The 57,671-nt window shown below is 34.9% G+C and carries 49 protein-coding genes and 2 pseudogenes; 12 read left to right on the top strand and 39 right to left on the bottom strand.

Annotated elements, in window-relative coordinates; all coding sequences use genetic code 11:
* Positions 1-276 precede the first annotated feature (276 nt).
* The 6 genes from C6H17_RS03230 to C6H17_RS03205 all read right to left on the bottom strand — a co-directional run bounded on the left by C6H17_RS03230 (position 277) and on the right by C6H17_RS03205 (position 6,307).
* Positions 277-705, bottom strand: a complete 429-nt coding sequence (locus tag C6H17_RS03230; RefSeq protein WP_005217884.1) for a bactofilin family protein — start codon at positions 703-705, stop codon at positions 277-279.
* The gene (locus C6H17_RS03225; protein ID WP_005217887.1) at positions 636-1,580 is read right to left on the bottom strand and encodes a M23 family metallopeptidase; all 945 of its coding nucleotides are present in this window, start codon (positions 1,578-1,580) and stop codon (positions 636-638) included. The genes C6H17_RS03230 and C6H17_RS03225 overlap by 70 nt, the downstream gene beginning before the upstream one ends.
* Positions 1,580-2,692, bottom strand: coding sequence for a M23 family metallopeptidase (locus tag C6H17_RS03220; protein ID WP_005217889.1), 1,113 nt, complete (start codon positions 2,690-2,692; stop codon positions 1,580-1,582). Before C6H17_RS03220 ends, C6H17_RS03225 begins: the two co-directional genes overlap by 1 nt.
* A gap of 8 nt (positions 2,693-2,700) precedes the next feature.
* Positions 2,701-3,966, bottom strand: a complete 1,266-nt coding sequence (locus tag C6H17_RS03215; protein WP_020995951.1) for a Mur ligase family protein — start codon at positions 3,964-3,966, stop codon at positions 2,701-2,703.
* A 143-nt stretch (positions 3,967-4,109) separates the two neighbouring features.
* Positions 4,110-5,573 (bottom strand): hypothetical protein, encoded by a 1,464-nt coding sequence (locus C6H17_RS03210; protein WP_020995950.1) that lies wholly within the window; start codon positions 5,571-5,573, stop codon positions 4,110-4,112.
* 92 nt (positions 5,574-5,665) lie between these two features.
* Positions 5,666-6,307, bottom strand: a complete 642-nt coding sequence (locus tag C6H17_RS03205) for a hypothetical protein (protein ID WP_005217905.1) — start codon at positions 6,305-6,307, stop codon at positions 5,666-5,668.
* A 384-nt stretch (positions 6,308-6,691) separates the two neighbouring features.
* Here C6H17_RS03205 and C6H17_RS03200 point away from each other — a divergent pair, with 384 nt between their 5' ends.
* Both C6H17_RS03200 and C6H17_RS03195 read left to right on the top strand, forming a co-directional pair.
* Entirely contained in the window at positions 6,692-6,931 is a 240-nt protein-coding gene (locus tag C6H17_RS03200; protein ID WP_005217906.1) for a DUF2443 family protein, read from the top strand.
* 54 nt (positions 6,932-6,985) lie between these two features.
* Positions 6,986-7,654, top strand: a complete 669-nt coding sequence (locus C6H17_RS03195) for a hypothetical protein (protein ID WP_005217907.1) — start codon at positions 6,986-6,988, stop codon at positions 7,652-7,654.
* A gap of 310 nt (positions 7,655-7,964) precedes the next feature.
* Here C6H17_RS03195 and C6H17_RS03190 read toward each other — a convergent pair whose 3' ends face one another.
* The 4 genes from C6H17_RS03190 to fliP form a co-directional block, all read right to left on the bottom strand.
* Complete coding sequence (locus tag C6H17_RS03190) at positions 7,965-8,237, bottom strand: hypothetical protein (RefSeq protein ID WP_004086770.1); 273 nt, start codon at positions 8,235-8,237, stop codon at positions 7,965-7,967.
* Between the two features lie 108 nt (positions 8,238-8,345).
* Positions 8,346-9,224, bottom strand: coding sequence for a hypothetical protein (locus tag C6H17_RS03185; RefSeq protein ID WP_005217908.1), 879 nt, complete (start codon positions 9,222-9,224; stop codon positions 8,346-8,348).
* Positions 9,225-9,230: 6 nt separating this feature from the next.
* On the bottom strand, positions 9,231-9,917 hold the full coding sequence (locus C6H17_RS03180; RefSeq protein WP_004086765.1) for a hypothetical protein: 687 nt from the start codon (positions 9,915-9,917) through the stop codon (positions 9,231-9,233).
* Positions 9,918-10,019: 102 nt separating this feature from the next.
* A complete protein-coding gene (fliP, locus tag C6H17_RS03175; protein ID WP_005217910.1) occupies positions 10,020-10,847 on the bottom strand; it encodes a flagellar type III secretion system pore protein FliP in 828 nt (275 codons plus the stop codon).
* A gap of 283 nt (positions 10,848-11,130) precedes the next feature.
* On the opposite strand from fliP, the gene hsrA reads away from it, so the two are divergent.
* Positions 11,131-11,796 (top strand): homeostatic response regulator transcription factor HsrA, encoded by a 666-nt coding sequence (hsrA, locus tag C6H17_RS03170; RefSeq protein ID WP_005217914.1) that lies wholly within the window; start codon positions 11,131-11,133, stop codon positions 11,794-11,796.
* A 359-nt stretch (positions 11,797-12,155) separates the two neighbouring features.
* Here the strand turns inward: hsrA and C6H17_RS03165 are convergent, their stop codons facing one another.
* The 8 genes and pseudogenes from C6H17_RS03165 to prfA all read right to left on the bottom strand — a co-directional run bounded on the left by C6H17_RS03165 (position 12,156) and on the right by prfA (position 20,844).
* The gene (locus C6H17_RS03165; protein ID WP_005217916.1) at positions 12,156-12,653 is read right to left on the bottom strand and encodes an adenylyl-sulfate kinase; all 498 of its coding nucleotides are present in this window, start codon (positions 12,651-12,653) and stop codon (positions 12,156-12,158) included.
* A 1-nt stretch (position 12,654) separates the two neighbouring features.
* On the bottom strand, positions 12,655-13,425 hold the full coding sequence (locus C6H17_RS03160; protein WP_005217917.1) for a sugar phosphate nucleotidyltransferase: 771 nt from the start codon (positions 13,423-13,425) through the stop codon (positions 12,655-12,657).
* Entirely contained in the window at positions 13,422-14,243 is an 822-nt protein-coding gene (locus tag C6H17_RS03155; protein ID WP_005217918.1) for a gamma-glutamyl-gamma-aminobutyrate hydrolase family protein, read from the bottom strand. The genes C6H17_RS03160 and C6H17_RS03155 overlap by 4 nt, the downstream gene beginning before the upstream one ends.
* A gap of 26 nt (positions 14,244-14,269) precedes the next feature.
* Positions 14,270-17,293, bottom strand: coding sequence for a PEP-utilizing enzyme (locus tag C6H17_RS03150; RefSeq protein WP_005217919.1), 3,024 nt, complete (start codon positions 17,291-17,293; stop codon positions 14,270-14,272).
* 27 nt (positions 17,294-17,320) lie between these two features.
* Positions 17,321-18,088 (bottom strand): class I SAM-dependent methyltransferase, encoded by a 768-nt coding sequence (locus C6H17_RS03145; protein ID WP_005217920.1) that lies wholly within the window; start codon positions 18,086-18,088, stop codon positions 17,321-17,323.
* Positions 18,089-18,145: 57 nt separating this feature from the next.
* Positions 18,146-18,995, bottom strand: a pseudogene (locus C6H17_RS03140) (class I SAM-dependent methyltransferase).
* A gap of 278 nt (positions 18,996-19,273) precedes the next feature.
* The gene (locus C6H17_RS03135; protein WP_104731334.1) at positions 19,274-19,642 is read right to left on the bottom strand and encodes a hypothetical protein; all 369 of its coding nucleotides are present in this window, start codon (positions 19,640-19,642) and stop codon (positions 19,274-19,276) included.
* A 131-nt stretch (positions 19,643-19,773) separates the two neighbouring features.
* Positions 19,774-20,844: a peptide chain release factor 1 gene (gene prfA / locus C6H17_RS03130; protein ID WP_005217923.1), complete on the bottom strand. Its 1,071-nt coding sequence runs from the start codon at positions 20,842-20,844 to the stop codon at positions 19,774-19,776.
* A gap of 380 nt (positions 20,845-21,224) precedes the next feature.
* Between prfA and C6H17_RS03125 the strand changes: the two genes are divergently transcribed.
* Genes C6H17_RS03125 through C6H17_RS03115 form a run of 3 tightly spaced genes read left to right on the top strand, consistent with a single transcriptional unit; the run spans position 21,225 to position 23,243 of the window.
* A complete protein-coding gene (locus tag C6H17_RS03125; RefSeq protein ID WP_004086741.1) occupies positions 21,225-21,878 on the top strand; it encodes a MotA/TolQ/ExbB proton channel family protein in 654 nt (217 codons plus the stop codon).
* Complete coding sequence (locus C6H17_RS03120) at positions 21,871-22,263, top strand: biopolymer transporter ExbD (RefSeq protein WP_005217925.1); 393 nt, start codon at positions 21,871-21,873, stop codon at positions 22,261-22,263. Before C6H17_RS03125 ends, C6H17_RS03120 begins: the two co-directional genes overlap by 8 nt.
* On the top strand, positions 22,260-23,243 hold the full coding sequence (locus C6H17_RS03115) for a TonB C-terminal domain-containing protein (protein WP_020995947.1): 984 nt from the start codon (positions 22,260-22,262) through the stop codon (positions 23,241-23,243). The genes C6H17_RS03120 and C6H17_RS03115 overlap by 4 nt, the downstream gene beginning before the upstream one ends.
* 434 nt (positions 23,244-23,677) lie before the next feature.
* Here the strand turns inward: C6H17_RS03115 and C6H17_RS03110 are convergent, their stop codons facing one another.
* The gene (locus C6H17_RS03110; protein ID WP_005217929.1) at positions 23,678-24,118 is read right to left on the bottom strand and encodes a GatB/YqeY domain-containing protein; all 441 of its coding nucleotides are present in this window, start codon (positions 24,116-24,118) and stop codon (positions 23,678-23,680) included.
* 62 nt (positions 24,119-24,180) lie between these two features.
* Between C6H17_RS03110 and flgH the strand changes: the two genes are divergently transcribed.
* Entirely contained in the window at positions 24,181-24,894 is a 714-nt protein-coding gene (gene flgH, locus C6H17_RS03105; RefSeq protein WP_005217931.1) for a flagellar basal body L-ring protein FlgH, read from the top strand.
* Between the two features lie 80 nt (positions 24,895-24,974).
* On the opposite strand, the gene C6H17_RS03100 is transcribed toward flgH, so the two are convergent.
* From C6H17_RS03100 to tpx, 5 genes and pseudogenes are all read right to left on the bottom strand, one after another.
* A complete protein-coding gene (locus C6H17_RS03100) occupies positions 24,975-25,571 on the bottom strand; it encodes a hypothetical protein (protein ID WP_005217933.1) in 597 nt (198 codons plus the stop codon).
* 91 nt (positions 25,572-25,662) lie between these two features.
* Positions 25,663-26,055, bottom strand: a pseudogene (locus C6H17_RS13515) (methyl-accepting chemotaxis protein); the annotation flags it as partial.
* 2,007 nt (positions 26,056-28,062) lie between these two features.
* Positions 28,063-29,508 carry an exodeoxyribonuclease VII large subunit gene (gene xseA / locus C6H17_RS03090; RefSeq protein ID WP_005217939.1) on the bottom strand — a complete coding sequence of 482 codons (1,446 nt, stop codon included), beginning with the start codon at positions 29,506-29,508 and terminating at the stop codon, positions 28,063-28,065.
* A gap of 18 nt (positions 29,509-29,526) precedes the next feature.
* A complete protein-coding gene (locus C6H17_RS03085) occupies positions 29,527-30,684 on the bottom strand; it encodes an FtsW/RodA/SpoVE family cell cycle protein (protein ID WP_020995946.1) in 1,158 nt (385 codons plus the stop codon).
* A 315-nt stretch (positions 30,685-30,999) separates the two neighbouring features.
* On the bottom strand, positions 31,000-31,500 hold the full coding sequence (tpx, locus tag C6H17_RS03080) for a thiol peroxidase (protein WP_005217943.1): 501 nt from the start codon (positions 31,498-31,500) through the stop codon (positions 31,000-31,002).
* A 372-nt stretch (positions 31,501-31,872) separates the two neighbouring features.
* On the opposite strand from tpx, the gene C6H17_RS03075 reads away from it, so the two are divergent.
* The gene (locus C6H17_RS03075) at positions 31,873-32,646 is read left to right on the top strand and encodes a thiazole synthase (protein ID WP_005217946.1); all 774 of its coding nucleotides are present in this window, start codon (positions 31,873-31,875) and stop codon (positions 32,644-32,646) included.
* Between the two features lie 48 nt (positions 32,647-32,694).
* Positions 32,695-33,816 carry a tyrosine-type recombinase/integrase gene (locus C6H17_RS03070; RefSeq protein ID WP_104731333.1) on the top strand — a complete coding sequence of 374 codons (1,122 nt, stop codon included), beginning with the start codon at positions 32,695-32,697 and terminating at the stop codon, positions 33,814-33,816.
* 500 nt (positions 33,817-34,316) lie between these two features.
* Here the strand turns inward: C6H17_RS03070 and C6H17_RS03065 are convergent, their stop codons facing one another.
* Positions 34,317-35,825, bottom strand: a complete 1,509-nt coding sequence (locus C6H17_RS03065; RefSeq protein ID WP_020995945.1) for an outer membrane family protein — start codon at positions 35,823-35,825, stop codon at positions 34,317-34,319.
* A 265-nt stretch (positions 35,826-36,090) separates the two neighbouring features.
* Between C6H17_RS03065 and C6H17_RS03060 the strand changes: the two genes are divergently transcribed.
* Together C6H17_RS03060 and C6H17_RS03055 are read left to right on the top strand one after the other, a co-directional pair.
* Complete coding sequence (locus tag C6H17_RS03060; RefSeq protein WP_104731332.1) at positions 36,091-36,387, top strand: hypothetical protein; 297 nt, start codon at positions 36,091-36,093, stop codon at positions 36,385-36,387.
* Between the two features lie 95 nt (positions 36,388-36,482).
* Positions 36,483-37,658 carry a DUF2972 domain-containing protein gene (locus tag C6H17_RS03055; RefSeq protein WP_104731331.1) on the top strand — a complete coding sequence of 392 codons (1,176 nt, stop codon included), beginning with the start codon at positions 36,483-36,485 and terminating at the stop codon, positions 37,656-37,658.
* A gap of 250 nt (positions 37,659-37,908) precedes the next feature.
* Here the strand turns inward: C6H17_RS03055 and C6H17_RS03050 are convergent, their stop codons facing one another.
* The 6 genes from C6H17_RS03050 to C6H17_RS03025 form a co-directional block, all read right to left on the bottom strand.
* Positions 37,909-39,579: a hypothetical protein gene (locus C6H17_RS03050; protein ID WP_005217952.1), complete on the bottom strand. Its 1,671-nt coding sequence runs from the start codon at positions 39,577-39,579 to the stop codon at positions 37,909-37,911.
* Positions 39,580-39,787: 208 nt separating this feature from the next.
* Positions 39,788-40,510 carry a carbonic anhydrase gene (locus C6H17_RS03045; RefSeq protein ID WP_005217953.1) on the bottom strand — a complete coding sequence of 241 codons (723 nt, stop codon included), beginning with the start codon at positions 40,508-40,510 and terminating at the stop codon, positions 39,788-39,790.
* A gap of 87 nt (positions 40,511-40,597) precedes the next feature.
* Complete coding sequence (locus tag C6H17_RS03040) at positions 40,598-41,179, bottom strand: 4Fe-4S single cluster domain-containing protein (protein WP_005217955.1); 582 nt, start codon at positions 41,177-41,179, stop codon at positions 40,598-40,600.
* Between the two features lie 11 nt (positions 41,180-41,190).
* Positions 41,191-42,087 carry a hypothetical protein gene (locus tag C6H17_RS03035; RefSeq protein WP_005217958.1) on the bottom strand — a complete coding sequence of 299 codons (897 nt, stop codon included), beginning with the start codon at positions 42,085-42,087 and terminating at the stop codon, positions 41,191-41,193.
* A gap of 329 nt (positions 42,088-42,416) precedes the next feature.
* The gene (locus C6H17_RS03030) at positions 42,417-44,708 is read right to left on the bottom strand and encodes an AAA family ATPase (protein ID WP_005217964.1); all 2,292 of its coding nucleotides are present in this window, start codon (positions 44,706-44,708) and stop codon (positions 42,417-42,419) included.
* 8 nt (positions 44,709-44,716) lie between these two features.
* Positions 44,717-45,040, bottom strand: coding sequence for an ATP-dependent Clp protease adaptor ClpS (locus C6H17_RS03025; protein ID WP_005217967.1), 324 nt, complete (start codon positions 45,038-45,040; stop codon positions 44,717-44,719).
* 231 nt (positions 45,041-45,271) lie between these two features.
* Here C6H17_RS03025 and leuD point away from each other — a divergent pair, with 231 nt between their 5' ends.
* Complete coding sequence (gene leuD, locus C6H17_RS03020) at positions 45,272-45,763, top strand: 3-isopropylmalate dehydratase small subunit (RefSeq protein ID WP_005217970.1); 492 nt, start codon at positions 45,272-45,274, stop codon at positions 45,761-45,763.
* A 236-nt stretch (positions 45,764-45,999) separates the two neighbouring features.
* Here the strand turns inward: leuD and C6H17_RS03015 are convergent, their stop codons facing one another.
* The 8 genes from C6H17_RS03015 to C6H17_RS02980 are packed head-to-tail and all read right to left on the bottom strand — an operon-like array spanning position 46,000 to position 57,602.
* A complete protein-coding gene (locus tag C6H17_RS03015; RefSeq protein ID WP_005217972.1) occupies positions 46,000-47,469 on the bottom strand; it encodes a hypothetical protein in 1,470 nt (489 codons plus the stop codon).
* A gap of 10 nt (positions 47,470-47,479) precedes the next feature.
* On the bottom strand, positions 47,480-47,902 hold the full coding sequence (locus C6H17_RS03010; protein ID WP_005217974.1) for a hypothetical protein: 423 nt from the start codon (positions 47,900-47,902) through the stop codon (positions 47,480-47,482).
* Positions 47,899-48,102: a DUF2997 domain-containing protein gene (locus tag C6H17_RS03005; protein ID WP_005217976.1), complete on the bottom strand. Its 204-nt coding sequence runs from the start codon at positions 48,100-48,102 to the stop codon at positions 47,899-47,901. Before C6H17_RS03005 ends, C6H17_RS03010 begins: the two co-directional genes overlap by 4 nt.
* An 11-nt stretch (positions 48,103-48,113) precedes the next feature.
* Positions 48,114-48,809, bottom strand: a complete 696-nt coding sequence (locus C6H17_RS03000) for a hypothetical protein (RefSeq protein ID WP_005217978.1) — start codon at positions 48,807-48,809, stop codon at positions 48,114-48,116.
* A 2-nt stretch (positions 48,810-48,811) separates the two neighbouring features.
* Positions 48,812-50,797 (bottom strand): hypothetical protein, encoded by a 1,986-nt coding sequence (locus C6H17_RS02995; RefSeq protein WP_005217980.1) that lies wholly within the window; start codon positions 50,795-50,797, stop codon positions 48,812-48,814.
* On the bottom strand, positions 50,794-52,368 hold the full coding sequence (locus C6H17_RS02990; protein WP_005217982.1) for a hypothetical protein: 1,575 nt from the start codon (positions 52,366-52,368) through the stop codon (positions 50,794-50,796). Before C6H17_RS02990 ends, C6H17_RS02995 begins: the two co-directional genes overlap by 4 nt.
* Positions 52,365-56,012 (bottom strand): AAA domain-containing protein, encoded by a 3,648-nt coding sequence (locus C6H17_RS02985; protein ID WP_020995944.1) that lies wholly within the window; start codon positions 56,010-56,012, stop codon positions 52,365-52,367. Before C6H17_RS02985 ends, C6H17_RS02990 begins: the two co-directional genes overlap by 4 nt.
* Before the next feature lie 24 nt (positions 56,013-56,036).
* Positions 56,037-57,602, bottom strand: a complete 1,566-nt coding sequence (locus C6H17_RS02980) for an AAA family ATPase (protein ID WP_005217998.1) — start codon at positions 57,600-57,602, stop codon at positions 56,037-56,039.
* Positions 57,603-57,671 lie beyond the last annotated feature (69 nt).

Below are 57,671 nucleotides of genomic sequence, written 5' to 3'. Positions count from 1 at the left end.
AATAAGGATATGAAATCTAAATTTGTATAGAGTAGTATAGGATAAAAGGTTGTTGCCGTAATAGGCATATCCATAAACGACAAGTGTTATAACAACTGGGGCTTTATATATTGCATATAAAAACTATACAAGACTAATCTACCAATCTCATGCATGTGAAGCAGTAGATAAAAGATGTATAAATATATCAAACTGCAACCTATCTTGCAAGACATACTATGCCTAAATATCTAGATTCCAACACTAAGGCTCACTTGCAAACAAGCTGTGTATATATCACTTTTTTAGCTCAATGCTAGATTGTGGTTTTTGTGCATCACTTAATAGCTTTACATCTTTATTATTGTTGCTTTTAGATTGTCCAAGGAACATACCTTTCTTCTCAATCACAAGCTCATCTGATGTGATTGTGCCCTCCAATCTGCCATTTGCTAGAATCTCAATCGCCTTTGCCTCGACATTGCCTGTAATCTTGCCACTAACAATAACTTTTTGCGCGAAAACATCGCCTATAATAATTCCAGTTTTACCCACCATGACGGTATTTTTAGAGTGGATAACGCCCTCAAACTCTCCATCTGTGTGGAAATGGCAATCTGTGTGTATCTCGCCTTTAAACTTCGTATTGACTGCAATTATTGTTGCAGCGCCTCCTGTTGTTTCCTTCCCATTAGATTGTTTATTATCTGAAGCAAAGAATGCCATGATATTCTCCTTTCTCTTTCAAAAATAAGGTCAAAATTTTGCATGTTCCAATGCACGAAATTCATAGGATCAATAGGTTGCCCTAAAAATCGTATTTCATAGTGCAAGTGGGGACCCGTACTAGCTCCTGAAGAGCCAGTAAGCGCCACCAGCTGCCCTTTTTTTACAAATTGCCCCCTTTGCACCTTAATATCATTTAAATGCGCATAATATGTTCTAAATCCAAATGAATGGGAAATCTTTACAAGTTTCCCATAACCACCATTTCCGCTACTACTCGCCCAATCTACAACGCCATCAGCAGTTGCATATACGGGGGTATTCATTGGAGCTACCATATCAGCCCCAGTATGTATATGATAAATGTGTAAAATAGGGTGATAACGCTTCCCATAAGGAGCAGACAAACGATAGTCGATATTAATGGGGCTGCCATTAGGGATAAATTTCATAATAAAAGTTTTTTGCAGCGCAGTAATTGAGGCTGTATCCATTCTATCTAATAGATTTAGGTCAGCATTATCTAATAAGGCTATTGTATCTGTTAGATTTTTATTCGTACCAACAACATTTTCTATATCTTCAAATCTATCGCCAACAAGGGCGATTTCCTCATCTTTTTCTTGCAATGCTTCATTTAGCTTCTCGTTGTGTTGTTGCATACTTGCAAATTCACTCATAAGATGAGTATGTCTTAATTGCATATTATGTATTTCTTTCCGTATCACAACAATACTGATATAGGCAAACAAGCCTAAAGTAAGTAAAAAGACGAATAAATACGCACCAACTTGGCGAAATATCATATCAACATTAATAAACTTCGATCCATTTAAATCTGTAATCATAATGACAAGACGCTTATTTGCATTCATCACATACCGCCTTGTTTTGCTTCTGCATATCGTTGTGATGTAATACTCTTTATAGAATCTTGCATATTGTTGGGATTGCGTGTAACTTTAGAATCTAATGATTCTTTTGTAATATTTAATCTTTCTTTTTGTTGCGAATTTCCTTCATCAAGGGCAAAATGAGAAGACATATCATTAAGCTTTGCAATATCGTTTAACGCCCACATAAGACTATGCATATCTATATTTGCATTTTTTTCAACATTAAAAATAGATTGAAAATTCTGCGTATCCCAATCAATAAAGGATAGTGTATCCAAACCTTGACTTAGGAATCTCACTTCATAATACAAGCTTGTATGATTTTTGCCCGGGCTTGAAGTGGTGTAACCTATAATATCACCCCTACTTACAAAATCGCCAACTTTTACCGCTATCCTATCAAGGTTTGTATAAGCACTACTAAAGCCTAACACATGCGAAAGTCTTACGATATTGCCATATCCATATCTTTGATTGCCATCGCGTGTAGATTCTACCAAGCCATCAGCTGTTGCATACACTGGCTCACTTTTGCTTGTATAATAGTCATATCCCGTATTGCCACCATGCGTTTGGATTGCTGCATATTGCATATCAATTAACCCATAATCCCTTGCATTTCTCTCTGTTTTATGCTTCATTTCAAACATAGTAAGTGGATTGCCATTTGGGATAATCTGCAAGATGGTTGCTTTTTGTGTGTCTGGAAGCGCTTGCAAGTCTATATGACTAATGTTAGCTTTATCGTTGTTAAAAGAGTTAAAATTTACCATTTTTTCTAAATCCGCAACCCTATCACGCATAGCTTGCAACTCTTCTGTTTTGCTTTGTATATCATCTTGTAAAAAAGCATTTTGCTGATACATGTCTTGGAATGCTTGATAAGATTCTTGCTTTGCAGTGTTAATATCATCAAGCTGTTCTATAAAAGAAGACATAGCAAAATAACCAAGCACAATCACTACGCACAATATAACGCCACCATACATGACGACTTTTTGCATAACCTTTGCCATTGTAAATTGCTTTGAACCATTTTCATCAACTATTGTAATGGTTAAAGTCTGCTTGATTTTTCCTGTATCTTCCATACTACCTACTACCCATCATAGCATTGCTTTCCATGCGTGTCATTAAACCACAGCAAAAACTGCTCCACAAGTGAAAAGCTTCCAAAAATTAAGTATTTGTTATCTTTGCGTAAAACTTTCTCTGATTCTATCAATTTTTTTGGCAATAAGTCAAGTTTAGTTTTATATGGGCAAAAAAAGCTATAAGGTATAGACATGGAATCTAAAATATTTTCCATTTCTTTAAAATCTATTATGCGCGGATTTTCTACCATAAAAATTATTATTTCAATAATATGTTCTTTAAAAATACTTAGAATTTCTCTAATCTCTTTGTCTTTATAGCTATTGTAAATAAGCACAAAGGGCATATTGTTAAAATATGATTTTGCGGCAGAAATAGCAGCATTTGCTGCCATAGTATTATGTCCTACATCAACGACAACATTTGGCAATATAGCATGGAATCTGCCGATAATGTCTAGCTTATTTTTCAGTAAGGGAATATTGAGTCTTCTTAGCACAAGAGAAGCTAGAGCTAGATTCTCTAGTAAAAAATATGGAATCTTATGTATATTATTATAAGTCTTTATCTCTTCTGTATGCAAATCCTCTTCACATAAATAAGTAATACTTTGTGGCAGGATACGCTTTAGCTCCGTATCATTGACATAAACACTGATATTTTTTATATTTTCTATGAGTTTTAACACCTTTTTTTCTTGAAAATGTGTAAAAATATCACCCTGTGCCGCACGAAGTTTTGTTAATGCGATAGATTCTAAGGTGTTACCTAGCATTTCTTTGTGATCAAGTCCTATGCGAGTAAAAATGCTTATATCATAGCGTAAAATAGAAGTGCTATCAAACTCACCGCCAACCCCGGCTTCCATCACAAGATAATCACAATCTTGCCCCAAAACAAGTGCTAAAAATGTAGCGTATTCAAAGTAACTAGCTTCTTGCATAAAAGAAAATTGCTGTAAAAAATTATGTGCGTCAAGTAATGCTTGAATGCTTACAATGCCATTATTTGCAATACCGCTATTTGTATAGAATCTCTCTCTAAAATCAAATACATGCGGTGATGTAAAATGCAAAACTTTATATCCAGATTCTATAATGCTTTGTGTGATAAATCTCCCTGTGCTACCTTTGCCATTTGTGCCAATAATATGGATATTATAGCTATTCAAACGCAAATGAGGCTGCAACAATAAAAATAGCTTTTTTGCTCTTTTGGGATCAAAGACCGCATATTCTTGTGCTTTGGAATCCATGTATTGATATATCATTTTAGCCCTTTTGTTGTGCTATTTTTGCCAAAAAGTGTATTTATTCTAGTATGTTTATGTAGGGATTGCCAAATAAGTATATAAGATTCCATTAATATCATATTAGAATCTATTTTTGCGATAAAGTTTATGATATTCACTCATTATACAAACACATCAACGACTTGTTCTTTATTTTCTTCTTCTGCAGTTTTGTTTGGTGCGGTATTGTCTTTTGTTTCTGTGTTAGCAACTTTTTCTTTTGCATCATTTGCTTTATTGTTTGTGGATTCTACAGAATCGCCCTTTTGTTCAGCATCTATTTTTGTGGAATCTTGCTTTACAGAATCTTGTGTTGCAATTTTGTTTTCATTACTACTAGTTTCCTTGTCGTCTGTATTATCAGCTTGAGTGTCAGTCTGTTTGTTTTGTGAATCTTGCTTAGTCTCATCTTTTGTGGGCGTCTCTTTTGTAGATTCTGTTGCAGCACTCGTTGTTTCTGTGCTATCTTGCTTATTTGTGCTGCTATCATCTACTTTTGCAACTACTTCTTCTTTAGAATCTTTTGTCTTAGAATCTTGTGTTGCTGTGCTTGCAACACTCCCTTCTTCTTTGACTTCATTACTCAAACTTTTTTCGCTAGATTCTTTAGAGATATTAGAATCTTCTTTTGTAGATTCTGTGCTGGTAGCATTCGTGCTATTATTAGGTTCTGTATTTTTAGATTTCGCAGTATCAGATTCTGTTGTATTAGAATCGGTGCTAGATTGAGTATCATCTAGCGTAGCGATTGTATCTTCTGTATTTTTAGCATTAGATTCTGTGCTATCTTGCGGTGTAAGGCTTTTTGTCTTATTTGAATCTTGTGTTAATGTCTCACTATCTTGGCTTGTATTTGCAGTATTTGGTGTTGCAGAATTTGCTGAAATGCTTGGTGTAGCCTGTTGTTGTGCTATTTCTGCTAATGCACTTGCTAAGCTTGGGGTTGCTTGGGCTGCTTTGAGTCCTGCATTTACCTCTTTTTGCTGCAAACGCACATTACGCAAATTTTCCATAGACAGCCATCTGCTTTTATTAATCTTATCAATTTTTTCTTGTAGCTTTTGGACATTTTCTTCTATCTGTCTGCTTAAACGATCGATATTATCAGAAAATATATTGATAGAGTGCTCATCTCGCAAATTCAACGCACTCATATCCTTTTTCCCTAAATCAAGGATAATCCCATCTTTTGCATAATCCATTGTAAAAACATTTTTATGATTCAGCGTTGCTTTACTTAAAATATCTTTAATTTGCTGTGTTGCCTCATAGCGTTGTTGCAACATTGTATCATCGACTGGCGCCCAAGCATCATTTTTCTCTGTTTTATAATTACTCTTTATATCTTTTGCAATGCTTTGCACATCGCTTAAGCTTTTTCTTGCAACCTGCAAGGCTTTCAGCGTGTTTAGCATGTCATTTACTTGTGTATCATACGCTGGATCATCTTCTGTGGCTACAATATCAGTGGTGGGAATCTCATCAATAATGCTAAAAGTCTTTTGTATATCTGCAAACTTTAAAGAATCGTTTGCTACTGGTATTTTTTGCAATATAATAGGCGCTCCATCTACATTGATAGCCATGAAAAACTCCATTTTTAAATTCTAAAGACTATCAAAGCAAAACTTATTCCTAAACTTTTAACACCTTGAATAAGCATACATCTTACTTTGCTCTAGTGTAGCGAGTTATGATATTGCGTTACATGAAAAGTTTCTGGTAGATACATCGCATCACTTATTTCATAAATAAGTTTATGAAAGGCATGCATAACATCTTGACTATACTGAAAAGTTTCTCCATTGATAATAATACTGCCGTTTTTATCATAGAAATCGCCTAACTCTATACTTGTAAGGATATTTTGGTCTCTCTCATCAAGCTTATAATAGATTACTATTTGCGGATATATGTAAGTCTGCCTTGTGCTAGGCATAAGGTGTATAGATTCTAAAGTGTGTAATGTAGGCGAATATTGATAGGGTTGAAGCACAAGATGTAATAAGCCGCTATCACCCCTGCGACATCCTTGCATTAAAGCCTCTTTTGTAGGATAAACATAATGGGTCGCATCAGCAATAGCACAAATTTCCATAATTACAGGCATGGTAGGCATAAGCACATTTTGCTCTGGTGTTTTTGTGGCATAATACTCCCAGCTTTCTGGCAAACCAGTTGTATGATTTTGCATTAAAGCTGGTGGCTCTTGTAAAACATGTGAATTTAGTGAAAAATCTGGTGCATAAGGTGTCCCCGCATAAAGCACACCACTCCATATCATAACACTTGCAATCATGCATTTCAAAATATTTTTCATGTTTGTTCCTTTCTATAAAGTAATGCCCTTAAAATCTAGTTTCCTAATGTATGTTGAGCATTAGGCAAAATATCTCTTTTATACTCTCAGCTAGAGATTTTCCTGCGTTTAATATACCAACCGCTAGATTCTATATAATCTCCAAAAAGCTTGACTTTAAACATAAGGCAGCATTTTTTAGAGAGACATTTTGCATTATGTTTAACACAATAGCAAACAGAGTTCATAATCGGCGATTATTGTAAAAATTGAATTTTACCATGTCCCTATCATACCGAATGGATAACACAATATTAATTATGATATATTTTCATAGTGCTTATATGCGATATTTATTTGACAAAAACTTGTTACAATAATGCAAAGTTTCTTAAAGGGGAAAATATGTTTGAACGCATTAATCAAATCATAAAAAACATTGAAAATATTCAAGATGAGATTACGATCGCATTAAATATGGCAAAGATTAGCCTTGAGGATTACATTATGATTAAACGCGGTAGTTTGGATATGCCAGAGCATTTAAATATGAGTTTGTTTGCAGCAGTTGATGAACAAGTTATGGCACTAAAAAAAGAAATTGATGTATTAAATAAATTGAAAAAAGAATGGTTCGTGTATTAATTATTGTATTTTTCTAAAGTTCTTAATTTCGAAATAATGGAATAGTGGATTATTATGAAGCTCATAGAGATTCTATATTCACTGCTTATTGTAAGCATACTTGCTTCAAGTGCTTGGTTTGCCTATTCTTTTTCTCTGCCAAATAATACAAGGGCAGCTCTCACTACGCTTTATGCGATAAAACATACAAGAATGTTATCTTTAATCGATCACTCAAAATTAGGCTACATAGGATTTGGCGATATTTATTCATTTGCTCGTGTAGATTCTAAACGATTGTTGCAAAATAATGCACCTTTTTATTGGCAGTTACAATTTCATACAAGTGGGATTTATACAAAAAATAGTCTGTCAATTTACAGGGATACGCCGCGTTTTGCAAATACGACTGACTTTGATAAGCGTCCCCTTGCAGGCGATATTGTCGCATTGCATATTGGCACGACACAATGTTTGAGCGGTTATAACAACACAAATATCACAGGATTTTGCAAGGATAATGCACTTTTTGATTTTAGACTACATGAAAGCACAAGATTGCAAACTTTAACACTGCAATCCCCCACTACTTGTCAAGAAAGAGATACTTTTCGCTTCTACTTTGATGATTTTAGCAAAGTATTATGCGGACAGAGACTACATACACCAAATAGCTTACAAAGAATTCTTGTGGGCAATATGATGATATTTATTGAGCCAAAAACTGGATATGCTTTTTTGTAGTTTAATGCACCAATATTATGTCTAGTAAAATCTGCAAGGCTATTATTGTCTGATGATAACTTTTATGTGATAGATTGCATAAGGTCTTATTGACATATTCACTGGTAAAATACAGAATTAGAATCTTTTTACATTGGCTAATCCTTATGTATGCATAATAATTAAGTATCCCTATCTTAATTTGCAAATATGAAGTATTTACGATTTATGCTCAAAAAACCTCTCAACCATCTCTTACCCCAATATTGAATTGTATTGACTATACTATGCATTTCGTCCATAAATATAGGATTAAGCAACATCATAGCAATCATTCACAAACTCTCTGCCACTCATATTGCCTTGTAGATTCATTATATACTTGTGCTTGATGGCATGAAGTTGTGCCTAAAGGTGGGAGTTGTGGAGATTCTAAAGGTTCTAGACTCGGTGGAGGGATAGGGCATACTCTGGGTGTGCATACAGGACGAACTTCATAGGCATTACTGCATATTGCTTCTACATTGCCATTTACACAAAGACAATCACATTTTGCATATAAGCAACTAAACACAAAGATACTGGATAATAATACTATTCTCATAAAAACCCCTTTAAAATATCGATCTATAATAAGTATCAGGTGCAACAAACTAAAAATCCCATTTTATAATATTTTTTATAATGTCGAACATATAAAATGTTAGTTTGCTTAGTTGGCATAGTCTAAAAGTTTTTCTATATCACTAAACGATAGATAACTAAGGCTTAGATTATATTGTCGCATAGCCTTAAAAAGATTGCGATTTGCTTCGTTTGCGTTATTGTCTATTGCGTTGATATAGGAAGTGGGTATAGATATGCCAAGATTTTTAGCATGGATAGTGTGGGCTTGTCTTGCATGAGAGAGTGGGAGAAAGCCACAATATATTTGTATTTTGTTTTGCGATGAAGCAAGGCTTAGATTATTTTTTGTGTATATTTGTATGAGATTCTTATAAAAAGAGTAAAAAGTTTTAAAATCTTTTGTTATCTGTGGCAAAAAATAGGGTGTGTTATTGTGTATTTGTGACTTATTTTCTCGTGTGTTTTGTGCATGATAAAAAGGTTGTGTAATGAAATTTTGCACACCATATTGAATCTTTTTGCATAATCCATGGCTATTACGCAATGATATCTTTGACTCTAAAGCACAATAAATTTGAAGTTGTCTTAAAAAAGTAGATTTTTTTTGCGTATCTTTTAGAATCTCGAGGGCATTATGGGTGGTGAGTGGATAAGATAGTGTTGTGTCGCCGCTAATAATTGCCGCATGAGATATATTAAGATATTCTAATGTTAAAAATGCACTTTGCAAGGATTCTGCGGTATGTAGGCTAGTCTTTATTGTTGGTATAAAATGGATACGCTTTAGCGTTTTAGTTTGTCTTACTAAATCCCGCAGTGTAGCAACAATGCTTAGAGAATCTGGATATGGCTTTGAAACTGGGTTTGATGGGATAAGAATATGTGTGATCGGCAAAGCATTGCATACTAAACACAAACGCTCTACATCTTGTGTGATATTTGTGGGTAGATATTCAAAAATCAAAATCTATTATTTTTGTCCAAAAGATGCAATGAGTGCTTCAATATCACTTTCACTCGCAACTTCATCATGGCTATCACCCGCAATATATGTAGCTGATGCCACGCGTTTAGAATCATCACCCCTACCTTCAAAGAGAGAATTCATATACTGGCTTAATGCACGCATTACATTGATAACACGCTCTATCTTTTGTCTATGAATATCTTGATACTGCATAATATCCATAGCTTGCATACATGCGTCATTACAATCCATAGCAGAATTTTTAATATTATCATTCACCTTTGCAATTTCTTTTGTTTGCTCCAGCGAAGCGCCAAATGCCTTAATTTTAGGGAAGCTTTCAACAAGTGTAACAAGCATTTCTTCTTGGGCTTTGAGATACTCTTTGATTTTTTTAGAATCTTTTTCGATTGAAGTAGCAAGCGATCCGATATTATCAATTTGATCGAAAACTTCTGTCATTTTCACTTCAGAGTCTCTAGTTACATCATCAAGCTGATGAACGACTTTGTGTTCCTCTGTTGGTGGTGGTGGTGGCCATTTCTTATCGGCTTCTGGCTTATATGAGTTTGGATCTACAAACTCGGCTTTAATTTCTTCTTTTGTATCTTCTGTCTGCACATCATCTAAGCCTTCACCCAAAGAATCTGCGTCTTGTGCCATAAGAGAATCTAACTCTTCTTGTGTCATCAAAGCTCCTAAGTAAATTTAATATAATCTCTGCAATTATAACATATTTTTTACAATATATTCTTAACATTCAAAATGATTTTAGCACACTTGCATGTATAATTAAGAATAATTAAAAGATCGAACGAGATTCCATATCAGCAAATTAAACCCATCAACAAGCACAAAAATGAGAATCTTAAATGGCAATGAAATCATGACAGGCGGCAACATCATCATACCCATAGCCATAAGCACCGAAGCAATAACCATATCAATAACTAAGAATGGTAAATACAATAAAAAGCCGATTTGAAAAGCAGTTTTTAGCTCACTAATCATAAATGATGGCAAGATAATACTAAGCGAAACCTTATCTATCAGGGCTTCAAATTGCTCTTTTGTCGTAATATTATCCATTTGTGGTGGCTCTTCATTGCGTATCTTATAAAATAATGCAATATCACTATGGCGAGTATTCATAAGCATAAATTTTTTGAATGGACGCATGGTCTCTTCAAAGGCTTCTTCATAGCCGATTTTTTCTTCCATATATGGCTTTATACCCACATTATAGGCGTCTTTTATTACAGGCTCCATAATAAAAAAAGTAAGAATCATAGCAAGGCTAACTAATACTTGCGTTGGCGGGGACTGCTGTGTGCCTAATGCAGTGCGTAAAAAGCCCAGCACGATTAAAATACGCGTAAAGCTCGTCATCATTAGCACAAGAGATGGGGCAAGTATTAAAAGGGTGAGTAATACAACAATATTTAGCGTGGTAACAAGCTGCGTTGGTGTGCTTGGTGGATTAATACTTAAATCAACTGAAGGTATAGGCACACCATTCAGCTTTAGCTGATTATCTGCTGGAGCGGCTAATGCGGTATCTATAAAGCCGATAAATATAAAAATAAAAAAGCAAGATTTTAATATCTTAGATACTTTCACGCCACCCTCGTAATGTTTTAGTTGTTTTGAGTTATCAGGTTAAAAAGCCAAATTGTAGCATAAAATCATGAAATTTACTCCATGCAGCTTGCATTCTATGGTTTGATAACCCTCTTTATTTTAATAGCCTTGCACGATAGATTCTTATAATCAAATCAATTTTATAAGTTAGCTTATAAAACTATTAAGAATTATTTAATTTATGCTTAATATTTTTATAAAAAAAGTTTAAGGTTAGATTAAATAATGCTATAATTACAAGACTTTTTGCTAGGAGACTTTTATGCGTATTTTAGTTGTATATAGTAAGAAAGATGTGTTAGATAGCATATCAAGGGAGTTGGGTAAGAAAAACTATCAAGTTGATTTGGCACAAAATGTGAAAGATGGGGAATATCACATTAGTGTGCGTAGTTATGATATTGTGCTTGGTGGGTGGCAGCTTTCAGATGGTGGGGCGCAAGACATTATATCTATTGTCAAGGGCAAATATCCAAAAGTTCCAGTCATTATACTTGGAGACAATGAGCCAAAGCACGAGGTCCAGTCTTTTAAATTTGGTGCCGATGATTATCTCTCATGTCCATTTGATAATGAAGTCTTATTAGCAAGGATTCAAGCCAGACTAAAACTTACAGATTCTAATCTTATAGAGATTGGGGATATAGTCATTATCCCAGATGAAGAAAGGATTACTTTTAAAGGTAAAGATATCGAAGTAAAAGGTAAGCCATTTGAAGTGCTTACGCATCTTGCACGACAAAGAGATCAAATCGTATCAAAAGATCAATTATTAAATGCGATTTGGGACGAGCCAGAGCTTGTAACGCCTAATGTTATTGAGGTAGCAATCAATCAAATACGACAAAGAATGGATAAGCCATTAAATATTAATACAATTGAGACGGTGAGAAGACGCGGTTATCGTTTTTGCTACCCGAAGAAATAAAATAATTGGCAATAATACAAAGTCGCAGAATGCCAAATTGCTAGATTTTGTGTCTATTTTGCTTGTCTTTCTCTGTGCTTTGTGTGAATTTTATAATCTCATTTCACTCGCTTATCTAGATGATTTTGGATTGCACCATTGTAAAACATTAAAAATCATTCATAACAAAGCTAAAGCTATGGCTTTCTAAGTCAAATATATCTCGCAGATATTTTTGTGTTTTTTGAGAATCTGGGCTTCTATATTCTATTTCATATACACATTACATCGGATTATCAAAGAGATCCATAACGAACTAATATATCGTATGCTCAATGTTTTTGATGTCATAGGGTTCTACATGAAAATACGCATTACACTCAAAACCCTTGTGTCTTTTCTATTATCTCATCTATTGCTTTTTTGCTATCAAAATCATCATAAAAGACTAAATCACTTTGTGTTGGGGCAACTAAGCCTTGCATAAACGCCATATTATCGACACCATCTTTATAATAGCCCTTACTATCTCTTAACCGCAAAATATCTACATTAACATTGAGATATACTTCAAGATAGTGAGTAAAATTCTCTCTATTAAACTTCCTTATAGATTCAAACATAGATATTGTAGCTAACACCACGATAAAGCCTTGTTCTACTAGCATTTTTGCTGTGCGGACATAATACATTGACATCTTTTCCCTGCCATCTTTACTATAATCTGTATTGCCTACACATTCACGCAAACTATCACCATCAAGAAAAATCGCCTTTGTATTATAAACTTCATTGATTTTTTGTATCAGTGCTTTTGCTAATGTGCTTTTCCCGCTGCCACTAAGTCCAGTAATAAATATTAGTCCGCTTTTTGTCATGCTAACCCCTTATAAAATCAATATCTAAATCGCTCTTAAAATCAATCTCACACCAATTCCCAAAAGTCTCTACCATATAAGCATTATGATAGGTGTCAATGAGTAGCTGCAAAAAGCTTGTCATATACATGTTGTTAAAATCTTTAGAATCATATTCTGCATTCCTATCAAGATTCTCATAACACTCTATAACTTTTGCTAGAAAGCTATGTGAGATTCTAAAAAGTCCAATGTATTGCCCTTGTATCTGGCTATAATCCTTTGGCTTTTTGCCTAATTCAATGATCTTTTCACCACAAAGCCTCAAAGTCTCTGCATCACTTAATGGATCTTCAAATCTCAAACTCCAAAGCTTACGCCATGCTTTATCTACAACGATACCTAAGTCATAATCACATATCATAAGCTTTTTTACAATATCGCTAAAATACACAATATCTGCGTAAGATACGAGTAAATCCTGCCTTTTCTCTACACATTCAAGTAAAAATTCCTTCGCACAAAAGAGCGTTGTAACCATATTTGTGTTTGCGTAGTTTTCATTTTTATAGAATCTTATATTTGTTAAACTTTTAGATTCTATATATTTTTGCAATACATCAAATTTATATCCACCAATAATGCAAACCTCTTCTATCCCCGCCTCAAACATTGCATTTAAAGCATAATCGATAATGCGTTTATCCTTGTAGCACACCATACATTTTGGCACATCTTGCGTAAGGGGCATTAGCCTTTGTCCAAATCCTGCTGCTAGAATGATTGCTTTCATTTTATATCCTTATTATTAGAGTTTGCATAAAGTGTATTTTTCCATTTTTGAAACACTTCGCTATTTTCCATACCCCTCTCTCTTTCTATGTGCCACATAATCCCAAAAATATTGTGAGATTTATGCTTAAAAGATTCAATGCTGTAATCTTTTGTATCACTGCTGATTGCTAAGGCTATAAGCCCATCGCCTAATTCTGTAATAGCATAATTATGAAATGAGTTTGTGATAAATCTTTGTGTAGTTTCTAGATTCTCTCTTAAATCTGGGTGGGCTGCGGGGTTTAGGGCGTAATTTACAAAATCTAGATTCTTTGTCTTGTTTTCTAAAACTTGCAACCCGCCTACTTTAATAGTAGATTCTAAATTCTCATTATCTTGCACCCCTACGCCCTGCACCCGCCCAAATGGTTGAGATTCTAAATTCTGTGTAACTTCATGCAACCCTACATGATTTTTACAAGGGGTAATCTGTGAGTTAAAATAATAAGCGATCATTTGTGCTCCACGACAGACCCCAAGCAAAGGGATAGAATCTTTTATGCATAAATCTATAAGATTTGTCTCAAAAATATCTCTTTCTTTATTCAAAGGCGTCTCATTACAAACGCTTAAATCATTCCCACCACTAAGTATAACCCCCGCAATATCAGGCAAATAAGGGGCAATATCTTGCTTATAACTTAAAGGCAACATAAGAAAATCATGCAATTGTATCGCAAAAAACTGCCCCCAATCTATTGCTAAAGATTCTCTTATTTCATTATATTCTTTCATGCTATAAAGTCGCTGTGAAATCGCTATATATCTTTTTTTCATGCTTTACCTTAATTTATGGCATGGATTTATAAACAAATAATCTGTTCGCTTTGACAATCAATCATTATCCTTTCAGCTTTGCAATACTTTTGATACTGCTCTTCGCCTACGCCAATAACTGCTGGCATGTTTTGCTCTGAAGCCCTTATTGCCATGTGAGAGTTTGCCCCACCATAGCAAGTGATAAATCCAGCAATATTTTTTGTAAAAAGATAGTCAAAGCCCGGATCTGCTGCATAAATCAAAACGATTTTACCCTCTAAGTTAGAATCTGTATGCAGGGCTTTTAGTGCGGTGATTGACTTTTGTGTGATAAAGTTTGGCATGACCTGTTGTGTCTGAAAGGCAAAAATTTGCTCTTTTGTAGTGATTAAAGGTGGCAATTTAATCGCTAGTGTAAGATTATATTCTTCCTTATGACGAGAGATAGAATCTAAAAGCTTTTGCTTTGGACTTTTTGAATACAGACTAGCATAAAGCGATAAAATATCATGTATATCAAGATGTGCCATATCCTCTTTTGAAATGCCATAATGCTCCCCTAATTCGCCGATTAAAACAAGTGTATAAGATAAAAGCTTGCTAAACTCAAACTTCGCATACTCCCTTCCCTCAATCGCAATTTTTAGAAAATGGAAAAATTCAGTAGAATCTATCTTTAAGCCATGCTCTTTTAAGATTCTATCTAGCTTTTCTAGTCTATCTGTGCTTAGAGAAAATGGTATGTGTTGTGCTATCTCATGCAATTTATCAAGGTTAAAATACCGCTCAAAATCCTCATCATAACGCGGACTTAAAATATCATAACTTCCTGCACGCAAATGTCCAAATTTCTCTAAAAATGCTGCTTTATTTTCTGCATTTAGTTTCATACTGCTTTCTGCTAGTTGCTTACTTATCGTATTTAGTGTATGTAAAAAGGCATTCTTTTCATCTTCGCTTAAAAAGCCAATGCTAACTAAAGAATTTAGCATCAAAACCGCTACAAAACCAGCCCTAGCAATACCTGCAAATGGCAGCGTCCCAAGCCTTTTGCATTCCTGCAAACTCCAATAGATTTTATCGATTAGGGAATAATCAGAGTTTTTAATCTTAGTAAAGGAATCTTGCAATTTTGCTACTTTTTCTAAATCTTTTGTGTAATAGCCATTTTTTGTGTTAATAATTTGATTTGTAAGCTCTAATAAAGCAAACTCTAGTCTTTTTATCTCATTGCTATTAAAGCCATGATTAAGAAGTGTTGTAAGGCTATTTGGCGTATTAAAATCATAACATGAAAAGACTATTTCAAACTCCACTTTATCGTGGAATTGTGGATTAGAATCTAGTCTTTGCAAGTAGTAATTGGCAAGTTTTGAAGCAATGCGTGAATCTAAATCTTTTGGTATAAATGAGTTAAAAGACGCCCTTACATCAATATAGGGGATACCCAAAAAAGAGTGCATAAGTGGGTGTGAATGCAAGGCTTTATAGCCATAATTATCTCTTTGATACGCCCAAATATTATCTGTTACAATCTCTTTATAAAGGCTAAGGGCTAATCGCTTAGGACGCAATCCAATGATTTCTGCTGGATTCCAATCAGGCATAACGCCAAAAATAGCCCTATCACCCAACACATTTGGTGTCTTTTTAAGGAAACTTGTAAGCCTTTTTTGAAGTCTTGTTAGGGCATCTTGTGGCAATGCGTTAAAGAGATTGATATTTGATTTTACTAAAGGTCGCACTTGCAAAAGATAGAGTGTTTCATTATCATTTAATTTATTTTTAGAATCTTTGGTGCATTCTTGCGTAGAATCTTTTTGTTTTATGCTGTCTTGCTTTAAATCAAGTCGATTAGAAGTCTCTTTTATATCTTGTGAAAAAGGCTTTGCAAAAGCAAACTCAATGTCAATGAAGTTATATTGCAAGAGAGATTCTAACTCTTGCATAAGAGAGATGATTTGCTTGAATCTTTTGTTGTTAGATTCTAGATTCTTGTTTGACTGCGTTGTCTCTTTGCCACTTTTGCAGGAGTTTGATATTGCAACTGCGTCATTATCGTCTAGATAACTCCTTGTTGCAATATCTACACAACCTGCAAAATTGCCTAAAGATACTTCCGCAGAACCACCTTTTGTGCATTTTGTAGAATCTAGATTCCGTAAAAATTCGCCCTTGTCTATACAATTTGAACGATTAGCTGAATCGGAGGGATAGTCATTATCGCTTAGATAACTCCCACCCTCTAATTCAGCCAAAGCCTCCAAAGCCATAGAGCAACTGCTAGAATTTGCGGTTTTGTTTATGTGCTCTGTTGGTGTAGATTCTATATTCCCAGCCGCTTGGGTGGGTGCAGGGTGCAAGGGTGCAAAATTTATAGAATCCAGATTCTTGTCATATTGAGTCTTTGAAAAAGGCGAAATATCCTTATTTGAATCTATTTTATCATTTAAGCTTTGATGAGATTTTATATTAGATGTTTCGCTGCACTCAACATGACAAGATTTAGATTCTAAACCCCAAGTATTTGTATCTAAAGACATGCCATCTTGGGTAAAATCGGGCATATCTCTATACTGAAAATAGCTTATTTTCTCCTTACTGCTTCCATCAGTAATGCTGCTGCTTGAACCACTACTATCGCATTCTATGCAATAATATGGACTAAAATTGTCTTTATCTACACTAAAGCCAACGCCACATAAACTAATGTGTTGTAAATATGGCTGGATTAGAATCTCATCGTTACTATTTGGCATAGAATCTGCTACTTTTTGTAATGCTTCAATAATAGCTTTCTTATCATGTGCCACAATATCTGCGATACTAAGGAATGCTCCAGCATTTGAAGTATGTTTAGAATCTTCGCTTAGTGAAGAACTGCGGATAATAAGTCTTTGTATGCCCTCACTCTTGCAAAAAGATTCTATCAGATTTAGGGCTTCTTCTAAATTCGTCTTTACTGCCTCTTTTGTGAGTATTAAAAGCGGTAAAATCTCTGCATTCTTTAGCCTGTTTTGTAGCATATAAAGATTCTTTGCCTTACTTTGAAACTCTAATTTTTGCATATTATTCCTTACATTAATTCTTTAAGCCTACACTTTTCTAGCACTCCAGCACCTTGTCGTATATTTTATGCTAAACTCACTTGGCAGGGCTTCACGCATGGCATTGCTGATATTCTCAAACAAAGCATTGCCCTCGCTTGTCTCTAAATCCCAATAAGGATTTTTCACACTTTTCCATGCGTTGATATAGTTATCTATGCTTTGATGAAAGTAGAAATCTTCCTCTAGATAGATAATATTGTCAAATAAATCTTTTCTAGATTCTATAATCTCTCTTTGGTCCTGCCGTCTCACACCTCTATCATAGTTTGGCACAAATTTCACAATCACGCTTTCTGCCTTCTCTTGTATAGGATCAGCCAAATCCCTATGATTCCACATACATGAAAAATAGCAATTTGGCTTTAAGAGTCTATGTGCTTCTTGCATGGCAAAGTTTCTATCCATCACATTAAAGCTACTCCCAAAGGTTACATAATCAAACTCGCCACTTTGTAAAGTAGAATCTATACCTGTTGCCCTAACCCAAGTGATATTTTTACCCTGCGTTCTCTCTATCCCAATCTCACGCATTGCATCATTTGGCTCAACCGCTACAACTTCTAAGCCTCTCTCTAAAAGCATAATACTCAAGTTACCACTACCCGCACCAATATCTGCTACTTTCGCCTTTGCCCTACCCTCTTTTGCTAAAGAAGTGAGCATATCAATGCTTTTTGGCGCATAATTTGGTCTATAACTATAAAATTTCGCATGTTTTGTGTAATCCCATACTTGTTCTACTATTTTTTCCATCGTTTTTATCCTTACCTATCTATGCACAAAGCAAGACAAATAAGGATAACAAACGACTTATGCCTTACGCACACTCCACGCACGAATCTTATAAGGTATTGCAATCTCATCTAGATTTGCAATCTTAGATTCAATCATGCTAAGAATTTGTTGCCATCTTTTTTGTCCTGCTTGTGCCTGAATATCATTTACAGAATGCCACGCACCCAAATACCTTTCTTTACTCATTACTTCTAGGTAGTCGCATTCCATAAAAAAGCAGTCCTTGAAATGCCCTGTTGAAACAAGGATTTCTTCCCATTTTTTCACATTTTGTGTCCCACTACTCACACGAGTAAGCTCTGGAACAATATTCTTAATTTCTGTTTCAATCTCATGGAATATCGAGCCTTCTGCTATATGACGCGGATTCCATATTGCTGTAAAATAGGCCGCCTTGTTTTGTGTAGAGGAATTTTGATAAGGTTTGCCTCTCCCCCCCCCCCCCATTGTTAGCTGTATTATGATAATAATTATCATCTAAAATTCTAGCAAACTCCGGCAAAGACTTTTTAGGATCAGTCCAGTGAAATGAACTTGCCATAATCACCCAATCAGCACTATTAGATTCTATACCAGTGTCTTCACCACTACCCTTATACCATGAAATATTAGAATCTTTTGTATAGCTCTTCCCTTCTTCTCTCATGGAGTCATTTGGCTCAACCGCTCTTATATTCATGCCAAAATCATCAGCTAGAATCTTTGTAAGTTTGCCCGTGCCAGCACCAACTTCTACTACTCTTAGCTTATCTAAAGGCTTATTAGTGTCATTTACACATTTTATAAGCTTGTCTAAAAGCATCACACTATATGCGGGACGATTGTGATAGTGCTTTGCCACTTCTGTAAAATCACCTTGTTTCATACCTATCCTTTTTATTAAATTTATTTGCTTGAATGCAAAACTTTAAGAATCTTAAAATGAGTTTAGATTCTTTGCTTTATTTATGTTCCATGTTTTTTGTGTTTTATTTTGCTAAGATTGCAACTCAACCACTTAGGTAGAGTGCGGGTTTTAGAGCGTAATTTACAGCATCTAAATTCTGTATTGATTGTGAATTGTCGGTATATGCAGTTTCTATGCTTTCATTTTCTTTATTTTGTGTTTGTGGGGTAATAGAAGTTGTTGTGTTTAGTGTGGGGTTATTTTGTAAATCTGTGTTGTTTTGATTTAGNNGTTATATGAGTTATATGATTGGTGTGAGAAACTAGAGTATTAGAATCTTTGTTAGAGTCTAGTGTATTGTTGGCATTAAAGTCTTTTAATATTGTTGCTATATAGATTCTAGCTTTGAGTTTATCTGCTAGGGCTGTGTATATTGGATTCCTATCAAATAAGATTCTATGAATGATTTTTTCATTAAAGGTTTGTGGATTTTTAAAGTCTGGTGTATAGCCAAAGATTTTTTTATGTCTGTATATGAAGTATTCTTCATCACTCATTTTTGATTCTTTCTTTGCTTGATAGTTTTTATACCAAGAAGTTTTTCTTATAAGTTTTCGTAATCCCATGTGTATCCTTTTGTGTTAATTTGTGGTTTTTTGTGAAGTGTGGGGTATTATAGCATAAATTACAAAAAACAATGGCATTAATGCTTAAAGACAACATTTCTTATGCTAAAGCAAGCTTGCTACTAAATCACCTACGCTTCATTTGCGTTCGATAAAGCAAGGCTTTGTGCATGTGCGATAAGTGGGTCTATCACTTTATCTAAATCGCCACTTAACATAATCTCTTCAAGGCTATATAATGTAAGGTTTATGCGATGATCACTCATGCGGTTTTGTGGATAGTTATAGGTGCGGATTCTTTCACTCCTATCGCCACTACCGACTTGGTTTTTCCTTGATTCCCTATTTTGCGCATTTTGTGCTTCAAGCTCGGCTTCATACAACCTTGCCTGCAATATCTTTAGGGCTTTATCCTTATTTTTATGTTGAGACTTTTCATCTTGCATAGACACACTGATACCCGTTGGAATATGCGTGATACGCACAGCAGAATCGGTCGTATTCACACTTTGACCGCCATGTCCACCGCTGCGGAATACATCGATTTTTAAATCATTTGGATTAATGTTTATCTCTAGTGAATCGACTTCTGGCATGATGGCAACAGTTATTGCGGAAGTGTGGATTCTGCCTTGTGATTCTGTCTTTGGGACGCGCTGCACCCTATGTGTGCCACCCTCATATTTTAGCCTTGAGTATGCACCATCACCTTTCACTAAGGCAATCATCTCTTTATAGCCGCCGACTGAATTTTCACTGCTGCTAATAATCTCTACTTTCCACTGCTTAGAATCTGCGTAACGACAATACGCACTAAACAAATCGCCCACAAAAATCCCCGCTTCATCGCCACCTGTCCCAGCCCGAATCTCAAGATAGATATTCTTTTTATCATTTGGATCTTTTGGGATTAATAGAATCTTAATCTCATCTTCAAGGTTTTTTTGTGCTATTTCAAGCTCTTTTAGCTCCTCTTTGGCTAACTCTCCTAGCTCTTTGTCCTCTAATAACGCCTTATTGCTAGTAATGTCATCAAGGACTTTTAGATACTCTTTTGCCTTCGCGACTATCTCATCGCTTTCACTTTTTTCCTTGCTTAATGCGGTGAGTTTCGCAATGTCATTTATGACTTCTTCAGTGCTTAACATGGCTGCTAATGCGTCATTTCGCTCAATAATTGGCTTTAATCTATCAACTAACATGAATGCCTTTGCTTGTAAAATATTGTATTATAAAAAGTGGATTCTATCTTAAATCTAACAATTATCGTAACTTTAATGATTTTGCAGATCCTAAGCTGGATATTAAATATGATTTTTGCTTATATGTTTGAATGACTAAGATACAAAAAATGATTAAAAGTTTCTCGCATAGTGTTTTGCAATAAGACTAGATTCTAAAAATCACACAAGAAGCCAAACAATGATACTTGGATACTTGCTTTGAATGTAAGATTAACTATAATCACCCGCTTTCAACTTTAATATTTTGTAAAGATTCTATAAATTCGCAATTTATGTATATAATTCCTAGATTATTAGTAATGGACTTTGATTAATTCTAATTATTTTAAGGATAATGTATGGGTGCGTTGGTTAGCTTTTTTGAGACAAGTGGGGTTATTACTCTGCTTGTTATTTTTTGGCTATCGCTTTATGTGATTGCTACATTATGGATTTTTATCTATAAATGGTTTGTGATACGCGGTATTCAAGATAGGGAAACTTATTCGCTTGATTTATTATTATCAAAGGATATAAGCATTCCGCAAAGTGCGGTATTTGCACGCTCAAAAGGGCATAGGCTTTTATCAAAAGAGATGTTACAAGTTTGGAAAAGTCAGATTCTAAAAAATGCGAGTGGTGGGCTTACATTCTTAAGCATTGTTAGCTCTACTGCACCATTTATCGGCTTGTTTGGCACAGTTACAGAAATCCTTGATGCGTTTGCACATTTAGGTTCGCAAGGACAGGCGACTTTTGAGGTGATTGCCCCTATTATTTCAAAGGCACTTGTAGCGACTGCATGGGGCATTTTATGTGCTATTCCTGCGTATTCTTTCTATCTCATATTGAAACGCAAGATTGCTGTGCTTGGCGTATGTTTGCAAGCACAAATTGATGTAGCCCTTGCTGCTACCACTGATATGGATAATAATGGCTTTGATAGGACTAAAGAGGCTTTCACACAAGAAAAAACTAACAATATTGTATGGGGCGGAAAAGTCAATGGATGATTTAGAGCTTGAAGAAAAACCAGAGTTAAACATTACTCCGCTTGTTGATATTATGCTTGTTTTACTTGCAATCCTTATGGTAACAACACCAGCGATAGTGTATCGAGAGGATATACAACTACCAGATGGCTCAAAGAGTAAGCGTGCAGAAATAAATCCTATACTCTCTGTGCGTATCGATAAGGATAGGCAAATCCATGTGGATAAAGATGTGTTTGCCTATGAGAGTTTTAAAGAGAACTTTTCACTGCGTGCAAATAGATATGATAAATCGCAATCAGTCTATATTTATGCAGATAAGAATCTATACTATGGCGAAGTTTTGCCTATATTTGCTGTGCTAAAACAAGCCGGATTTACTAAAGTATCGTTAGGAACGCAATGAAAGAAGATGTCGTTATGCATAAAAATAGCCCATCTTTGCATGTAGCAAGTGGGTTTGCAGCCTTTTTGATTTATGCGCTTATGCTGATTTTACTTATTGGCGGCTTTAGATTCTATAAAGAGCAGGTGCGATATGGTGAAGAAGAGGCGGTAATGGCAGAGATTCTAGCAAATGAAAGTATTGAATTAGCCGATATTGCACCACAAGAAGATTCTGCCCTGCAAGAGTTGCAACAAGCAATGACACAAGAAAATACTCCACAAGAACAAATAGAAGAAAAAATGACAGAATCCATTGCAAAACAAGAAGCAGAAATACCAAAAGAAACAACGCCACCAAAACAAACATTAGCAGAAAAAACACCAGAAAAATTAGTAGAAAAGCCAAAGGAAGCACAAGAGAAACCAAAAGAAGTGAATCTTGCTGATGTGTTTGCAAATGTGTCATCAAAGACTTCACAAGATATACGCAAGGAAGAAGAAGCAAAGCGTCAAAAAGAGTTAGATGAGGCAAGGAAGCAAAGAGATGAAGCGCAAAAGGCAAAACAAGCACAACTCACACAAAATGCACTCGCCCTAGAGCAAAGCACAAAAGCCCTGCAGCAAGCCACACAGAATCTTAAAACAAATATTAAACAAGCGATGACAACAAAAATCATGCTAGAAAAGCCCAAATTTTCTGGTAACGCTGAAGATAAAAAGAAATATGATAAGTGGTATGCCCAAATTGAGCAGATTCTAATGAGTGAATGGCAAAAAAGTGGGGGCTTTCACCAAGCAGCCACAAGTGCGAAAGTTCGCATTAGAATCGATGCAGGAGGCAAGCTTACCTATCTTTATATGGTGTCTCAATCGCCTTATGGCGACTATAATAGCTCTGTGATTGCTTTTTTACGCAAAATGGAGACAAGACTTTTTCCACCTCCACCAGCAGAAGGCGTTGATTTATCTATGGAGCTAGAGAATACTTTGAGACATTGATTTTAGAGTATTGTAAAAGAGGTTTAACACAACATTATTTAGCCGCATTAGTCTTAGATTGCATAGCTTCTCAAAATCCATTTTAATTTAATGCAAAAGATTGTTATTTTATGTGTATAGGCTTAGAATAATGCTATATGGCATATAATCAAATAAGGTTATTAGATAAAACTGCTTAATAAGATTCTAATGCTTTTAGCTAAAAATAAGGGAACAAAAATGGGTAAGTGGGGTAAAATAAACTCTATCAATGCAAACCATCTTACATCAATACTCACAATACCAATATGACTTTACAGAAAAACCCACTGCTTTGCAGAATCTATATAGAATAGATTCTAAAAAACTATATCGTTAGGGATTGAAGCTTTGGTGTGGGATTTTATAGCTATACCTTTAATGTAAATTTCCACTCAAACACAATCTAATTATATTTATTGCAACAGCTTTTTTGCCATATCTGATATTCTTTTACCAGTAGCGACTGCATTAAGACTTTTTGCTGCACCCATGACTTTGCCTAAATCCCTAGAATCTTTTGCACCAACCTTTTCTATAATCTCTTTTATAGCATTTTCTAGCTCATTATCATCAAGCTGTTTGGGTAGATATTGTAGAATCAGTGAGATTTCATAACTCTCTTTACCCGCTAAATCCTGCCTACCTGCATTCAAATAACTCTCTTTTGCATCCTCTCTTTGCTTCAGGGCAGTCTTTAGAATCCCTATGCAATCCTCATCACTTAGCACAATCCTTTTATCGATTTCTACTTGTTTAAGTGCGGAATGCAGAGTTCTCAACGCATCTCGTTTTGTGCTATCACCGCTTTTCATTGCCTCTTTAATGTCTGCCATTATAGAATCTTTAATACTCATGTAAATCCTTTTTGGGAATGCAAATTGCTTTGAATTATACAATATTTTACTAAAGGATGAGTATGAGAAAAGCGAGTATAAGAAAAATAGGCTTAGCATTATTACTTCCAACATTACTTTGTGCGTATGAGCCAGAAATTGATATGAATGCCCCAGATTATGTAAATGATATGCCCTCAAAAGACTTTGTGCCGGAGTTTCAAAGACCGGGTTCTTTGTTTGGACAGGGAGAGAGACCGCTATTTGCGGATAGAAGGGCTATGCGTGTCGATGATTTAATCACGATTAAGATTAAGGAAAATATCACAAATGACTTTAAGATTGACAAAAAATATAGCGGGAGTAGCGGGGGGAATGTTACCCCTGCACAAATGACCTATAATGGACAGGACGCACAGCAGCAGGCAAACACGGCTTATCTTAACGATCAAGTCAATTATACGCTCACAAAGCCAAACAATGCGACTAACTTTCAAGGTGGTGGGACATATTCGCAGTCACAGAATCTTGCCCTAACGATTACCGCTAGAATCTTAAAGGTTATGGAAAATGGCAATTACTTTATCTATGGTAAGCAGGAAATGCTTGTAAATGGTGAAAAGCAGATTATCCAAATCAGCGGTGTTGTCCGCCCTTATGATATACAGCAAAATAACACGATTGAAAGTCAATATATCGCTGATAGTAAAATCTCTATTGTAAGCGTTGGCAAAATCTCTGAAACTCTTACTAAAAAGCCAACTACAGATGCAATAGAATCAAACTGGCCTTATTAATCCTTATATAAATCTCTCCTGCTAGAAAGTCGGGGCTTGGTTTTGCAGACAAATGTTATTAGCTATTGTTGTTTAGAAATTTAGAATCCCAAATCTTGAAAGAGAACTTTTTTATGAAATGGTATCCCATAGTTTTTGCCAGTGAAGTCGTATTTTTCAAAGATAGAGATTTGAAATACCACACAACATATAAAAAATACAATGCCAAGGCAAAAGCCAATGATGATTTTGAGGCTTGAAAATAGCACGATAGACGCATTGAGTGTGGGCATATTGCGGAAAAAGGCAACACGCACAATACTCACTACAACAAAGCTTTCCCATATCACAAACCAAGGAATCATAAAAATTTGATTGCTGAGAGTTAAGGTAGCAGACAGCCCTGTGAGAAAAAAGGCAACAACAATAGCAAGGCATACGCCAAAAACAACAAGGTTTTGTCGCAATAGGGGAATAAATACAAGAAAAAATGCAGGAAGATTCACAACAAAAAGGTAAAAAACAAGGATAATTCCCCTTGATATAAGCTCAACAAAAGTATGTTCAAAAAGTGGCGTTTGTGTGATGAAGTATCGGTAAGCTAAAATGCCAAGAATGCAAAGTATCACATAAAGCACAAAGAGAAAGGGCAAAGAGAGAAAGAAACTCTTTGTTTTTATATTATTATGAGAATCCATACATTATCCCTTAGAAATATCAGCACATGCAAAGTATAAACCACGCATTATATATGCTTTATTTTTATGCAATTAAAGATGATAAGCCAACTTAAAACTGCTTTTTCTCTGCGTCTTCAAGAATCTGTTCTGCGATTTCATGCACTGCTTGACTAATCTCTTGTGAATGCCTTGCAACATCTGCACTTTGATGTGTGCTATCTTCGAGTTGCGTAACAGCTTCGTTGATTTGGGCTACACCTTGTGCTTGTTCGTTTATGGTCTCTGCTACTTCATTTATACCTTGTGATAGAATGTTGGCATTTGCTTCAATTTCACTTAAGCTTTTTTGTGTGCGTTCTGCTAGTTTCCTTACCTCATCAGCAACGACTGCAAAGCCTCTGCCATGCTCTCCAGCCCTTGCTGCTTCAATAGCAGCATTCAAAGCAAGCAAGTTTGTTTGATTTGCAATATCATTAATGATAGCTACGATATTTTTAATATCCTCACCTTGTTGCAACACTTCATTCATACGCCCACGCATACTTTGCATTGAAGCTGTGATTTGCTCCAGTGAAGCGGCAGTTTGCGTTAGGGCTTGGGCTTGTTGCGTTGTGCCTTCTGTGAGTTTATTGACATTGTCTTCAAGCGAATTTGACTTATCGTTAAGGCTTGTTGCAAAAGATTTCGAATCTTTTAGCATTCTTCGTATTTCAGCACCAAGTAGATTCGCAATGCTTTCGATATTGCCTTCTGCTTCAGGGATAGAGTTGCGGAAATCAAGGTTTTTATACTGCTCAAAAAGCTTTTGAATCTCATTCATGTTGCCACCGATTTTTGTTTGTAAAACCTCAAGCAAATTATTTAGAATCTCTTGTAATTTAACCAATTGTGGATTATATGGCTTTTCTGTTAGACGCACTCTTAGGTCGCCATGCTCTACCCTATCTACAACATCTATGGCATCAGTAATGGCAGCCTTATCTTGCAGACTATGATTCTCAATATCTTTTACAACGGCATTAATTTTCTGTGCCATTCGTCCAAATTCATCTTTTTTATGAATTGCAATGCTATCAACTTTATTTGTTTTATAATCCAAAAATGCAAAGAAATTTTCCAAGCCAACATAGATTTTCTCAATATCGCTTTGCAAATAGAATTTTGCATAGCCAATAGTGATTAAGATAATAAAGATTGTAAGGACTAGCACGGTAACAATGATCGCATATCTTACCAAATATAGTTCTTCTAGCACTTCATCATAGGGTGCAAAACTCACCATAGTCCATACTACATTATCCCATATCTCAAATTTAAAGACACTTGCTAAACCTTTTGCACCACTCTTAGATTCTATCTCAATAACCTTTGTATTCTCTCTCGCTCCAGCCTCTGAATCATACTGCAACGCCATAATTTCTTGGGCTGCTTTAGAATCCATAACTGCATCAAGAGATTCTCCAAGCTTTTTTGTATCAGGATAGAGCGTCAAGGCATTATAACGATTTATAAGAAAGCGTTCTGCATGTGCATATAAAGCGTGTTTTGGATTGAATACGACTTTTGAAAGACTATCCATATCAATTAGCGTTCCAAGCACACCAACAACCTCATCATTATTTGAAACGATTGGAAAAATCACGCCCACAACTGATGTCTCCACATTATTGTAGAGTATGCGATAAGGCTTTGTCAGAATCATGTCCTTTTGTGTGTATGCTTCTTTAATGTCTGGCATACCCTCAAAAATACTGCGTCCATCAGGCATTTTTATAACACCTTGCTTTGCTATCTCAATGCCCGTGTCGTATTCATTATTATTCGTGTCTATGAGAGCAAATTCTAAATTGCCGTTTGCATTATATAAGTTTGCGTTTGCCCTTCTACTACGAGAAAAAGAAGGGTGTTTAATCTGTGCGAAAGTGGTTATCATGGCGGGATCGTAATCCACAATGTAGCCTAGAAAGTGCATAAGAGAGTTATCGCTAAGAGAGCTAGTCCCCTCCTCCCAGTCTGCATGGATTGCCTTTGTGATCGCCTCAAGATTCCCACCTGCAACATTGAAGTAGTTCTCTACATCTCTAGCATCTTGAATAGCATTTGCAATAAGCGTTTTTTGTGCTTCATATTGCATACTATTTTCTAGTTTGCTAGATACAACCATATAAAGCACACACATACCTAGCACTAAAGCTGTTGTTAAAAGGAAGCTGATTTTCTTGCCTATACTCATATCACGGATAAACTGCATTTATACTCCTTGTTTTTCCTTTGTTTTTGCAGTGTAAAGTCGTTATTGTAGCCAAAATTACAAAAAAAAAAAAAACATTTTTCATTATTTTTCATATTAAAGTTTAAAATTTTACATTTTTATATACATGAATGATTTGTGAGTGCTTTGATGTATATCTGATAGATGTTAGTTAGGCAGCTTTTAGTTTTTACAAACCTATATTAAATCCATTTTAGTATCGCCTAGATAAAAAACTTAGCTTCGAGTTTAAACCCTCTAGCCCAAAATGCGTGCGTTTCTTATCCCACTAGAATCTACAATTTCAATAACATCATTTTCTTGCAGTTCGCTTACTTGTATTAGCTTATCGTCTTTTAATATTTGTGCAAATCCATATTGTGCTTTTTTGCTAGGGTCTAGAGCGTGTAGTATATCAATTAGATTATTTAGCATAAGTCTTTTTTGTCGCAGGGCATTCTGCATAGAATCATTAAGGTTAAAGTTTAGCATTGCCCTTTTTCTTGTCATCATTTGAAGCATGGCATTTTTTAACTCAAGCTCTATTTGCTTTGTTTGATTTATTTTTTGCTCGACAATATATGAAAACTCGCCATGAAGCTTTTTGCTTAGAGATTGTATCTCTGTTTTCATTATGAGTAGTTTTTGTGTGGGTTTTGCAAGGTCTAGTTTCTCTTGCTGTTGTAATAGGGCATGTTTTTTTTGCGTGTAAAACCATTTTATAGAATCTTGCAGGTTTTGTGTGAGTGTTTGCAGTAGCAGTTTATGTTGTGCTATCTTTTGTAATGGATTTAGAATCTCAAGGCTTTGTGCTAGATGATTTAATATCGATTTTTTTTGCGTAATATGTGTTTGCATTGTGTGTGTTAGCATAGATTCCATATCGCATAACTGCGTGATGAGATTATCCTTATCACATAGAATCATCTCCATAGCAGCACTTGGTGTCGGGGCTCTCACATCAGCAACATAATCGCTTAAAAGATAGTCTATCTCATGTCCTATTGCTGATACCACAGGTGTTTTACAGGCAAAGATCGCCTCTAGCACCTCCATTTCATTAAAGCTCCATAAATCTTCAATACTTCCACCACCCCTTGCAAGCACTAAAATATCCGCACCAAGCCTATCCGCATAGGCAAGATTTTTAGCAATAGAGTGCTTTGCCTCACGCCCTTGCGTCAGCGTATCAATAAGGATAAATTCACATAGACAATAACGCTTGCTTGCTACTTTTATCATATCTTGCAAGGCGGCACTTGTTTGACTTGTAAGCAGGATTATTCTTTTGGGAAATCGTGGTAATGGTTTGTTTTTACAAAAATAATTTCGCTCTTCTAATCTTTTTTTTAGGGCTTCATATTGTGCTTTTAAATCGCCTATGCCACTATGCACGCATTTTACAATATTGAGATTATAGGTCCCACGCGGTGGGAATACGCTGATATTGCCTTTTGCGATAATCTTATCGCCATTTTGCAATTTAATGGGATTGTTTCGTGCATTATGGCGGAAAAAGGTGCAAGAGATTGTCGCATTTTCATCTTTTAGATTAAAATAGATATGTCCGCTATTATGGTGCGTAAAGCCACTCACCTCACCTTCAACCTCAACATAGCTAAAATCACTCTCAAGCAATGACTTTATTTGCATAGTTAGCTGACTGACTTGTAAAACTAGGGGAATGTGTGGTTGTGCCTGCATATTATATCCTTATAGAATCTATTTACCCAAATCTACTTTTGTTGATAATGCCAATACTAAGCCAATGCCAATACATAAGGCAAGCAAACTACTCCCCCCATAGCTTAGAAATGGCACTGCCATGCCCTTAATAGGTATAATACCTGTTTCACCAAACGCATTAATAAGAAAGCTAATACCAATAAGGGCTGCTATACCAACACAAAAGAGTGAAAAAAAGCTTTTTTGCAAACGAAATGCGATTTTAAAGATTCTAAAAACAATCATAAATACTAGCAAAACGCATACTAAAAGCCCAAATAGCCCAAGCTCTTCGCTAATCCCAGCAAGTATCATATCCGTATGCACTTCACCCAAAAAGCCAAGCTTTACAATACTCTCACCAATACCCACGCCAAAATGCCCACCATTATAAAAGGCATAAGTCGCATTCTGCACCTGCCCACCAGCATCAACACCATCGCTAAGTAATGAAAAGTTTGGGGCATACGAGCGGATAAGCGTTTCGATATTTATCCACCATTCACGCACTCTTTTTATCCTATGCGGACTTGTTACAATAAGGATTGTCCCCATGACAGACACAACGCCAAGCGCTAGTGTAAAAAGTGAGAATCTCCCACCAGCACAAATCAGCATAACAATAAACACAAGGGATAATAAGATAATTTGCCCCAAATCATTTTGCAATGTAGAAATGAGAGCCGCAACACACATAAACAGGAATAAGTGAGGTATCAATATCCCAAGTTGCTCCAAAAATGGCAACGATCTTGGATTATTAAACTTGCGACTGAAACTCCACGCAACAAAGATAATATAGCCGATTTTAAAAAACTCTAAAGGTGCAAGTGAAATATTTGGCAAACGCAGCCATCGTTTCGCCCCACCCGCACTTGTCGCATAGCTATCAGGTAAAAATGGTAATATGATGATAATTATGAATGATGTAACAAGCAGCAATACTCCAAAGCCAAGCAAATGTTTTTCTACATTAAAATAAGATAAACCCCACATAAGCATAACGCCAAGACAACTTGCAAAAAGCTCACGATAGAGAAAATGAAACTGCCCATAGCCATAATATAATACCGCATAAGATGAGAGAGAATAGCTCATACATATAGCTATCCCAAGCAATGCAGTAACAAGAAAAAAGAGACGAGTATCTGCCAAACTAAAAACCTTGCAAAAGTGATTCTAAAAATAAAGCGGTTATTATATCAAAAACTAATAAATTTTTAAGTTTATGAGACAGGTTACTATAAAATAAAAGTAACATGAAATAGAAGATTGAAAGTTTATCTGCCAAATTAAATGTGAAGTGAAAATCCTCCGTCCAAAAGGCTATACTGGATATTTCGCCTTGCTCAACCATAGCACAATAGAAGAATCACGGCACTATTGTGGCGAGCCTCGGCAAAATCCTTGACCGGGCGCGCCAGGATAAATTTTTTGCTTTGAAAAACTAGTTTCTATGAAGCTTAAAACTTACCCCTTCGCCACTCCAAGTGCTTTTTGATAGTCTGGCTCATTTGTGATTTCTTCGCATACTTCTACATAGGCGACTTTGCCTTGTGGATCTACCACAATCACCGCGCGAGTGAGTAGCCCTGCAAGTGGAGAAGATTCTAAAATCAGCCCATACGCCTTGCCAAAGTCTTTTGCCTTAAAATCGCTAAGTGCTATTACATTTTCAATCCCTTCAGTGCTGCAAAATCGTCCTTGAGCGAAAGGCAAATCTAATGACACGACATATACTTTTGCGTTTGTCAGTTTTGCTGCTTCTTCGTTGAATTTACGCGTTTGTGTCGCACATACACCTGTATCAAGGCTTGGCACGACATTGATGATTTGGTAGCCTCCACTTGCACCACCTACTTCTACTTGTGATAAGTCTTTAGCTACAAGAGCTACTTTTGGGGCATTATCGCCAACTTTAATTGTATTGCTACTTAGTTTTGCTGGAGTGCCTTTAAATTTTACTTCCATGATTTGTCCTTTTAATATAATGTAAATGTATATCCCCCAACTCTAGTTTTAGTCGCTAAGGGATATGTGGCATTCTATCAAAAAGATGTCAAGTTTTTTGTATATTATGATTTGTATTTATTATGAATATTAGCTAAAAATTGCATTTTCCGTAGGTTATGTAGCATTATAATTCTATGACATGATTACTAATAATATAAGTTATATTTTATCTTATTGTTATCTAATAAAAATTACAAATATCGATATTTAAAAATAGGGCAAATCGTTTTTTTTTTTTTTTGTAGTTTGCGGCACTAGTTATTATTGATTCTGTGTTATAATACAATCACTTTATTCCAAAACTTTTATTGCATTCTTAAGGATTACAAAATGTCATTAGTTATTGCAGGGAAGAGCTTTCACTCCCGTTTGATTGTAGGTAGCGGAAAGTATGAGAGCTTTGAGATTACAAGAGAGGCGACACTTGCAAGTGGTGCTGAGATGATTACTGTTGCGGTTAGACGCGTGAATATCTTAGATAAAAATGCACCAAATCTCATGGACTATTTTAGGGATACCAATATTTCATTTTTACCAAACTCTGCTGGTTGCACCACTGCAAGAGAAGCGGTGAGTATGTTTGAGCTTGTGAGAGAAGGCACCGGGATTGATTTTATCAAGCTAGAGATTATCGGTGATACACAAAAGACACTTTATCCTGATGTGATAGAAACACTAGAAGCGACAAAGATTCTAGCAAATAAAGGCTTTAAGATTCTAGTCTATACAAATGATGATCCTATTATGGCAAAAAAGCTAGAGGACGCTGGGGCTGCAGCGATCATGCCACTTGCTGCACCTATTGGCAGTGGGCTTGGGGTGCAAAATCGCTTTAATGTTATGTTTATAAAAGAAGCGGTAAAAATCCCTGTGATTGTAGATGCTGGTGTGGGCTGTGCTAGTGATGCGGCTATCGCTATGGAGCTTGGGGCAGATGGTGTGCTAAGTAATACTGCCATAGCACAAGCAAAAGATCCAGTGAGAATGGCAAAAGCTATGAAACTTGCAGTTGAAGGCGGTAGATTAAGCTATGAAGCTGGACGCATAGCAAAGAAGCCTTTTGCCACCGCGAGTTCGCCAACAGATTATATGCCGGCTCTTTAGTTGTTTTGTTTTAAAAGTTTTAAAGATAATTGTTATAAGGAATTCATTATGTCTTATCCACTCAATCGAGAATCATTTGATATTTCATTGCGATTTTGGTTGGAGCGATTTTTTTATACAAAGCTTGTGGGATTAACTGCACACAGAGTAAAGGATAAGGCGGTATTCGCACAAGTTATTCAAGATATACAAAGTGGGGGACTAAACTCGATTGATGAGATTCGATCCATTTGCAAAAGAGCGAGAAAAATAGGTTTGCTAGGCATTAATACTTATGCAAATCCACTTTTTACATTTTATGAGTATTGTATGCGGCTTGGATTCTCTGATATGCGTGAGATACATGTTGAGAATGTGCAAGAGTTTTTGAGTATTTATACAGCAAATCTAAGTCTTACAACAATACGCAATTATCAGTTTGCCTTGACAAACTTTTTTGATTTTATACAAAGACAAAATACCTTAGAAAATGGTGCAGCCCATATCTATAATATGGACATCGTGCTATCTAAGCGATCGGTATCTCATGATTTACCCGAGTTTTTAACGGAAGCGGAGTTAAATGCGTTTTTAAACGCATTAAAAAGCTATGACATTAAGCAAAAACATATAAATTCGGTGGTGCGACTTAGAAATCAGCTCATCATTCTAATGATTGTGTATAGCGGTGCGCGTGTGAGTGAGATACTTGAGATTGGTTATAAAGATGTGTCTTTGGAGGGAGATTATTATGTATTGCGTTTGCGTGGCAAGGGTAATAAAATGCGTATTGTCTTTATCGCAAAAACGCTGATAGAAGAATATTATAATAACTGGGTAGCCCTGCGTGCGACTTTTCCACATGTAGCTGATGATATGCCATTATTTGTTAATAAAAAGTTTCATGTCCCTGCACAATCTTATATTTATGTGGTTATTGAGAACTTGCTTTTAAGTGCGGGTATCCGTAAGGCGAAAAATGGAGCGCATTTATTACGACATAGCTTTGCAACTATGCTTTATAATAAAAGTAAAGATCTCATTTTAGTGCAAGAAAGCTTAGGACATAGTAGCGTTGAGACAAGCAGAATCTATACACATTTTGATAATCAACGATTAAAACATGCAGCAAATGTAATCTCAAATATTGAGAATAGCATTAACAATGGGGGGGGGGGGGTAAGTCTTTGAATTAGCGTAATTTTTTACCTTGCTATATTATTTGCTAATCTCTTTTCTAATTTTAAAATCCTAATCTATCTTTATAGTCTATGACAATAATGGCAATTAACAACTATATTTCATATCTTGTTTATATGATATAATCTCAACAACACCATTGCAGTTTAAATACCCTAGTTACTAACTTTTGATATGATATTATTTTTGATAAATTAAGAAACAATAGGCACTCTACAAACAAGATGCATAAAATTTAAAATTCAAATGGAACTTCTCAGGGCGTTAATTGTATAACACGCTGCAACACCAATTATAAAATAGAATGGATGAAAAAATACGGAAAGCTACAATAAAAGCCAAGCAAGAGCTATTTTCTCACTCCATAACAATTCCTATCCAATTGTATGGAAAGCAAGAAAGATAAAATTTCGTATGGCTATTACACACAGAGTAAGTTACACATCCATATATGCAATATAAGCCAAAACCCCACTTAAATCTTGCAATGATTAGAAATTATAGCCAAGTGTGAAAAACGCATGGCTTCTATCATCTGTTTGTGCTTTAGATAAAGCTTTGCTTTCCTTAAGTCCAGCACCCGGATTATATCCAGCCTTTGTAGTATCTCTAAACCACTCTAGTTTTAATCCCACTGCTAAACCATTTTTGAAAGCATGATTTACAGACAGGGCAATGCTCTCTTCATCACTTCTAGGGCTTCTTGTGATTCTGCCAAGCAAATCCCATGAGAGTGTGCCATACTCTAAGTCATAATGACCACCGCCAGAGAGATACCCAGTCCTTGCATTTCTGTTGATTGTATCACTAATGCTTGCACCTATGTCATATACACTCGCAGTCCAAAAGTCTAGCCCCATTGGATTCCCATAGGTCCCAAAGTGTGAGTTTGCACTACCAAAGTTTTCATAGTAGCCTATACGCACATTATAGTTATAGATATTACCCTGTGCGATTAGGTTTAGATTCCCACTCCATTCATCAACCTGCTCATTATATCTACCCCTAGATGTACCAGTTGTTGTAAATGCCTTATGTACATGAAGCCCAAAGCCCTGTGCTGTAACCTTAAACCCAAGTCCATTACCAAACTGATATTCATATACTGCTTTTAAGCCCGGTGCCTCATAAAGTCCGGGATAAAAGTAAAGGAATGGGCGAACAAGCAAAGTATCACCATAAGCAAAGCCATTATCTGTATCAGAAATGCCACCATGCGTAACATCAACACCAACTGAGTGGATACCATAACTCGCTTTTCCATCAGTTGTCTTTACCGCATAGTAGTCTAAGAACCATTGCGAGTAAGCAAATGCACGACCAAATGAGCTAAACCACCATACTTTCACTTCATTTGCAGGTTTAGATTCTGTATCGCCATAATCAGTATGCCAATCAAAGTTAAAACCTTGTGTATAACCACTAAAATAATCCATGCCAGATTCATATCTACCAAGCTTTAGATTGAAATACTTTGCTTGTAAATCAACATAGGCATTATGCACGAAAATTTGGCGATTGTTGGTATAAGATGTAGTTTCATTGCCAAGATAACCGCCCCATGAACCTATATATTGGTTGTTTAATCCACTACCGCCACTTAAGCCACTACCATTATTAGTAACGCCATCATACTTTGTAGTATCCCAAGCAAGTCCAGCCGCCGCTGCACCAATGCCTACTTCAAACTTTGAGAAATAATCATTTTCATACACTTCGTTAATGTTAAACTTACCATTAACCTCACCAAACACACTTGTAAAGCTTTCAGTTGGATAAAAGTTGTTTGCAGTATTAACCTTGCCACCATTAAAACCAGCTTTAGTAAAAGTCCCTACATTTCCAGTGAGTGTAAAGAATTTACTATCCTCATTAGCACATCTCTCATAGCCAAAAAGATTCCCTTCGGTTTCATCGCCACAATCTGCCATCGCAAAAGAGCTACCAACAAGCAAAGCAATGCTTGTGTATTTTGTCAAATTTCTCAAGTTTCCTATCATACATTTCCTTTCAGTTTCGTTTTAGGTTCAGTATTATTGCATAAAAAATAAATAATTTTCCAAAAAAATGGCTTATATGGGGATTTTTTGTAGTTTGTAAAAAATATTTTAAATCTTTTTCTTTCAAAATGTGTAAAATATACACATTATTTACCACATAACATGCCCTTATCGCTTGTAATTGCTTTATATATGTCAATGCAATATATTAAAAATTGTGTTAAAATTACACTTTTTGAGATTTTAAAATGCAAGGTTACATTGTATGGGGCTTAAAGATTCTAAGAAAGTAAAACGCATATTAGCAAAATGTAGAAAAACATTTTTTCCACTCAATATACACTTATTTTTGTCGCTTTATCCAAAAATAATGCTGAATAAGAAAGAGTTAAGACAATTTAAGCTTATGTCTAATAATTTGGAGGAAACCTACAAGAATGTCTTGCTAGATTCTCCATTCTTTTTTGCAAAAACACTAAAAGCCCATATCGCATGGTTAAATTCATCTGAGTTTAAAAGTAAATATGGAGAGAATCCGTATATTACCCCCCCCCCCCCATAAGTGATTGCAATCCTAAAACGCAATATTTTCCACTCTTAAATCCCACACTTTTTGACTACGAAAAAACCCAATCTAGCATAGCTTATCACTACAATATGCCCTTACCGCGTTATTACAATTTTATCTATATGGCAACTTATGGTGCGGGCTATCAGGCTATGAAGAAATTTTTTGAATATTGCGGCGTTTGCGTAGCAGAGCTATGGACGGGTAATATAGAACCACAGCTTGAATACGAACATTTTTATAATACGCTTGTGAATAATCGCGAAAAATACTGCATTATCTATCTTAGCGGTAGAAATCTCTATGGGAGAGAAAAGCTATTTTCCTTAATAGATTCTCATGTCCCTTTGCTTATCATTGCACGAGATCCCATATCGATTTATCGACCTATAGTCAATCACTTAGGTGAGAGAGAATATCAATATGAATGCACTTTAAAAACAGATTATAGAATATTTCTTGATAGCATTAGATACTGGATTAATCCCACAGCCCCAAGCCTTGATGCGTTAGAAAGCGAAGAATCTTGCGATGAAAATGGTGTAACAGCCTTGTCGATACAACGCAGAGCAAAAGCACTAAAACATGTAAGCAAGATACAATATATCGCATTTAATGAGATTTTGGAAACACAAGCCTTTGCGACTTTTCAAAGGCTTGCAAAAGAATATGGTTTTACACCACCAAAAGAGAGGGATATATTTGAAGCAAAAGTAAATGGCGGTATGCTTTTGGGTTTATTGCCGCGTGTTTTAATAGTTAGAGAATGTGATATGCCTTTTATGTTTAGAGGACAAGAAAATGAGAATCTTGCCATAAAAGATTCTAAAGATTCTCATATGGATAATGAGGTGGAATACAGAATTATTATTACTACACCACAGATTCAAAGCCTTGATAATTATGTGGATATAAGCAAAAATCTTAATATTGCTATTCCGTTTCAAAACTTATATTTACTTATGACTAAAGATTCATTTGCAAAATTGCAAACAAAACAAGAATTATTTAAGGCTACAAGGGAATATTTACAAGGTTTCCTAAAAGAGTTGGAAAATCGCGCAAACATAGAAAATAATAAGCGGCTCGATGAAAATGATATACTAGAAAGATTTAGACAAGATTCAATACTAGCTATGAAATATAAAAAAATCTTTGACAAAGAATTAGCACATATCAAGGAAAACCGACCTGATATTGTAGCAAGTTGGGACTACTACCAAGGATTTGAAAGGATATGCGAAAATATAGAATCAAATATATAATGCGTAATGATAGATATAAACCCTAAGAAGTGGTTGCTACATAGCCCTATATCTTCTTGTGCGATCGTTTCATTATTTTTTTTGCAACATAGCATTATTTTAAAGGTTTTTGTAACGATAATTCCAACATAAGTTTATATATCGTTGAAGCGTAAGATGCACATTGTAACAAATATTAACATTCAGCCAGCTGATGAAAAACTCACTATAGCGTCTAGGTTGGGTTTAAAGAACACTTATGCTTCTTACCCTAGCGTGTTTGTGTGGATTGCTTTGCATGCTCTTCATATTTTTTTACTTGAGAGTCAAAGGCTTTTATCATATTGGGTAGATTTTTCTGAATCTTATATAATGCAGCTAAATGTATTTTTAGTGGATTTGCCCAGATTGGATTTGGCTTTGATACTGCATCAATTTGCTTTCTACATGCATCAACGGCTTTGTTGAGATTTACAGGCAGTGTCCTTAGTTGCGTAAGATACTCTCTTCCCTCTTTTATCCTTACATCCATATTGCCTTTGCGGTTTGTAAGCTTTTGGTTTAATCTATCTTGGGCTTCTTTTAAGTCAAGTTCTTTTGCTTTTACTTCTTGTAGTTTTTCTTCTAGAATCTCTTTTGTCTGTTTGAGTTTATCTTCAAGCGTATTTTTTGCATCTTGAAGTTGTGCTTCAAGATTTAGTCTAATTTCTTTAAATTGATCTTCTTTTGCTTGCACTTCAGCAATTTGAGATTCTAATCCCTCTCTTCTGTCTGTTGTCTTTGCGTCCTTATATTTACTCTCCAAAATCTCTCTTTGCTCTCTAAACTCGCTCTCTTTGGCATTTGCGATTTTTAGCCGCTCATCAAGGGCATCTTTTACGGATTTAAATGCAGATCTTTTAAGCTGCACTTGTGCGAGTTGCGTCTCTTTTAGTTCCATTTCTTTTAATTGTGCGTCTTTTAGGATATTCTCTTTCGTTGCCACTTCCTGCATATCCTTTGCTATATCATCGCTTGTTTCTTCACATACAAGGTTTTGAAACTGCGTATAAAAGCTATCTAGTCGCACAAATATCTCATTTGCTGGGATACTTGGCGATGAAGAGTAAGGCACATATACCATGTATTCAAGATTTGGGATCAAAAACGCATACTGCTCGTAGCTTTTAAAGAAAGTCTCTTTACATGTCTTTTCATACTCTTCATCATGGAATACAAAGGTTGGTAACTCATCATTTGACAAACTCGCACAAATCGTTGTCTCAAGATAACGCACACCATCAGACCAATCACGCAAACAATAATAAAACATACCAAAGTCAATGGGTGTAATCTCTTTTCTATTGTTAATAATAAGATTTACTGCAAGTAAGTGTAAAAAGTCTTTGAATCTTTTATCAGAGATATTTGAAAGCTGTTTGACTAGATTTTGTTCTGCATCATCTAGCATTGCAATATCACCTGCAAGTTCACCCGTTGGGTTTGCATGAGAAGCAAGGGATTCTATAAAATTAATTGCTTTTGCTCTATTCTCTTCGTCCCAAAACTGCGTAAAATTATAATCTTGGAAAAATTTCTTCAGTTTATTTGCTTCTGGGGCTAACTGCTTTAGCTTTTCTATTACATTTGTGTTTTTTGGTGCGAAAAGATAATCATAGAGATGCTCTGTATTATTATGATTGCCTAAGCAACAATAGGCGGTATATTTGCTTAATTTATCCTTATTTTTTGAGAGATTTGAGCCTGCGGTAATCTTTGCTTTAATGGGCGTTTCCCCAAACAACGCTTCAAAACGCATTTGTATATCTTTAGCATCATCATGTCCATAAAGCAAAAGTGGCTTATTACTCAAGGTGCATAAAAGTGCTAGTCTCACCTCTTCATCTCGCCCATATAAGCCTTGATTGAGAATAATTTCTAGTTTTTCAATAACATCTTTCACAACTACTCCTCAATGCGAAATTCTAGATTCTGTAACTACACAATCACATGTCAAAAACTTAAAAATACTTGAAAATATAGCAAAAATGCACTTATAAATTACTGAATCCAATAGAATCTAAAACCTTAAAACCATACCTTATAACACAACTATAAAAGCATAAAAATATCTATGTTGTTTAAAGTAGGGCATATAGAATAGCCATAAATCAAGGCGCAGATAGAATCACCCTGTCATGTAATGGCTGCACATTCCTTGCATTATCTTTAAGGATTGCATGCATTGCATCAATTTGGGCTTGTGAGGCTTCAACACTCTCTTTTAATACTATCCACTGCACTCCCTCGTTGCAAGGCGGTGTTGTGAGACTCCCGCTAAAAGCATAGTAGCCATGATTCTTAGGTAAGAGCTGTGAGATATATATCATATCCATTTGATGGGCTTTATCTATATCAATGGGAGCATAAGATAAGACATTATTTAACATTATATTATTTTGTCCTTTTCTAAATAGCACGGCAAGAACTAGATAATTATTCTTTTCATCTTTATGCACCATGTGCATTTCCATAGGGTAGGATTTCCCCTCGATTTGCGTTTCTGAAGGTGTGTGAAAATGGAGTTGGACTAGATTATATTTTCTATTTTGATAGACTAAGCCACCCGCCTCATTAAAATGCAGGGCGATAGTGTGTCCATTATTTATAATATCCTTTGAGTTTGTGCCATAAAGCAGGTGTAACTCATTTTTAGATTCCGTTGTTTTTTTACTCTCAATATTAACTGATGATTGCTTTAAGCCAGAACTACACAGCTTAAATTTAGGATCAATCTTCGCCCACATATCTGGTCCATTATGCTTATCATAACCCCAATGAGCCGCATATACACTTCCTATACTAAAAACCAACGATAAACAAATCTTTTTCATAACTCCCCTTTAATAAATTAGCAGAAATCTGCATACAGATTCTCAAAAAAATAGTCGTAATTTTACAATAAAATAATGGATTTATATTTACAAGTTTTGCGTAATAATAGAATCTGTTGGCTCAATATAGCCCACAATATCAAGCCCTCCAAAGTTATCAATATCAATTTCAATATAATTGCCATCTTTAATAAGGCTTTCATTATATCTATTGCTTAAAAAATCTATGACTTGATTACTAGAGCCGCGCAAATGTAGGTTTAAATCTCGCAAAGATTCTATATATCTACCATAAATTAGCACATCTATAAGGCTAAATATGGAATTTTTTTTCATTTGTATTAGTTCATCTTTTTCATAACCGCTATATACGATAATGCCTAAATCTAGCGATTTTATCAACGATACAAGTTTATATAACTCATCATATTGATAGAAAGGCTCACCGCCTAATATTGTAACGGCTTGTATCGGCAATGTTTTGGAATCTTTTTGCTCTTTAATGTTATTAAAGATAGATTCTATATCCATAGTAAAGCCGCCTTTACTATCCCAAGTGTGTGTATTCCAACAGCCTTTGCAGTGGATGGGACAGCCTTGTGTCCATATCACAAAGCTTGGCTCAAAGCCATAGATTTGCGAGTATTCTTTTATGCTTGAGAGTTGCATAATTTGCCTTTTTATAAAAATGGGTTTCTTTGATGTGGTTGTATATCTTTGTTAGATTCTTTGCTTAGCTTTTCATCTGTATTTTGTGCTTGTGTGTTACTTTGAGTTTGGTTAGGTTGCGGTGTGGTTGGTTTAGCGTGATTAGCCCTTAGTGTATTAGAACCTATTATATTTTGTATAGAATCCATACAATCTTTTAGACTATTGATCCAACGCATATATACCCGCTTCCTTGTCCGTATATTATCACCATATTTACTTGAGTCTATTTTCATTGTATTATCTTGCTTGTTAGAATCATTATCGTCATTATCAAGACCATAATCATTTGCATATTTATCTATGCGATCAATAAGACTTGTAATGCCACGCCCTATAACGCTGTTGGTATCTGTGCTTCCATTAACATTATCTATAATAGATTGCAGTGTGCTATGAAGTGTTTCATATATGGTTTGGACTTGTGTTAGGACTGCTTTTTCATCTTTTGTGTAGCGAGAAATATCTATGCTTTTAGACATAATCTCATCAAGCTCATCTAACTTTTGATTAATCCTAGCATTCATAGCACTGCATTGAGAAAAGCTATCACTTACACTCTGCATAAACTGCTTATCTACTACAATCTCTGGGTCAAAAACACTGCATTGCGTAGCATCATCAAGCGTTTTTGTAGTATTGCCAAGTAGTGATGGGTCTATTGTATCAGCGATATTGTAGGCAAGGTCAAGCCATGGATTTAGATTTGCAAAGTTTTTTATATCATCACTGCTATATATAATGGGATTTTTTACTGCGATTTTTAGCTCTTTTAGCATATGCTCTATATCTTGCATGGTGCGTAAAATGATATTTGGAATGATTGCGTTTTCATTACTTATTAAATTAAAGCTTGTTGTCATTGCCATTTTTTACCTTTCAAAATAAATCGCAAATATACCACATTTATAATCTAAAATCTAGTAGTACTGAAGATATTTGTCATACTAAGCCTTTGTGGAAAGTATCTAAAGATATAGAATCTAAGCTAGAATTTTTGCTTTTTTTCAAAGGCTTAAAATGACAAGATTCTAAAATCTTGTCATATTGAGTGCGTAAGCGCAAAATATCTTTTTATATTGAACCCCGACCCACCAAAATGAGCCAAAATCCAAAGTCATATCCCCACTTTCTAGCATTACACAGCCATAAGTTAGCTTCTCTACACAAACTATTTAATGCATGTTAAGAATCTTTTTTAGATAATCTCTTGCCTTTGTTTTTGTATATCAAACACAAGGGTATTATTTTTTACATTAATATGGGCTACTCCGCCTTTACGCAGTTCTCCAAATAGCATGGCATTGCTTAAAGGAAGCTTAATAGCAGAATCTATAGTTTTTTTAATCTCCCTTGCCCCAAGTGCTTTATCAATAGATTGTTGTGCTATAAATTGTGCGGCTTTTGTGCTAAGATTTAGCGTAATATGCTTTTCTTTTAGCGTTTCGTTTAAATCAGTGATATATTTTTGTGCGATTTTTTGCAACTCATTCACACCAAGTGGCATAAAGGGGATAATCGCATCAAGCCTACTGCGAAACTCTGGGCTAAAAGTATCCTTAATCGCCATGCCAACTCTATGCTCACTTGTATCAAGGAATCCCACAGAGTTGCCCTCTTTACTTCCTGCATTACTCGTCATAATCAAAATCACATTTTTAAAGTCAGCTTTATTGTTTTGATTATCCGTTAATGTCGCAGAATCCATGATTTGCAACAAAATATTATACACATCGCTGTGCGCCTTTTCAATCTCATCAAGCAATAATACACAATGCGGATTTATGCGTATTTTATTGATTAAAAGCCCACCTTCTTCATAGCCTACATATCCGGCAGGCGAGCCAATCAGCTTACTAATGCTATGAGATTCTGCGTATTCACTCATATCGATTCGCTCAAATTTAATGCCAAGTATTTTTGCTAATTCCTTGCTTAACTCAGTCTTGCCAACACCAGATGGACCAGTGAAGAGAAAGCTTGCAATTGGGCGGTGCAATTCACCCAAACCAGCCTTATTAATTTTTATCTTTTCTACAATTTTTTCAATCGCTTTATCTTGAGAAAAAATGCGTTTTTTAAGTTTTGATTCTAGATTCTTTAATAGCATACTTTCATCGGCATTAATCGTTGATTTTGGAATGTTTGTGATTGAAGCCATAAGAGATTCAATATGCTCTTTGGTGATGATCTTATGCTGTGTTTTAGAATCTTTTTTTGTTTTCTTTGTTTTTGTTAGCTTCTCTAAAGTCTCACTTTTTCTCTCATCATTGCATAAAAATTCATTTAATTGTGCCTTTGCTCCAGCCTCATCCATTAAATCTATGGCTTTATCGGGCAAATGTCTCTCTGTGATATACTTGCTTGATAGGCTCACACAGGCTTTTATCGCTTCATTTTCATAGGTTACATTATGAAACTTTTCATAAAGCGGTGCGATTTTCTCAAGGATTAATAGGCATTCTTCCTCACTTGGCTCTTCGACTTTTATCTGCGTAAAACGGCGTGCTAATGCCTTATCTTTATCAAATGAGTTTTTATAATCATGACTTGTAGTCGCACCAATACAACGCAGTCTCCCACTAGCAAGCATAGGCTTTAAAAGATTTGAAAAATCCATGCCACCACTATTTGACTGACCCGCGCCAACAATCATGTGAATCTCATCAAAGAAAATAATGATATTTTTATCTTTCTCCACTTCAGCTAGAATCTTTTTAATACGCGTTTCAAACTCGCCACGATACTTTGTCCCCGCCACAACAGAGCTTACATCAACCGCATAGATTACATTGTTAAGCAATTTTGCAGGCACACTTCTCTCTACGATACGCAATGCTAAGCCCTCCACAATGGCACTTTTGCCAACTCCAGCCTCACCTATTAACATAGGGTTATTTTTCTTGCGACGGCATAGCACTTGTGCGATTTGATTGATCTCTAAATCTCTGCCTATAAGCGGGTCAATCTTGCCTTCAATGGCTAATTGATTAAGATTTTTTGCGTATTTTTCAAGCTGACTTTGAGAATCTTTTGTTTTTTCCCTAGAGACATGCTCATCAAAATCTACCACAATACGCATTACATCTTCTATTTGAATGCCTTGTGCTTTTAATAATCTCGCACAATAGCAATCTTCTTCTTGCATAAGGGCTACAAAAAAATCGCCAATTCCAACACTAGCCTTTTGTGCGTTTTTTGCATGTGAAATCATGTGATCAAATACACGCATAAAGGCTGGTGTTTGGTGTGGTGCTTCTAATTCTTTTAGGGCTCTTCCCTTTGGTATATGTTTTTCTAAATACGCACCAAGAGAATCCATTAAAATCTTTGTATTTGCCCCAGTTGCCTCAACGAGTTCTCTACCTAAAGGATTCTCAAGCATGACATAAAAAGCATGCTCAATCGTTAAGACATCATGTCGCATATCTTCTACAAAATGAAGTGTTTTTTGAAAAATGTTTGATAAAGTCGAATTTAGCTCACCCATTTTAACCCCTACATAACATCACGCAAAACAAGCCGCAATGGCATACCGCTATCTCGTATAAAATTTGTAGCCATACTAAACTTTAACTCCGCAATATCATAGGGATACACACCGCAACTCCCCTCGCCTGTGTTATGCACAAACTGCGTAATAGTCTGTGCATCAAGCATACTTTTATTAAACACACGCATAAGCAAGGTAATAACAAAATCAACGCTTGTATAATCATCATTAAGCAGGATAATCTCTTGCATTCTAGGCTGGGCTATCTCTACCTCATGCAATGTTTCAAAATGAGCAGAATCTGAATATTCATATTTATTATCTGGCATTATAAACTCCACTTGTTGATTCAACAAAGCTTTATTTTATCAAAAATTCACTTAGTTTTTGCAATTATTTTTATATTTTAAATGATTATATTGAGCTTAAATTGCGATATTAAATGCAAGTTATATAACATTGTAAAACATAAATTTATGCTTTTTTGAATTTTTAGGATAAAATGTTAGAAATGTAAAGAATATAAAACATGAAACATACACACATTAAAAGGAAAAGCGATGAAAGCACAAGGATTTATCCATAAATATGGCGATAATGTAGATACTGATGTGATTATTCCAGCAAGGTATCTCAACACCGCAGACCATAGGGAGCTTGCAAGTCATTGTATGGAAGACATTGATAAAGATTTTGTGAAAAAAGTGAGAAGTGGCGATATTATGGTTGGCGGGTGGAACTTTGGCTGCGGGAGTAGCCGAGAACACGCACCTATTGCGATTAAGGCAAGTGGGATAAGCTGCATTATCGCAAAAAGCTTTGCTAGAATCTTTTATCGCAATGCGATTAATATCGGCTTAGCGATTATTGAATCTGAAGAGATAGCAGACTTCCTGCAAGATGGCGATGAGGTAAGCATTGACTTTGATAAAGGTGAGATTATAGAATCTAAAAGTGCTAAAAGCTTTAGCACAACGCCCTTTCCGCCTTTTATACAAGAGATTATCAATGCAAATGGGTATTTGAACTGGATAGCGAAGAATAAGAAGTAGGGTTTGGGTTTTGTGGGTAAATTAGAATCTAGTTTCCGCAAACAAATTGTCATATTGAGCGTAGCGAAATATCTAAAACTTTAGAATCTAAAAAAGATTTTTCGCCTATGGCTCGCACGAAACAAGCTTTTGCCCACACTTGCAAAAATGACAAGAATCTAAAGTCTTGTTAAAATGTACCAAAATCTACGCACACCCATAAAGATATGGTAGGGTTTCTAAATGCTACTAGCTTTTTACACTCTGCCCATAAATGGATTATCGGCGTATCGTTTGCCATCATCTTGTTTTATGGTTTCTGGGATAGGCTCTCGTAAGTCTGTGCCATCTAGTAATTCTTCTATTTGCTTTATTGCGTTTTTAGCGGTTGTTATGCTTCGCATATAGGCTCGTTTTTTTACTCTTGTTGTTTCGCCTTCATCAATATTTATGGATATGAATATATTATGTAGTATCTCTTGTATGGATTTTATCTTATTGATTAGGGCTTTATCTGTTTGTGAATAGGTATCAAAATCTATGCTTTTTGATAGGATTCTATCTAATTTATCTAGCTTTTTGTTGAGATATGTTTCTAGATTGCTAAATTGTTTGAAAAGGGTTTGTATATCACTTGATATATCTTTTGTAGTTTCAGAATCTAGCTCTATTGCTAAATCTATTAGTGGTTGTAAATCGCTTGTCTTTGCGGTTTGATTAATCTCTTTTAGCATGGAGATTATCTCTTGTATTGTCTCTGTAAGCGTTTTAGGAAACATGGCGTTATCACTACTATTACCAAAGATTCTAAAGGTGGTGTTTGAGTAGTTTTTGTGAGAGTTATCAAAATCAAAACGTTTTTCTAGTAATTCTTCTATGGCTTTTTGAGTTTGAGTAAGATTATTAATATCTGCTAAAATATCTGCTAAATTGTTACTATTTGTGCTATTCATTTGCTGTTCCTTTCTATCGTTAAGTTCTGCTTTATGTTTTGCGTTATATTCTTGTATATATTGGGTAAAGGTTTGAATCTTCTTTTGTCTAGCCTTATACTCATAAAATGCTTTTGCTATGGATATATTTTGATTAGCTGCTATTTTATTAACAATATCAAATGACCCTTGATCTTTAGCAAGTCTTGTTGCTGCTTCATCTATTGTAAATTTATACTTACTTGCAAAGCTTTTTAAGGCTTCATAATCGCTAGATTCTACATATTGCATAAGGGATTTTAGGCTATCTATATCTTTAAATTCACTTAAAAAGACTACTATAAACATGAATTGCTTAAAAGAGCAATATCCGCTTTTATCTTTAACACAGAATTTAAATGCCAATTGAATCAATATCTCTATTGAATTGTCAAAATGTTCTCTATCAAAAGATAACTTTGGTTTATCGTGACTGAGTTGATATATACAATCCCTTAAAACTTCTGGACTCTTTATTATTAAATCATCGGCTAAATTTGAATCTTCGACTGCATTGTTAGAGCTAATTTTAACATCTATAATAACTGATATTCCTTTAAGACATGATTCTCCCTCTGCTTTTGCGAGTAACTTTGCTGCTAAAGAGTGCGATATATTCCGTTTGTTTGCAAACTCATCAAGCAATTTGAATCGTTCCCATAATTCCCCTTGGTAATTTGCAAACTCATAAAGAAATTCTAATCGTTCCGATAATTCCCCTTGGTAATTAGTGTTGATTGATGAAAACCACGCCATAAATCACCTCTTACCCATATCTCACACATACAAGCTGGATTTTATCGCCTTTTTTGACTTCTTTGACTTTGTAGCCTTGCTTTTTTGCTTTTTCAATGATTTGGGCTTTTTGTGCTTCTTTAAAGGCTTCTAGTCGTTCTCTCTCTTTCCTTGCTTCTTCCTCTAATCTCTCTCTTTCCAAACGCTCTAGCTTTGCTTTATAGATTCTTAGATATGCTTTATTTACAGATTCTACAAAGTTTCTTTCATCGATATGGTCGCTGTAATAATCTACGCTAAAATGCGTGTCTTTTTGTATGTAGGTTATGCCACAACCTATTTGCACAGAGATTCTGTTGCCTTGGTCTTGATATTGGCAATTGCTTGCTTTTAGGGCTTCTATTAGGCATTCTTTATCTATGATTGGTGTCCTTGTTATAACTCTTCTACTCATTTTTTACTCCTTAGTGTAGCAGATTGTGTTTGTGAGACTTTTTGATAATATTCATCTGTCTTTTTGTCGCTTTCTATATCCATGTCTTCGCTAAGCAGGGCTTCTATCTCGCCCATACAAGCCTCGCCTTTTATGCCTTCGCTCTTTAGGTCTAGGCTGCCATCTTCATTGATTGTTACGATGATTTTCTCTTCTTTCATATTTGTCCTTTCTATTGTGATTTATCGTGTTTTACACTTAAACTTGCCTTAAGCCTTTGTGCTTCTTCTGTCGCACTCTCTACTTCATCCCATTGACTAATCTCTAAAAGTCGCTCATGTTTGTCCTCCTTTAGTGTGCCTGTGGTTGGGCGATCTTCCTTTGGTATTACCATGTGTATCTCTTGCTGTGTTCGGCTTTGTGTTTTATCCATAAAGGCTAGAGATGATTTAGATTCTTTAGAATCTTTTTTATTGTAGCTAAATTTTTCGTATTTAGTCTTTAATTCATCTTTTAGGTTTTTAAGTTTATTTTCATCTTTTTGTAAATTTTGTTTTTCTGTGTCTATGTATTTATCTAGGGCTTCTTTGTCTTTCTTTTCTTTGTTATGGTCTTTGTTTTTAGAATCTAGGGTTTGCGTGGTTTCATCTAGATTGTCTTGTGCTGCTTTTACGCTCTGTTGTTTTATCTGCATTTGCCCTTTTATAGATTCCATTTGTTGCTTATTGTCAATAAGAATCCTATCTATTTCATGGATTTCATCTTTTATGATTTTATTTTCAGATTCTAAATCTTGTTGTTGTTTTTCCAACTTTGCCCTAGATTCTAAGATGTCTTTTAGCTGTTGTTCTAAAGATGTGCTACTTGCGTCTATTTGCTGTTTATTTTGTATTGCGTTTTTCTGTTGATTGTTCTTTTTTTTAGCCATAACTACTCCTTGTCGCTGGATTTTTCTTTTTCATGCTGATTTTGTTTTAGGTTCTCTAACTCTTTATTTTTTGCTTCAAGAATCTTTTGCTGCAATTCATTTGCTTTTTGTTGCAACTCTTTTAACCTATCTTTTGTTGCATTTATGGTTTTTTCATTATTGTTAGATTTATTTTCTTTGTCCGCTTTTTCTTTTTGTTTTTTTCTGCAATACTCTTCTTTTTCTTGATTGTTTTTAGATAGCTTTTGTTGCTCTTGTTTTAATGTATCTAAATGTGCTTTTGCCTTATCTTTTTCATTCTCTAGATTCTGTATTTCTTTCTGCATGGAATCTAGCTTTTCTTTTTTGTCTTTACATTCTTTTTCTTTTGTATTTAGGTCTTGTTGCTTTGTGTGGCAGTGTTGCTGTAATTTCTCTATTTCTTCTTCTAGTTTGTTTTTTCTTGTCTGCCATTCATTGTGCTCTTTTGCTTCATCAAGCTTTAGGTCTATCTCGCCACTATTTTCATTAATAGTTTTTATATGCTTTTCTAGTTCTTGTATGTAGCTTTGTGTAGAATCTATATTGAGAGTTTCAAGTGTGGCTTTCTCTTTTATCTCATTTAGCTTTGCGGTTAGGTCTTTTAGATTTGTATTCTTACCTAAGAAAAATCTTTTAAAAAAATTTTTTGCTTCGCTTAAAAGGGCTTGAAATGCGTTTAGCTCATCTTGCTTTTTATAGATAGATTCTATATTATTTAATGCTTTGTTTATTGTGTCGTGCAGGGCTTTATGTGTGTTTTCCCATTCATTGTATAAATTTGCTTGTTTAAAATGTGTGGGTGTGTAAAAGGGGATAATATCAAAGCTGTATGTAATCTCGCAGGTATGTGGATATTTATCCTGCCATATTTGCTTGTAGTCTAGCTCTTGTGTCTCAAACTCATCTTTATCCAAAAAGCTAGTGCATTGTATAGAATCTTTGTGTGTTGTATGTGCTTCTATCTTTGCAGTTTTGCCATCTAAATAATGTATGGTTTTATCTATGAGTTCTTTTAGGGCTACTTCGTGCTTGAAAGATTTGGTGATACTAAAAGCTTCTCTACAACTTTTAAACATTTTGTTTTGTATGTCATTAAGACTTATGCTATAAAGAAGGGTATTATTATCACTTAGAAATATATCTGTATCTATGCTATCAAAGCCGACATTTGTAATGACAAAGTTGCTTGTGGTGCTGTTTTCTAAAACTTCACCACTCAAAACTTTAGAATCTTGTAAGAGAAAATGACACTCTTCAAAATCTTGCAATAAATCTATAAGTGGTGAATTTGTCTGTAGTTGTATGAGAGCATTGCTCTTTTCTTGTAATATAGAATCTCTTATAAACTCTGTATCAAAACCATTTTGAAAAGGGGGTATAAAATCTTTTTGATTCATCTCTTTTATTTTCTCTTCTTTTCCCGCGATAAATTCTTGTTTTGCTTCTTTCCAAAAGCAAGTGATAAAATAATGCCAAAAATCATTACATTGATTAGAATCTAACTCTAAAAAAAGCTGATTAGATTCTATATCAAAATCCTTTGTGCTAAAAAAGCCTTGAATGTTTTTATCTTTTTGTATTAGCGCAAAGCTTCCTGCAAGGTTTTCTCCCACACGCACAAGGCTGTGATGTGATAGCTCTTGTAGTGTATTTTGGTCTTTTGTGTAGATATAGATTCTATTGTTTTTTGCAATTTCTGGGATAAGCTTTATAATCTCAGGATCTAAAAATGAAGTGTAAAGGCATATTATAGAATCTTGTGCGGTTTGCAAAGTCTCTAGCATAGAATCTTTTATTGCCTGCATAGTTCCTAGAATCTGGGTTGTCTCTTTGGTGCTTTGTGTAGATTCTAAACTTTGCGATGTTTCACTGCGTTCAACATGACAACTATTAGAATCTACCCATACATTTTCTATAACACTATCCCCATAATCTTTTGTGATTTCTTTATGTGCGATGCTTATCATTGTTTTACTCCCATAAAGTCTTGTATAATCTCTTTTAATTTGTTATCAAATATAGAAAAATTATCTATATTGCTAATAACACAACCTTCTGCTCTCCCTTTTGTATCCAATGTTATATCTTTTGCTTTTATTTCATCAAAGTATAAAAAGTCGCTTTGTGTTATATTCCAAATCTCTATTTCATTATTAACCTTTAGAATCATATATCTATCGTGTGGAATAGGATCGAAAGGTCGTGCGTTTAATTGTCTTGCGGTTAGAGATTCTATATTTCTTTCATCTGTGATTATTAGATATTGCTGTGTGTTAAAGCCCTGTGCTATTAACTCTGCCTTTTTATATTGATACTCATCGATAAAATATCTATCAATATAAATAAATGCTTGTATCTCTCTATTTTGTGTGATTTTATCTATAAAATCAGCATAGCTTAACTCTTCATCATAGTTGAGCGTAATTGTCTTTATGATATTTGGCAATAAATCTCTTTTTGGTAGTAAATCATTTATTGCATTATAATGCCAATAGGCTGTTTTATCCTTTTCTTGTTTGAGTGAAGATTCTAGTTTGCTTATATATTCTTTTTTATCACTGCTTTTTAAAAACTCATTTAAACCTTTATGGTTGATATAAGATTCTAGCTTAGAATCTAAGTCATCTTGTGTGAGATAGGACTCGCTTAAATCTTTTAATAAACAACAATTTAGCATATATTTTGCATCGCTTTCTTCTTTTGGGGATAATGCTAGATTGCTAAATGTAAAATTCTCTTTTTTAAAACTTGCTGTTAATGTGCGTATATCTTTTATAACTTGTTCCTCCAAAAAATCGTTTAATTCATCTGTATTAATTCTATAAACTAAATTGTCTCTATCCCAATTTGGTCCTAGTGCTTGTTCGTATTTTTGTATAAAGGTTTTTGTGTCTAAAAACTTTTCGCTAAAATCTTCATTTTCTTCAATATCCACACCATCTAAACATTCTGTATCCCTAAGGATTTCGCCATTTTGATTAATCTCGTGGAATCTTATATATGTGATTATCTCTTCTCCCCGCTGCATTTGCACACTTGCTAAATGGAATCTTATATATGTGATTATCTCTTCTCCCCGCTGCATTTGCACACTTGCTAATTTGGTTAGAATCTTTATACTATCAGTTACCTTATTTTCATCATCTAGCAATACACGCGACTTTTTACCAAAATCTATTGTTTCTAATTCTTGCTCACTTTCATCTATTTCGGCCCTTTTTGCCTTAAAGATTCTGTTATCAAAAATGCTATCATTATAACTAAAGTCTATTTTATATTTACCGCATTCTTTTATATATCGTTGCTTTGTTTCTAAAAGCTTCTTGCCCTTTTCTGTAATGTGGTTATTAGAATCTAAAAAGCCAAGTTTTTGCATTTCTTCTTTTGCCCTTGTTTGCAGCGGCTCTTTAAAAAGTGCTTCATTTTTCTGCAAAGATTCTAAAAATTCTGCCATATCGCTTGCGTTATGCAGCACTTCAATATCTAAAAACGCAAAGCCACTTTGTAGCCTTATAGTATGCATTAATTCTATTTTCATTTATTCCCCTTATGTAATGCTTTATGGTGCAATGCAAATTGTTTTAGCATATCATCTTTGCATTGACTGAAATAATCATATTTTCCTAATATCACAAGCTGAAATTTTGCCCTTGTAATACCGACATTTAAGCGATTTGGATTATCTAAAAAGCCGATTTTATCTGTATTGACCATTGAGAGAAACACAATATCAGCTTCTTGCCCTTGAAACTTATCTACGGTGCAAAGCTTTATTTGTATCTTTGTGCCATTCCACTCTCTCGTAAAATCTGTGCTCTTATGCTTTAATCCTGTGTATTCTTGCAGTTTAGATTCTAAGATTCTAGTTTGCCCCTTATAAAAACTTAGCACAGCAACACTCCAGGTTTCATTTAGTGGGTGTGGATTGTTACTAGCAAAATCTATAAATGCTCTAAGCTCTTTTATAAGAAACTCTGCTTCTTTTTCGTTTCTACCTCTATAACTCTTGCTATCTACATTTATCCATACGCTTCGCTTTTTATATCTTGTGTAGCTCCATTCTCGATTAAGATTGCTTAAATCTTTCAAAGCATTTGCTTCTTTATAGAATTGCTCTCGTGGAAAGCGTGAAATATCTTCGTGCATTCTACCTTGTGTGCTTAATATACTATGTCTCTGTTTTAGCTCATCTTGTGTAAAGCCGCTGCGAATGGCTGAATCTTCTCTTTCACTTCGCCTATCGCTTACACCTTTAATAAGTGATTCTAGAATTGAGGGTAGGGAAATATTTGCTATACTTGAGATTTTATTGCGGATAAGGTTTCTATCTTTATGACTTTTTGGGAGTAACTCATCAATTGCTTTTGTGTATGATTGATTTTTATTTTTAGCCTTATTGGAATCTGAAAAAGTCCTTAACTCAAACTCTCTACTAAGCCGCCAAGCAATCTCACTAGCAAAGCTTCTCTCTTGCTTATAATCCTTAATTGCTTTAAGAAAAGATTCTGTATTTTTAGCATTATTGTCAAACATTAAAGTTGTATTTTTATGTTTTGCTTTGTATTGATACAATAAAGCGAGATTATCAAAGTCTATAAAATCACTTGGGATAAGGTGCTTTAAAGGATTATGTAGTGAATCCTTTTTTGCTAGACCCTCATCATAAAAAATCCAATGTTTATTAAGGTTATCAAAATATGAAGTTGCTTGTAAATCTTTAATATACCCAACTTTTAATCTATTATTTAGCACACCAAAATTATCTCTTTTTTCATCTGTCCTTATCTCAATCTCTTGTTCTAGAATCCATAAAATCTCACTTGATACGCCCATAGCAATTTTTATATTAAAGCCATTTTCTTTATAGATTTTTGATAATAAATAAAGCAAAAAACAAGCTTGTTGATAGCTAGATTCTAAAAAGTCAAAGCCTTTGTTTATTTTATTATATCTCAAAGCAAGATTGCTAATATTATCCACTAACTCATCTCTATCTACAAAGGGGCTAAGCTGTCTTGTATCACCTACTATAATCCACTTTTTCGCATACATTGCTGGGACTAGAAACTCTTGAAAAGTCGTCTTTGAAGACTCATCAATGATTAAATAATCAAAATCAGGCATTATAGGCTTTATAGTCTTTTTATTGCGTTTTTTACTATCCTCTTCTTCATCTTGAATCTTAAAGGCTGGATATTGCAAAATCCCAATTGTTGTGCCGCATACTAGATTGGCACATTGCATAAAGAATTTTAAGCCAATTTTTCCTTGTTTATTTTCATCATTAGAATCTTTTTCTAAATCATTATAAACGCTATATTTTTCAAGCAGTGAATCTTCATAATTTCTAGCAAAATCACCTAGTCTAAATTCCCTTACCTCTTCGCTCAAAGCCCCCTCACTTCCTACTCTTATGGGGAAAATATTTAGCTTTTCTATAAGTTCTCTTTCTTTTAATCTCTCTAGCACATTATCTATTGCAACATGTGTTGAGCCACAAAGCAATACCCTTTTATTTTGCTTTATAATCTGTGCGATAAGCTCTAAGATTGTAGTCGTTTTACCACTGCCCGGAGGTCCCTCTAGCAAGGCAAAGTCTTTTGTATTTAAGGCTTGTTGTATGAAATTTCGCTGAATGTTAGCACCCTCTCTATTCTCATCTGTTAGCACTTCCCATTCTGTAATATCTATTATCTTAGAATCTTTTGTTAGCCAACTTATTTTATCCTTTGTCCTTGAAGCAAAAAGCTTTAAAAGCGTATGACTTTGGGCTAGTGGCATTTTTATAAGATTTTGTATAGCATTTCTTTGACATTTTAGCCGATATGGATTTGGCTTTGTATCGAGTATAGAGCCTTGTCGCGGAAGTATTGGTCTGTTTTTATATAGCAACTCAATGATAAACTCATCTCTATTTATAATCTTTACTCGGCACTCTTGTGGCTCTTTATGTCCATCTAAACATGCCATTACTTGAATGTCAGAATCTAAAAAGAAACGCAAAGAAGATTCTATCTCATTTTCATCTTCTCTCTCATCATCATTTCTTAATAGCCTGATATTAAAGCCTTCGTTTTTTACCTTTTTTAGAGTATAGGATATGCCAAATTTATCATATAAGATTGTTTTATCATCTAGCTTTTTTATATCTTTTATGAATACTTGTTTAGAATCTTGCTTTTCTATATCTATCTTATTTCCACTTTTATCACATAGAGATTGAAAATCGCAATAGCTTTTTGCAAGATGTTTTTCTATTGGATTGCAAAGTTGGCTTTTTATCTCATTTTTACAATATATGATTTTATGAGTTTTGTTGTCTTGCAATACTTTATGATTATCTTGAATGTAGTTTATCTCTAGTGTAGCAGGTAGAAAATAGCCATCTTTTTGTATTACATTTGCCTTATTTATATCACTTTTTAGCAAAATCACATTATCTTGCAAGCTTTTAATCTCTACTTGTTTAGAATCTAAATCTAATTTTCCATTATTAAGCCATTGCTTCAGTGTTTTAATCTCTAAATCATCACCGCTCCAAGACGCTTTTTTAATGCTAAAATCTTTTAGCTTTTGTTTTGTGTCATTATCTAGTGATAAAGAGTCTAAGTGGGTAAAGCCTGTATTGCTAGAATATAGATTCTGTATCTTGTCATTTTGAGACATAGCTAAACAATCTTTTTTAGATTCCATATTAGATATTTCGCTACGCTCAATATGACAATCTTTAGATTCTAGATTCCCATTGTCTTGCACCTCAAACCCTGTATTAGCAAGATTACAAAGCCTATCTAGCACCCTATAATCTTGTGCTATGTCGCCATCTTTTAGGCTTATTTTTATTTTTTCCCCATTTTCCAAAGTGATAAAAAGTTTTTCATCGTAATCTCTAGTTTGTGGGAGATTCCCTACAAATAGAATAGAATCTAGCTGTTTATAAAATTCATCTTTTAAGCTTATTTGACCTAAGGGATTATATTCATAAAAATATCCCCTAATCTCTAAACTTGCATTAAACTCTGTTTCTACTCTCTCCCATTTAGCCCTTACTTTTTTCTTTTCTAGCGATTTAATGGCAGTATCTATATATTGCTTAAAGGGCAATATCTCTTTTTCTATACACTCTCTTTTTCTATTTGCCTCATCTGCGTTTTGTGAAAAGGCATGATAATAATGCTGCATACAACCCCTTTAGCATTAAAATAATTACATAAATGGATTAGCGGTTATCTCTTGTCTTAATTGTGGGACATCTTTATCGTTTTTCAACTCACCATCAAACTCTTCACTAGAGGCATAAACAGCCCTAGCCTTAGCCCATTTACGCATAGAAGTAATACTCTCACTCATAGTTTTTGATAGCGGATAAGTTTTTTCAGCAGAATCTATTATATAGCTATCATCTACTTCTTTTGCATCATTGAAGGCAGCAAAGAGAGCATCTTTTATGCATTCCTCAATCTCAGCACCAGAAAAACCCATACAAGCTTTTGATAGAGCATCTAAGTCAAAATCACTTGGATTTCTTTTTAATCGCTTTAAATGTATGCTTATAATTGCTTTTCTTGCATTAAAGCTAGGCAAATCCACAAAGAAAATTTCATCAATCCTACCTTTACGCAAGAGTTCAGGTGGGAGTTTGCTAATATCATTTGCTGTTGCTACGACAAATACAGGCTTACTCTTATCCTGCATCCACGATAAAAAAGTGCCAAGCACCCTTGAAGTCGTGCCGCCATCAGTAGAGCCAGAGCTAGACAAGCCAGAAAAGCCCTTTTCAATCTCATCAATCCATAAAATTGAAGGTGCAATAGCTTCTGTAATCTGTAATGCTTTTCGTATATTACTCTCACTCTCACCTACAATACCGCCAAAGATTCTCCCCATATCAAGCTTTATAATAGGAAACTTCCACTCACTTCCTATCGCCTTAGCACTCAAACTCTTACCAGTCCCAGGAATCCCTAAAAGCAGCACTCCCTTTGGAATCTCAAGTCCATATTCCTTTGCCTCTTTATGAAACGCCCTACCTCTTTTTGTAAGCCAATTTTTAAGCTCGTCTAAACCACCAACATCACTAAGCCCCTCTTTATGATGATAGTATTCTAAAAATCCGCTATTTTTTATAATATGCTCTTTTTCACTAACAATTAGTTTAATCTCATCTTCTCCAAGCTTACCTTTAGTGCGTTTAATAGCTCTCATAAAGACCTTTCTAGCCTCCATAATGGTAAGCCCTAAGGCAGATTCTATAAGTCTATCTTTTAGATTTTCATCTAGTTCTTGCGATCCATATTTAGCATCTTCAATACATTGTCGAAAGATTACCTCTAAATCAGCCTTATTTGATAAATCAAGCGTGATAATATGCACATCTTTATCTAGTTCTTGTGGGATTTTTTGAAATGGTTGTGATAATATAATTGTCCTATCTTTTGGTCCCCTTGCGATATTTCTAAAGATTCTAATGATTTGTGGATTATCATCAAGCAGTGGATAAAAATCCTCTAAAACTACAATGCTATTGCTTGCTTCTTCACCTTGAAACCACTCTAAAATCTCACTCACCTCTTTTTCTTCAAAGGATCTAAATATTTTATTTTCATTATCAAAGCGAGACAGACCCTGAGCGATATTCCATTTATATAAGGTTTTCCCAGCTTTATGTGCTACCTTTGCTGATATAGCATCAATCCTTTCCCACTCAAAACTTACTATTTGAATAATATTTACAGAATCTAATATCTCAAAAACTTCATCTTCATGCTGCATGTTGATCCCTTCTTCAATTAAGTAGTAAAAATAAAGTCGCCATTATAACAAAAAAAAAGGGGGGGGGGG

It is taken from the genome of Helicobacter rappini, assembly GCF_900198625.1.
Lineage (GTDB): Bacteria > Campylobacterota > Campylobacteria > Campylobacterales > Helicobacteraceae > Helicobacter_A > Helicobacter_A rappini.
The sequence above is the reverse complement of the archived record's forward strand: the minus strand, read 5'-3'. Positions and strand labels throughout refer to the sequence as shown.

Coding starts and splice junctions, on each gene's coding strand:
- C6H17_RS03220 (WP_005217889.1), bottom strand. CDS start 2,692: ATGGAAGATACAGGAAAAATCAAGCAGACTTTAACCATTACAATAGTT.
- C6H17_RS03100 (WP_005217933.1), bottom strand. CDS start 25,571: ATGGATTCTCATAATAATATAAAAACAAAGAGTTTCTTTCTCTCTTTG.
- C6H17_RS03120 (WP_005217925.1), top strand. CDS start 21,871: ATGGATGATTTAGAGCTTGAAGAAAAACCAGAGTTAAACATTACTCCG.
- C6H17_RS03055 (WP_104731331.1), top strand. CDS start 36,483: ATGCCCTTACCGCGTTATTACAATTTTATCTATATGGCAACTTATGGT.
- C6H17_RS02995 (WP_005217980.1), bottom strand. CDS start 50,797: ATGATAAGCATCGCACATAAAGAAATCACAAAAGATTATGGGGATAGT.
- C6H17_RS03155 (WP_005217918.1), bottom strand. CDS start 14,243: ATGAAAAAAAGATATATAGCGATTTCACAGCGACTTTATAGCATGAAA.
- C6H17_RS03195 (WP_005217907.1), top strand. CDS start 6,986: ATGAAGCTCATAGAGATTCTATATTCACTGCTTATTGTAAGCATACTT.
- C6H17_RS03010 (WP_005217974.1), bottom strand. CDS start 47,902: ATGAGTAGAAGAGTTATAACAAGGACACCAATCATAGATAAAGAATGC.
- C6H17_RS03165 (WP_005217916.1), bottom strand. CDS start 12,653: ATGACAAAAAGCGGACTAATATTTATTACTGGACTTAGTGGCAGCGGG.
- hsrA (WP_005217914.1), top strand. CDS start 11,131: ATGCGTATTTTAGTTGTATATAGTAAGAAAGATGTGTTAGATAGCATA.
- C6H17_RS03070 (WP_104731333.1), top strand. CDS start 32,695: ATGTCTTATCCACTCAATCGAGAATCATTTGATATTTCATTGCGATTT.
- C6H17_RS03075 (WP_005217946.1), top strand. CDS start 31,873: ATGTCATTAGTTATTGCAGGGAAGAGCTTTCACTCCCGTTTGATTGTA.
- C6H17_RS03230 (WP_005217884.1), bottom strand. CDS start 705: ATGGCATTCTTTGCTTCAGATAATAAACAATCTAATGGGAAGGAAACA.
- C6H17_RS03065 (WP_020995945.1), bottom strand. CDS start 35,825: ATGATAGGAAACTTGAGAAATTTGACAAAATACACAAGCATTGCTTTG.
- C6H17_RS03005 (WP_005217976.1), bottom strand. CDS start 48,102: ATGAAAGAAGAGAAAATCATCGTAACAATCAATGAAGATGGCAGCCTA.
- C6H17_RS03215 (WP_020995951.1), bottom strand. CDS start 3,966: ATGATATATCAATACATGGATTCCAAAGCACAAGAATATGCGGTCTTT.
- C6H17_RS03200 (WP_005217906.1), top strand. CDS start 6,692: ATGTTTGAACGCATTAATCAAATCATAAAAAACATTGAAAATATTCAA.
- C6H17_RS03035 (WP_005217958.1), bottom strand. CDS start 42,087: ATGGCAATGACAACAAGCTTTAATTTAATAAGTAATGAAAACGCAATC.
- C6H17_RS03225 (WP_005217887.1), bottom strand. CDS start 1,580: ATGAATGCAAATAAGCGTCTTGTCATTATGATTACAGATTTAAATGGA.
- C6H17_RS02985 (WP_020995944.1), bottom strand. CDS start 56,012: ATGCAGCATTATTATCATGCCTTTTCACAAAACGCAGATGAGGCAAAT.
- C6H17_RS03210 (WP_020995950.1), bottom strand. CDS start 5,573: ATGGCTATCAATGTAGATGGAGCGCCTATTATATTGCAAAAAATACCA.
- C6H17_RS03040 (WP_005217955.1), bottom strand. CDS start 41,179: ATGCAACTCTCAAGCATAAAAGAATACTCGCAAATCTATGGCTTTGAG.
- C6H17_RS02990 (WP_005217982.1), bottom strand. CDS start 52,368: ATGAAAATAGAATTAATGCATACTATAAGGCTACAAAGTGGCTTTGCG.
- C6H17_RS03045 (WP_005217953.1), bottom strand. CDS start 40,510: ATGAAAAAGATTTGTTTATCGTTGGTTTTTAGTATAGGAAGTGTATAT.
- C6H17_RS03115 (WP_020995947.1), top strand. CDS start 22,260: ATGAAAGAAGATGTCGTTATGCATAAAAATAGCCCATCTTTGCATGTA.
- C6H17_RS03030 (WP_005217964.1), bottom strand. CDS start 44,708: ATGGGTGAGCTAAATTCGACTTTATCAAACATTTTTCAAAAAACACTT.
- C6H17_RS03145 (WP_005217920.1), bottom strand. CDS start 18,088: ATGGAAAAAATAGTAGAACAAGTATGGGATTACACAAAACATGCGAAA.
- prfA (WP_005217923.1), bottom strand. CDS start 20,844: ATGTTAGTTGATAGATTAAAGCCAATTATTGAGCGAAATGACGCATTA.
- C6H17_RS03160 (WP_005217917.1), bottom strand. CDS start 13,425: ATGAAAGCAATCATTCTAGCAGCAGGATTTGGACAAAGGCTAATGCCC.
- C6H17_RS03180 (WP_004086765.1), bottom strand. CDS start 9,917: ATGACACAAGAAGAGTTAGATTCTCTTATGGCACAAGACGCAGATTCT.
- C6H17_RS03000 (WP_005217978.1), bottom strand. CDS start 48,809: ATGGCTAAAAAAAAGAACAATCAACAGAAAAACGCAATACAAAATAAA.
- C6H17_RS03025 (WP_005217967.1), bottom strand. CDS start 45,040: ATGCCAGATAATAAATATGAATATTCAGATTCTGCTCATTTTGAAACA.
- flgH (WP_005217931.1), top strand. CDS start 24,181: ATGAGAAAAGCGAGTATAAGAAAAATAGGCTTAGCATTATTACTTCCA.
- xseA (WP_005217939.1), bottom strand. CDS start 29,508: ATGCAGGCACAACCACACATTCCCCTAGTTTTACAAGTCAGTCAGCTA.
- C6H17_RS03015 (WP_005217972.1), bottom strand. CDS start 47,469: ATGGCGTGGTTTTCATCAATCAACACTAATTACCAAGGGGAATTATCG.
- C6H17_RS03125 (WP_004086741.1), top strand. CDS start 21,225: ATGGGTGCGTTGGTTAGCTTTTTTGAGACAAGTGGGGTTATTACTCTG.
- tpx (WP_005217943.1), bottom strand. CDS start 31,500: ATGGAAGTAAAATTTAAAGGCACTCCAGCAAAACTAAGTAGCAATACA.
- C6H17_RS03205 (WP_005217905.1), bottom strand. CDS start 6,307: ATGAAAAATATTTTGAAATGCATGATTGCAAGTGTTATGATATGGAGT.
- C6H17_RS03060 (WP_104731332.1), top strand. CDS start 36,091: ATGGGGCTTAAAGATTCTAAGAAAGTAAAACGCATATTAGCAAAATGT.
- leuD (WP_005217970.1), top strand. CDS start 45,272: ATGAAAGCACAAGGATTTATCCATAAATATGGCGATAATGTAGATACT.
- C6H17_RS03110 (WP_005217929.1), bottom strand. CDS start 24,118: ATGAGTATTAAAGATTCTATAATGGCAGACATTAAAGAGGCAATGAAA.
- C6H17_RS02980 (WP_005217998.1), bottom strand. CDS start 57,602: ATGCAGCATGAAGATGAAGTTTTTGAGATATTAGATTCTGTAAATATT.
- C6H17_RS03190 (WP_004086770.1), bottom strand. CDS start 8,237: ATGAGAATAGTATTATTATCCAGTATCTTTGTGTTTAGTTGCTTATAT.
- C6H17_RS03150 (WP_005217919.1), bottom strand. CDS start 17,293: ATGCAAAAATTAGAGTTTCAAAGTAAGGCAAAGAATCTTTATATGCTA.